This window comes from Pseudarthrobacter lactosi (genome assembly GCF_055412785.1).
In genome coordinates this window covers 1-57,671 of record NZ_JBVAYS010000003.1, presented here as the reverse complement: position 1 = coordinate 57,671, position 57,671 = coordinate 1, and the positions used below count along the sequence as shown (strand labels likewise).

General features: G+C 65.6%; 45 protein-coding genes and 2 tRNA genes (1 of these 47 running past the window's edge). 31 read left to right on the top strand and 16 right to left on the bottom strand.

Translation table 11 applies throughout. The features are described from left to right. Positions 1 to 453, bottom strand: the 5' portion of a protein-coding gene (locus ACZY0Q_RS13735; protein ID WP_463917659.1) for an N-acetyltransferase family protein. Its footprint begins 45 nt before the window's first position; the window shows 453 of its 498 coding nt (coding positions 1-453); its start codon is at positions 451 to 453; the stop codon falls past the left edge of the window. A 14-nt stretch (positions 454 to 467) separates the two neighbouring features. Next, positions 468 to 2,783 carry a prolyl oligopeptidase family serine peptidase gene (locus ACZY0Q_RS13730; RefSeq protein WP_463917657.1) on the bottom strand — a complete coding sequence of 772 codons (2,316 nt, stop codon included), beginning with the start codon at positions 2,781 to 2,783 and terminating at the stop codon, positions 468 to 470. A gap of 74 nt (positions 2,784 to 2,857) precedes the next feature. Here ACZY0Q_RS13730 and ACZY0Q_RS13725 point away from each other — a divergent pair, with 74 nt between their 5' ends. From ACZY0Q_RS13725 to ACZY0Q_RS13700, 6 genes are all read left to right on the top strand, one after another. Further along, positions 2,858 to 4,927, top strand: coding sequence for an FAD/NAD(P)-binding protein (locus tag ACZY0Q_RS13725; protein WP_463917655.1), 2,070 nt, complete (start codon positions 2,858 to 2,860; stop codon positions 4,925 to 4,927). 480 nt (positions 4,928 to 5,407) lie between these two features. Further along, positions 5,408 to 6,514, top strand: coding sequence for an ABC transporter substrate-binding protein (locus ACZY0Q_RS13720; protein ID WP_463917654.1), 1,107 nt, complete (start codon positions 5,408 to 5,410; stop codon positions 6,512 to 6,514). 3 nt (positions 6,515 to 6,517) lie between these two features. After that, positions 6,518 to 7,402: an ABC transporter ATP-binding protein gene (locus ACZY0Q_RS13715; protein ID WP_463917652.1), complete on the top strand. Its 885-nt coding sequence runs from the start codon at positions 6,518 to 6,520 to the stop codon at positions 7,400 to 7,402. Further along, positions 7,402 to 8,316 (top strand): ABC transporter permease, encoded by a 915-nt coding sequence (locus ACZY0Q_RS13710; protein ID WP_463917650.1) that lies wholly within the window; start codon positions 7,402 to 7,404, stop codon positions 8,314 to 8,316. Before ACZY0Q_RS13715 ends, ACZY0Q_RS13710 begins: the two co-directional genes overlap by 1 nt. A gap of 62 nt (positions 8,317 to 8,378) precedes the next feature. Next, complete coding sequence (locus tag ACZY0Q_RS13705) at positions 8,379 to 9,377, top strand: TauD/TfdA dioxygenase family protein (protein WP_463917648.1); 999 nt, start codon at positions 8,379 to 8,381, stop codon at positions 9,375 to 9,377. Further along, positions 9,374 to 10,750, top strand: a complete 1,377-nt coding sequence (locus ACZY0Q_RS13700; protein WP_463917647.1) for an LLM class flavin-dependent oxidoreductase — start codon at positions 9,374 to 9,376, stop codon at positions 10,748 to 10,750. Before ACZY0Q_RS13705 ends, ACZY0Q_RS13700 begins: the two co-directional genes overlap by 4 nt. A gap of 82 nt (positions 10,751 to 10,832) precedes the next feature. Here ACZY0Q_RS13700 and ACZY0Q_RS13695 read toward each other — a convergent pair whose 3' ends face one another. From ACZY0Q_RS13695 to ACZY0Q_RS13685, 3 genes are all read right to left on the bottom strand, one after another. Continuing rightward, complete coding sequence (locus ACZY0Q_RS13695; protein ID WP_463917645.1) at positions 10,833 to 15,395, bottom strand: ExeM/NucH family extracellular endonuclease; 4,563 nt, start codon at positions 15,393 to 15,395, stop codon at positions 10,833 to 10,835. Positions 15,396 to 15,633: 238 nt separating this feature from the next. Then, positions 15,634 to 16,401 (bottom strand): VOC family protein, encoded by a 768-nt coding sequence (locus tag ACZY0Q_RS13690; protein ID WP_463917643.1) that lies wholly within the window; start codon positions 16,399 to 16,401, stop codon positions 15,634 to 15,636. A 143-nt stretch (positions 16,402 to 16,544) separates the two neighbouring features. Continuing rightward, a tRNA-Ser gene (locus ACZY0Q_RS13685) sits at positions 16,545 to 16,632 on the bottom strand. Between the two features lie 109 nt (positions 16,633 to 16,741). Between ACZY0Q_RS13685 and ACZY0Q_RS13680 the strand changes: the two genes are divergently transcribed. The 9 genes from ACZY0Q_RS13680 (at position 16,742) to ACZY0Q_RS13640 (ending at position 26,530) form a co-directional block, all read left to right on the top strand. After that, on the top strand, positions 16,742 to 17,725 hold the full coding sequence (locus tag ACZY0Q_RS13680; RefSeq protein ID WP_463917641.1) for an NAD(P)H-quinone oxidoreductase: 984 nt from the start codon (positions 16,742 to 16,744) through the stop codon (positions 17,723 to 17,725). 121 nt (positions 17,726 to 17,846) lie between these two features. Next, entirely contained in the window at positions 17,847 to 18,458 is a 612-nt protein-coding gene (locus ACZY0Q_RS13675) for a PadR family transcriptional regulator (protein WP_463917639.1), read from the top strand. Beyond that, a complete protein-coding gene (locus tag ACZY0Q_RS13670; RefSeq protein ID WP_463917637.1) occupies positions 18,455 to 19,192 on the top strand; it encodes an ABC transporter ATP-binding protein in 738 nt (245 codons plus the stop codon). The genes ACZY0Q_RS13675 and ACZY0Q_RS13670 overlap by 4 nt, the downstream gene beginning before the upstream one ends. A 1-nt stretch (position 19,193) precedes the next feature. Further along, positions 19,194 to 22,091, top strand: a complete 2,898-nt coding sequence (locus tag ACZY0Q_RS13665; protein WP_463917635.1) for a hypothetical protein — start codon at positions 19,194 to 19,196, stop codon at positions 22,089 to 22,091. Positions 22,092 to 22,230: 139 nt separating this feature from the next. After that, on the top strand, positions 22,231 to 22,515 hold the full coding sequence (locus tag ACZY0Q_RS13660) for a DUF1540 domain-containing protein (protein WP_111907293.1): 285 nt from the start codon (positions 22,231 to 22,233) through the stop codon (positions 22,513 to 22,515). A 213-nt stretch (positions 22,516 to 22,728) separates the two neighbouring features. Then, positions 22,729 to 25,032: a carbon starvation CstA family protein gene (locus ACZY0Q_RS13655; RefSeq protein WP_463917633.1), complete on the top strand. Its 2,304-nt coding sequence runs from the start codon at positions 22,729 to 22,731 to the stop codon at positions 25,030 to 25,032. Then, entirely contained in the window at positions 25,029 to 25,232 is a 204-nt protein-coding gene (locus ACZY0Q_RS13650; RefSeq protein WP_463917632.1) for a YbdD/YjiX family protein, read from the top strand. The genes ACZY0Q_RS13655 and ACZY0Q_RS13650 overlap by 4 nt, the downstream gene beginning before the upstream one ends. 126 nt (positions 25,233 to 25,358) lie before the next feature. After that, positions 25,359 to 26,042: a bacterial proteasome activator family protein gene (locus ACZY0Q_RS13645; protein ID WP_463917631.1), complete on the top strand. Its 684-nt coding sequence runs from the start codon at positions 25,359 to 25,361 to the stop codon at positions 26,040 to 26,042. 8 nt (positions 26,043 to 26,050) lie between these two features. Continuing rightward, on the top strand, positions 26,051 to 26,530 hold the full coding sequence (locus tag ACZY0Q_RS13640) for a hypothetical protein (protein WP_463917629.1): 480 nt from the start codon (positions 26,051 to 26,053) through the stop codon (positions 26,528 to 26,530). Positions 26,531 to 26,533: 3 nt separating this feature from the next. On the opposite strand, the gene ACZY0Q_RS13635 is transcribed toward ACZY0Q_RS13640, so the two are convergent. The 7 genes from ACZY0Q_RS13635 to tmk form a co-directional block, all read right to left on the bottom strand. After that, a complete protein-coding gene (locus ACZY0Q_RS13635) occupies positions 26,534 to 26,719 on the bottom strand; it encodes a hypothetical protein (RefSeq protein ID WP_463917627.1) in 186 nt (61 codons plus the stop codon). 39 nt (positions 26,720 to 26,758) lie between these two features. Then, complete coding sequence (locus tag ACZY0Q_RS13630) at positions 26,759 to 27,754, bottom strand: hypothetical protein (RefSeq protein WP_463917626.1); 996 nt, start codon at positions 27,752 to 27,754, stop codon at positions 26,759 to 26,761. Between the two features lie 103 nt (positions 27,755 to 27,857). Beyond that, the gene (locus tag ACZY0Q_RS13625) at positions 27,858 to 28,286 is read right to left on the bottom strand and encodes an Hpt domain-containing protein (protein WP_463917624.1); all 429 of its coding nucleotides are present in this window, start codon (positions 28,284 to 28,286) and stop codon (positions 27,858 to 27,860) included. A 344-nt stretch (positions 28,287 to 28,630) separates the two neighbouring features. Next, a tRNA-Thr gene (locus tag ACZY0Q_RS13620) sits at positions 28,631 to 28,703 on the bottom strand. A gap of 96 nt (positions 28,704 to 28,799) precedes the next feature. Next, entirely contained in the window at positions 28,800 to 30,365 is a 1,566-nt protein-coding gene (locus ACZY0Q_RS13615; protein WP_463917622.1) for an alpha/beta hydrolase, read from the bottom strand. 21 nt (positions 30,366 to 30,386) lie between these two features. Then, positions 30,387 to 31,529, bottom strand: a complete 1,143-nt coding sequence (locus ACZY0Q_RS13610; protein ID WP_463917620.1) for a DNA polymerase III subunit delta' — start codon at positions 31,527 to 31,529, stop codon at positions 30,387 to 30,389. Continuing rightward, complete coding sequence (tmk, locus tag ACZY0Q_RS13605; RefSeq protein ID WP_463917618.1) at positions 31,526 to 32,182, bottom strand: dTMP kinase; 657 nt, start codon at positions 32,180 to 32,182, stop codon at positions 31,526 to 31,528. Before tmk ends, ACZY0Q_RS13610 begins: the two co-directional genes overlap by 4 nt. 53 nt (positions 32,183 to 32,235) lie before the next feature. Here tmk and ACZY0Q_RS13600 point away from each other — a divergent pair, with 53 nt between their 5' ends. Together ACZY0Q_RS13600 and ACZY0Q_RS13595 are read left to right on the top strand one after the other, a co-directional pair. Beyond that, positions 32,236 to 33,426, top strand: a complete 1,191-nt coding sequence (locus ACZY0Q_RS13600; protein ID WP_463917616.1) for a trans-sulfuration enzyme family protein — start codon at positions 32,236 to 32,238, stop codon at positions 33,424 to 33,426. Positions 33,427 to 33,435: 9 nt separating this feature from the next. Then, positions 33,436 to 33,786: a DUF2516 family protein gene (locus ACZY0Q_RS13595; protein WP_463917614.1), complete on the top strand. Its 351-nt coding sequence runs from the start codon at positions 33,436 to 33,438 to the stop codon at positions 33,784 to 33,786. Positions 33,787 to 33,979: 193 nt separating this feature from the next. On the opposite strand, the gene ACZY0Q_RS13590 is transcribed toward ACZY0Q_RS13595, so the two are convergent. Next, positions 33,980 to 34,804 carry a class I SAM-dependent methyltransferase gene (locus ACZY0Q_RS13590; protein ID WP_463918649.1) on the bottom strand — a complete coding sequence of 275 codons (825 nt, stop codon included), beginning with the start codon at positions 34,802 to 34,804 and terminating at the stop codon, positions 33,980 to 33,982. A 79-nt stretch (positions 34,805 to 34,883) separates the two neighbouring features. Between ACZY0Q_RS13590 and ACZY0Q_RS13585 the strand changes: the two genes are divergently transcribed. Further along, positions 34,884 to 35,630, top strand: a complete 747-nt coding sequence (locus tag ACZY0Q_RS13585) for a phosphoglyceromutase (protein WP_463917612.1) — start codon at positions 34,884 to 34,886, stop codon at positions 35,628 to 35,630. Positions 35,631 to 35,706: 76 nt separating this feature from the next. Here ACZY0Q_RS13585 and phoU read toward each other — a convergent pair whose 3' ends face one another. Beyond that, entirely contained in the window at positions 35,707 to 36,360 is a 654-nt protein-coding gene (gene phoU, locus ACZY0Q_RS13580) for a phosphate signaling complex protein PhoU (protein WP_463917610.1), read from the bottom strand. A gap of 202 nt (positions 36,361 to 36,562) precedes the next feature. Between phoU and ACZY0Q_RS13575 the strand changes: the two genes are divergently transcribed. Then, a complete protein-coding gene (locus ACZY0Q_RS13575; RefSeq protein ID WP_463918648.1) occupies positions 36,563 to 37,771 on the top strand; it encodes a sensor histidine kinase in 1,209 nt (402 codons plus the stop codon). Then, the gene (locus tag ACZY0Q_RS13570) at positions 37,768 to 38,448 is read left to right on the top strand and encodes a response regulator transcription factor (protein WP_354253015.1); all 681 of its coding nucleotides are present in this window, start codon (positions 37,768 to 37,770) and stop codon (positions 38,446 to 38,448) included. The genes ACZY0Q_RS13575 and ACZY0Q_RS13570 overlap by 4 nt, the downstream gene beginning before the upstream one ends. Before the next feature lie 106 nt (positions 38,449 to 38,554). Here ACZY0Q_RS13570 and ACZY0Q_RS13565 read toward each other — a convergent pair whose 3' ends face one another. Then, a complete protein-coding gene (locus ACZY0Q_RS13565) occupies positions 38,555 to 39,100 on the bottom strand; it encodes a hypothetical protein (RefSeq protein ID WP_463918647.1) in 546 nt (181 codons plus the stop codon). Positions 39,101 to 39,370: 270 nt separating this feature from the next. On the opposite strand from ACZY0Q_RS13565, the gene ACZY0Q_RS13560 reads away from it, so the two are divergent. The 8 genes from ACZY0Q_RS13560 (at position 39,371) to ACZY0Q_RS13525 (ending at position 46,927) form a co-directional block, all read left to right on the top strand. After that, positions 39,371 to 39,853 (top strand): CarD family transcriptional regulator, encoded by a 483-nt coding sequence (locus tag ACZY0Q_RS13560; protein ID WP_026266570.1) that lies wholly within the window; start codon positions 39,371 to 39,373, stop codon positions 39,851 to 39,853. 133 nt (positions 39,854 to 39,986) lie between these two features. Further along, positions 39,987 to 40,793 carry a 2-C-methyl-D-erythritol 4-phosphate cytidylyltransferase gene (ispD, locus tag ACZY0Q_RS13555; protein ID WP_463917608.1) on the top strand — a complete coding sequence of 269 codons (807 nt, stop codon included), beginning with the start codon at positions 39,987 to 39,989 and terminating at the stop codon, positions 40,791 to 40,793. 2 nt (positions 40,794 to 40,795) lie between these two features. Further along, positions 40,796 to 41,293: a 2-C-methyl-D-erythritol 2,4-cyclodiphosphate synthase gene (gene ispF / locus ACZY0Q_RS13550; protein WP_463917607.1), complete on the top strand. Its 498-nt coding sequence runs from the start codon at positions 40,796 to 40,798 to the stop codon at positions 41,291 to 41,293. A gap of 83 nt (positions 41,294 to 41,376) precedes the next feature. After that, positions 41,377 to 42,843 carry a cysteine--tRNA ligase gene (cysS, locus tag ACZY0Q_RS13545; protein WP_463917605.1) on the top strand — a complete coding sequence of 489 codons (1,467 nt, stop codon included), beginning with the start codon at positions 41,377 to 41,379 and terminating at the stop codon, positions 42,841 to 42,843. A gap of 68 nt (positions 42,844 to 42,911) precedes the next feature. Beyond that, a complete protein-coding gene (rlmB, locus tag ACZY0Q_RS13540) occupies positions 42,912 to 43,901 on the top strand; it encodes a 23S rRNA (guanosine(2251)-2'-O)-methyltransferase RlmB (protein WP_463917603.1) in 990 nt (329 codons plus the stop codon). A gap of 208 nt (positions 43,902 to 44,109) precedes the next feature. Beyond that, complete coding sequence (gene glgX / locus ACZY0Q_RS13535; RefSeq protein ID WP_463917601.1) at positions 44,110 to 46,221, top strand: glycogen debranching protein GlgX; 2,112 nt, start codon at positions 44,110 to 44,112, stop codon at positions 46,219 to 46,221. A gap of 17 nt (positions 46,222 to 46,238) precedes the next feature. Continuing rightward, positions 46,239 to 46,562, top strand: a complete 324-nt coding sequence (locus ACZY0Q_RS13530) for a hypothetical protein (RefSeq protein WP_463917599.1) — start codon at positions 46,239 to 46,241, stop codon at positions 46,560 to 46,562. Between the two features lie 8 nt (positions 46,563 to 46,570). After that, the gene (locus tag ACZY0Q_RS13525; protein WP_463917597.1) at positions 46,571 to 46,927 is read left to right on the top strand and encodes a barstar family protein; all 357 of its coding nucleotides are present in this window, start codon (positions 46,571 to 46,573) and stop codon (positions 46,925 to 46,927) included. Between the two features lie 15 nt (positions 46,928 to 46,942). On the opposite strand, the gene glgP is transcribed toward ACZY0Q_RS13525, so the two are convergent. After that, positions 46,943 to 49,561, bottom strand: a complete 2,619-nt coding sequence (gene glgP / locus ACZY0Q_RS13520; protein ID WP_463917595.1) for an alpha-glucan family phosphorylase — start codon at positions 49,559 to 49,561, stop codon at positions 46,943 to 46,945. Between the two features lie 152 nt (positions 49,562 to 49,713). Here glgP and ACZY0Q_RS13515 point away from each other — a divergent pair, with 152 nt between their 5' ends. Genes ACZY0Q_RS13515 through ACZY0Q_RS13505 form a run of 3 tightly spaced genes read left to right on the top strand, consistent with a single transcriptional unit; the run spans position 49,714 to position 57,270 of the window. After that, positions 49,714 to 51,795 carry an alpha-1,4-glucan--maltose-1-phosphate maltosyltransferase gene (locus ACZY0Q_RS13515; RefSeq protein WP_463917594.1) on the top strand — a complete coding sequence of 694 codons (2,082 nt, stop codon included), beginning with the start codon at positions 49,714 to 49,716 and terminating at the stop codon, positions 51,793 to 51,795. Beyond that, positions 51,792 to 53,588, top strand: coding sequence for a maltose alpha-D-glucosyltransferase (treS, locus tag ACZY0Q_RS13510; RefSeq protein ID WP_463917592.1), 1,797 nt, complete (start codon positions 51,792 to 51,794; stop codon positions 53,586 to 53,588). The genes ACZY0Q_RS13515 and treS overlap by 4 nt, the downstream gene beginning before the upstream one ends. A gap of 1 nt (position 53,589) precedes the next feature. Continuing rightward, positions 53,590 to 57,270, top strand: a complete 3,681-nt coding sequence (locus ACZY0Q_RS13505) for a 1,4-alpha-glucan branching enzyme (protein ID WP_463917591.1) — start codon at positions 53,590 to 53,592, stop codon at positions 57,268 to 57,270. The last annotated feature ends 401 nt before the right edge of the window (positions 57,271 to 57,671 follow it).

Sequence of the window (57,671 nt, the reverse complement as noted above, 5' to 3'; positions counted from 1 at the left end):
GGCAACCCGGTCTTCGGCCCCATCCGGAGCGAAACCCAGCCGTTCGTAGAATCCGATGGCCTTGGTATTGCCTGCCGCCACCCAGAGACTGGCGGGTGCCGTATCGAGTGCAGCCTCAAGCAGCCTGCGTCCAAGCCCCAGCCCCTGATGGGACTGAAGCAGATAGAGTCCCCACAGCTCCAGGCTCCCTGAAGCGGGAGGATCCTGACCAAGGTGCCCAGGCGGCACGGCGCGGGTTGCGGAGAACCCCACCACTGAGCCGTCCACACACGCCACCCAAGCCGCCGGCTCCGGGGCCAGCAGCAACTGGCACCACATCCCCAGCCGGTGGGCCGGTTTCAGGGCAGCCAGGAAGTCGTCGGACATCAAGCCACGGTACGTCTGCTGCCAGCACTGGGTGTGGACGTCGGCCAGTCTGACGGCGTCCGCCGCTGTGGCCCGCCGAACGTCCATAGCTGCCGCTATGGTCATCCGCCTGCCAGCGTCCGCCATAGGAAGTGCTGGCTGCGGGCCTGCAGGGCGGCGGCCTGCCGGTTGTCCGATGCCCCGGCGTGGCCGCCTTCGAGCGCCTCGTGGAACCAGACATTCGGGATGCCCATCGCCTGCATCCGGGCAGCCATCTTGCGGGCCTGGACCGGCCCCACCCTGTCATCCGACGTGGCCGTCCAGATGAACGTTTCGGGGTACTCCACGCCGTCCTTGAGCAGGTGGTACGGCGAGAAGGTCTTGATGTATTCCCATTCTGCCGCCACGTCCGGGTCACCATATTCGGCGATCCAGGAGTGCCCGGCCGAGAGCCTCGTGTAGCGCCTCATGTCCAGCAGCGGAACGCCGCAGGAGACAGCCCCGAAAAGTTCCGGGTACGTCGTGAGCATGTTGCCCACCAGCAGCCCGCCGTTGGACCCGCCCACGCAGCCAAGACGTTCCCGGGAGGTGACGCCGCGGTGGACGAGGTGCTGTGCCACGGCAGCGAAGTCCTCGAAGGCGCGGTGCCGGTTTTCCTTCAGCGCGGCCCGGTGCCAGGACGGCCCGTATTCGCCGCCGCCGCGGATGTTGGCCACCACGTAGACGCCGCCGCGGGAGTACGCTGCCTCGCCGGGCCCGTCAGCGCTGGCGGTCCGGCGCTCCAGCCACGCCCTGCCGACGGTTCCGCTGTACGCAGGGGTCCGGGATACCTCAAATCCGCCGTACCCGGAGAGCTGCGTCGGGTTCTGCCCGTCCAGGACCAGGTCCCGTGAGGCCACCTGGAAGTACGGGACCCGGGTGCCGTCCGCGGACACGGCGAAGTGCTGCTGCACCTCGTACTGGTCATCGTCAAAGAACGACGGCGACGCCTTCACCTCCGCATGATGGCTCACCACACCTGCGGCCGCCACAGCAGCCGTCACCCCGACAGTGCCCGCCTCGTCGCTGCTGCCGGATCCAGCGCGCTCCAGCGTTCCACGCATCAGTGTGCTGGGGGTGGTGAATCCGGTGGCGACCAGCCAGAAGTCGTCGCCGGCACCGCCGTCGGCCGGTCCTTCATCTTCGTCGTCCACCGCGTAGGCGTTGACGTCGTGCAGCGGCGGGCAGGCGTCCAGCAGCGAGGAAGCCCAGGCGCCCCGGTCGGCTGTGCCCCCGTTGGCTGTGCCCCCGCTGGTCGCGCCGCCGTCGGCCGTACTCCCGTCCGTTGCAGCGCCCGGCGCGGAAGGATCCAGCACCCGGATTTCGGACGAGACATCCCGCAGCAGGTTCAACAGCAGGAAATTCCGGGTCCAGCTCCACGACTGCAGCGATGTGTGTGCATCCGGGGCAAAGAGCACCAAGAGATCCCGTGACCCGGCAAGGTAGTCCTCGAACTTCGCGGCCAACAAGGAACCGGCGGGGTACGTTGTGCCGTCCAGGGACCAGTCCTGCTGCGGCCGGAACAGGAGCCACTCGCGGTGCGCGCTGAGGTTCACATCTGTCGGCGCGTCGATCTCGAGCCAGGCGTCGTCCCAGCGGACAAAGGTGCTGCGGTTGTAGAAATCGATGTAGTCCACAGCGAACGTGCGCTCGAAACCGGGAGTCGAATCATGCGCCACCACGGCCATCATGTGGTCCTCGGGCACCTCAAACAGCCGGGCAGCCGCAGAGAGGGTTTCGCCGCGCCGCAGGGTGACGGCCGTCCGGGCGTAGGAGGAGGCAGTCCGCGGCAGGTCCCCGGCTGTGGAAGCGACCAGCAGCGTGTCCGTGTCCAGCCACGAGACGTTCCCTTTCGCCGTCGGCAAGTCAAAACCGCCGCCGGCCGGGTCAACGAACGTGCGGGTCCCGACGTCGAACTCGCGGTAGCGGTTGGCGTCGCCGCCGTCGGGGGAGAGCGCCAGCAGCGCGAGGCGGTACGGTTCGCCGGCGGCCGGGCGGAGGAACGTGGCACCATGGAAGACCCATTCCTCACCTTCGGCGGCGGCGAGGGCATCCACATCCAGCAGGACATCCCAGTCGGGGGAGTCCGTCAGGTAGCTTTCCCAGGTGGTGCGGCGCCACAGCCCCTTGGGGTTCGCCTGGTCCTTCCAGAAGTTGTAGTACCACTCGCCGCGTTTGCCCACCATGGCGATCCGGTCCGTGGAGTCCAGCACCTCCAGGATGCGTCCTTCCAGGGCGGCGTAGTCGGCGTCCTCCAGGAGGTCCTCGGTGCGTGCGTTCTGCTCCCGGACCCAGGCAAGCGGCGCCTCGCCGTAGATTTCCTCCAGCCAGACGTTCTCATCAGTGGGTTCGGGGGCGGGCGATGAACCGGGCGCTTGATCAGCTGCTGTGGTGGTCATGCGCCCCATCCAAACAACAAATTCGCGCCGCAAGCAAGTCAAGTGCCTGGGGCGCATGCCGATACTCTGGATGCTTGGGTAAATCGAAGAGCATCCGGGCCGCCATCATCGGCGCCGGACCCCGGGGAACGAGTGTGCTGGAGCGTCTGCTCGCACACGCCGCCGCGTACGCCGCTGCCCACCCCGGCTCCGCAGTCCTCCATATAGACGTCGTCGACCCTTATCCCGCGGGCCCGGGGCATGTGTGGCAGCCCGGCCAGTCCCGGCTGTACCTCATGAACACCCAGTCCTTCTATCCCACGCTCATCCCTGAGGACCCCCGGCTGGCGCCACCTGTCGCGGGCACCACGTTCGAGCACTGGCGTGCCCGGCAGCAGCGTGAGCCGATGCCCGCCCTGACGCTGGACGAGCGGGCCGAACTGGCAGCCTTGGGATCGCGAGACTTCCCCAGCCGGGCCCTGTACGGCCGCTACCTGCGCTGCACGCTGGACGAGTTGACGGCAAGACTGCCCCACGGCGTCACCGTCAGTTTCCACGAAACCACCGCCGTGTCGGTGCACCCGTCGGGCGACGGGAGACCCCGGATGCCGGTAGAAAGCGCGCCGGGGACCGGCGCCCCGGATAAACGCACCCCGCATAAACGCACCCCGGACGAAGGTACTTCGGGGAACGTCACCCCGGGTGAGGCAACCCCAAATACCGAAACGTTCGACGTCGGACTGGCCGGCGGCGGTTCGCTCACGGTCGATTCCGTGGTCCTGGCCCTGGGGCACCTTGCGTCCCGGCTGAACCCGGAACAGCGTGAACTCCAGGCATCGGCCGGACAGCTGGGCCTGAGCTACTTCCCGCCGGCTGTCCCGGCGGACGTCGACTGGGCCGCGATCCCTGGCGGCGAACCGGTCCTGGTCCGGGGCATGGGGCTGAATTTCTTCGACGTGATGGGCCAGCTCACGGAGGGCCGCGGCGGAAAGTTCATCGACGCCGGAACCCGGCTTGAGTATCAGCCTTCCGGCCACGAGCCCCAGATTATTGCCGCCTCCCGCCGCGGCACCCCGTACCGGGCCAAGGCCGCATTGGCCGGCTACTACCCGGCGTCGGTCACCCTGCGGTACCTGACCGAGGCTGCGCTGGAGCGCTTCGCGGCTACCGGGATCCGGCCCGGGTTCGACCACGACCTCTGGCCACTGCTGCACCGCGACACCCTCTGGGCCTACTACTCCACCCTGGTGCGCTCGCAGCCGGCGGCAGTCCCCGACGCGTCCGAGTTCCTGGCCGCGCTGGATGAGGCGCTGCGCCCGCATGCCCACAGCGCCGCCAACTGGGAGGCCGCGGTGGAGAGCGTCCTGGCCGTGCACGTCGGGCCGCGGCACCGGCTCGATCTGCCGGGCCTCGCGTCTCCCCTCGCGGGCAGGTCCTTCGGATCGCGTGCCGAACTGGATGCCGCCGTCGTCGAGTACCTGCTCGATGACGCACGCCGCTCCGCCCTCGGCGAAGAGGACCCGGTCAAGATGGCCATCGGTGCCCTGCATCACGGGCGTGCGGTGCTGAAAACGGCAGTGGCCGACGGCGGCATCACCGATGAGTCCTGGGTGGCCGGCCTGCGTGGCTGGTTTGAGTCGTTTGTGGAGGGCCTGGCCAGCGGGCCACCTGCGCTGCGCGCTGAACAGCTGGCGGCCTTGGCGCGCGCCGGCGTGGTCAGCTTTGTGGGGCCAGACCCCCGGTTCAGCGTGGACCGCCGGACAGGCCGCTTTACGGCCATGTCACCTTGGGTGAGCGGTCCGCCGGTTGCGGCGAAGACCATGGTGGAAGCCCTCGCGCCGGCCAACCGCGTGTCCGCGAACGATTCACCGTTGCTGGAACAGCTCCTCGCCGACGGGATGGTGCGGCCCAGGCTGATGATGACGGCGGAAGGTGCGCCGGTGCAGGCCACCGGACTTGACGTTGCGCCGCACCCATACCGGCCTCTGGCGGCCAACGGCTCGGTCACGGACGGTCTGTATGTGCTGGGTCTGCAGCTCTCGGCCACCCAGTGGGGCACGGCCATCGCCGCGGAAGCGCTCCAACCGGGCGGCCCTGCATACGCCAGCGGGCAGCGGACCCTCCGCGACGCCGACGAAATCGCACAGGCGATCCTCGGACACTGACACCTGCCCCTGACTGCCGCGGACCCGGGACGGGCCGCGTCACATAGGCACGTCCCGCACCGAAATATTTGCCGGCCTCTTGCGCGTGCCGTGAGCCTGTGAGTCGCGTGACTTGACGTACGCCGTCCGGCGGGCCGCCGATGCTGCCCGTCCCTACCTTGCGTGTGGCGACTGTGTACCTGGTTGCGTCGTCGCGTGGCCAGCCGTGACCGCCGGTTACCTGCTGGCGTGTGCCAAGGATTGCGCCGCGTTGCGCCAGGTTCCCGCATGTTTCGGCGCGCGTCCCCGCATGTGGATCCGCGTCCGAAAGCGACGCCGCACGGATGCCCGTTACCCCGGATTTCCTGCCATTTCGCGCAGTTTCGCGCTGTGAACGCCACCCTTTTGCCGCCCGTTCTTCTCTGTTCTAGTGGTTGCCACAAGCCAGTCGGCCGGACCCGCATCACCGGTTCCACACCTCCAGCGCAGAAAGATTCAGCCATGAAATTCCGAAAGCCATCCGCACGAACCGCCCCCGCTGCAGGTGGGGCTGCCGGGAAGGCAGCAGGCACTGCGGCCGCCGTCGCCGCAGCCCTGGCGCTCTCGCTGGTGCTGACGGGTTGTGGCGGCGCAGCCACAGCCCAGTCCGGAGGCATCGGTGCCGGCGCCGAAGTGAAAACCGTCCGCTACCAGGGTTCGCCCAACACCGTGGCTTTGGTGGAAGTGGCGGAGGACCTCGGCTACCTGGGCGACGTCAAACTCGAGTGGGTCAGCAACACCACCAGCGGCCCGCAGAGCATCCAGTCCGTGGCCACCGACCAGACAGACATCGGGGGAGCGTTCACCGGTGCCGTCATCAAGCTCATCGAGGCCGGCGCTCCCGTCCAGGCCGTCATCAACTACTACGGCGAGGACAAGGAGACGTTCACCGGCTACTACGTGGAGGAAGGCAGTCCCATCAAGACGGCCCGGGACCTGATTGGCAAGAAGATCGCCGTGAATACCCTGGGCGCCCACCACGAGGCGGTTATCACCACTTACCTGAAGAACAGCGGGCTGACTCCGGAGGAGATCAAGCAGGTGCAGCTGGTGGTGGTTCCGCCGAACGACACCGAACTGGCCCTCCGCAAGAAACAGGTCGACGTCGGGACGCTCGGCGGAGTGCTCCAGGACAAGGCGCTCGCCGAAGGAGGCGTGCATGCCCTGTTCACCGACGTCGGGGTGATCGGCGGCCCCTTCGACGCCGGCCAGTACGTCCTCCGGAAGGACTTCCTGGCCAAGAACCCGGAAACCAGCCGCACGGTGGTCACAGGAATCGCCAAGGCCATCGAGTGGGAGCGCTCCACGCCGCGGGATCAGGTGATCGCCAAATTCGAGGAAATCATCGCCAAGCGCGGCCGCAACGAGAGCACGGAGACGCTGAAGTACTGGAAGAGCGTGGGAGTGGCCTCGCCGGGCGGCCGGATCCAGGACCAGGACTTCACCCGCTGGGCCGATTACCTGAAGTCTGCGGGCATCATCACCGGCGACCTGGACACCAAGAAGCTCTACACCAACGAGTTCAACCTGCTGGAAACCCCGGCACCGGCAGCAACCTCGAAAGGATAGAAGATGACACCCAAGATCAGTCTCAGAAACGTCACCAAGGAATTCACTGTCCGGCCGGGCAAAGGGGCGGGCAGGGACACGAGTACGGAACCCTCCGTCCTCACCGCCTTGGATGACCTCAGCCTGGACGTCGCCGCCGGTGAATTCCTCACCCTCGTAGGCCCCAGCGGCTCCGGCAAGACCACGCTCCTGGACCTGCTGGCCGGCCTTTCCCGCCCCACCTCGGGGAAGGTCCTGGTGGACGGCAAGGAAGTGACCGGGCCCGGCCAGGACAGGGCCGTTGTCTTCCAGCAATACGCGCTGTTCCCCTGGCGTACGGCGTCGGCCAACGTCTCCATCGGCCTCGAGAACACGGGCCTGTCCAAGAAGGAAAGGGCGGCGAAGGCCAGTGGGTTCCTCGACCTGGTGGGCCTTGCCGGGTTCGAGGACCGCTACCCGCACGAACTGTCCGGCGGTATGAAGCAGCGCGTGGCTATCGCCAGAAGCCTCGCCTATGAGCCGGACGTTCTGTTGATGGACGAGCCCTTCGCCGCCCTGGACGCCCAGACCCGTGAACAGCTCCAGGACGAGCTCCTCCGGATCTGGAAAGCCACGGGCAAAACCATCGTCTTCATCACCCACGGGATCGACGAGGCGGTCTACCTCGGCCAGCGGGTGGCGGTGCTCAGCGCCCGCCCCGGCAGGCTCAAGGAAATCGTGGACATCAACATCCCCGACCGCGACGGCGACGCGGACATCCGCTCGCATCCGGCCTTTGTGGAACACCGGCACCAGGTCTGGTCCCTGCTGCATGACGAAGTCCGCTTGGCCCAGAGCTCCGGCCACCGGAAGATCCTCCCGGACGGCACGGCCCCCGATGAACAACCCCTCGAAAGGAGTGCGGCCTGATGAGCACTGTGTTGACCCGACCGCAAGAGGCGGCTGCCGCCGTCGACCCTTCACTGCAGTCCGGTGTACCGCAGCCCGGACCGTCCGGTTCAGGGCGTGGACAACGCCCGACGCCGGCAGCCAGGTTGGGTGCCGCAGCCCGCCACGCGGGGCGGGCTGGCTGGAAATCGCTCGCCGTGGTCCTGTTCCTGGCGCTCTGGGAAGTGGGTCCGCTGTACCTGGCCAGCCCGGCCACTCGGGTGTTCCTCCCGCCGCTGCATGAGGTCCTGGCGGCCGGCGCCAAGCTCCTCGAGAACGGCCAGCTCCAAAGCCACCTGCAGGCCAGCCTGACCAGGTCGGCGTCCGGTTTCGGCATCGCCGTGGTGTCCGCCGTCGTCCTGGGACTCCTGATCGCCTGGTACGGCTGGCTGAATTCGTTCCTCAATCCGCTGCTGGAGCTCTTCCGCAACACGGCAACGCTGGCCCTGCTGCCGGTGTTCACCCTGCTGCTGGGCATCGGGGAGGAATCCAAGATCACCATCGTGGCCTACGCCGCATTCTTCCCCGTCCTGCTGAACACCATCGCCGGCGTCAGGACCGTGGACCCGCTGCTGATCCGGGCGGCGAAATCCCTGGGGCTGAACAGCTTCCGGCTCTTCCAGAAGGTGATCCTGCCGTCCGCGGTGCCCACCATCTTCACCGGCATCAGGATGGCCGGAACCTCGTCCATCCTGGTGCTCATCGCCGCCGAGATGGTGGGCGCCAAAGCCGGGCTCGGCTACCTGATCGTCAACGCGCAGAGCAGCTTCCTGATCCCGGACATGTACGCCGGCATCCTGACCGTCTCGGTGGTGGGCCTGCTGGTCAACACCGTACTCGTGGCACTGGAACGGCATTTCTCCCGCTGGCGTACCGCCGTCGGCTCCGACAGCTGACCGCTCAACCGGCACGCCTGAACCTCACCAACACCTACCTTCTGAACTGCAAAGGAAACACCATGACCGTCATCACCGAAACCAAACTCCAGTTCACCAAGCTCAGCTCGCGCATCGGCGCCGAGATCCGCGGCCTGGACCTCAGCGCTGACCTCTCACCGGACACCGTGGCGCAGCTCCGGGACGCCCTGAACACGCATAAGGCCCTGGTCTTCCGGGAAGCAAACATCCGCACTGACGAAGACCAGGTGCGCTTCGCCAGCCGCTTCGGTCCGCTCACCAAGGCCCACCCCACCGTGGCCTCCGTGGACGGCAAGCCCTCGGTCCTGCCGGTGGACAGCGAAAACGGCAGCGCCAACAACTGGCACACCGACGTCACGTTTGTGGTGAACCCGCCGCAGGCCTCCACCCTGCGCAGCATCACCCTGCCGGGTTACGGCGGGGAAACGCTGATCGCGTCCTCGGCCGGGGCCTACCAGGATCTGCCGGAGGAACTGCGGAACTTCGCCGACACCCTCTGGGCCATCCACACCAACGACTACGACTACTCCGTGCCCAAGAACCTCGAACACGCCAACGCCGACGAACGGCGCAAGGAGTTCACCAGGATCCATTTCGAATCCGCCCACCCCGTGGTCCGGGTCCACCCGCTGACCGGGGAGCGCGGATTGTTCATTGGGGGCTTCGCGCAGCGGCTGCGCATCGTCGGCCTGTCCAACACCGAGTCCAAGGACATCCTGCGCCTCCTGCAGGCCTACATCACCCGCCCGGAGAACGTGGTGCGCGTGAACTGGGAGCCGGACCAGCTGGTCCTGTTCGACAACCGCATCACGCAGCACTACGCACCGGACAACTACGACGGCCAGCCCCGCCAGCTGAACCGCGTCACCATCGCCGGTGACGTTCCCCGGGGTGTGGACGGACGCAGCAGCACCTCCATCAAGGGCGACTCGGCCGCCTACTCCGAGACCGTCGTCGTGCCCGAAACTTCCGGCCGCTCTGAAACTGCCGGACGCACCGAAACTGCTGGCCGCACTGAAACTGCCGGGGTGTCCGCGTGAGCGCCGGGCTTGGCGGCTCAAGGCAGCTGCACCTGAACGCCTTCCTGATGAGCACCGGCCACCACGAAGCCTCGTGGCGGCTGCCGGCGAGCAACAGCTTCGCCGGCACGGACGTGGCCCACTTCCAGCGGCTCGCCCAGACGGCAGAGCGCGGCAAGCTGGACTCGATCTTCTTCGCCGACTCCCCGATGCTGCACGGAAACGTTGCCCAGCGGCCTTACGGCAGCCTCGAACCCACCGTGTTGCTCGCCGCCATCGCGGCCGTCACGGAACGGATCGGGCTGATCGCCACCGCGTCCACAACCTACAACGAGCCCTACAACCTGGCGCGGCGCTTCGCCTCGGTGGACCACATCAGCGGCGGCAGGGCCGGGTGGAACGTGGTGACCACGGCGGGAGACGCGGCCGCCCGGAACTTCTCCCTCGCCGGCCAGCCCGCCCACTCGCAGCGGTACGAGCGGGCAGCGGAATTCCTGGATGTGGCCAAGAAGCTCTGGGACAGCTGGGAGGATGACGCCGTGGTGGCGGACAAGGGTGCCGGCGTCTGGGCGGACAGTTCACGCGTCCATCCGGTCAACCACCAGGGACCGCATTTCCAGGTAGAGGGCGGCCTGGATGTGCCCAGGTCCGTCCAGGGGCACCCGGTGATTGTCCAGGCAGGATCTTCGGAGAACGGCAAGGAGTTCGCGGCGCGGTACGCGGAGGCGGTCTTCACCGCGCACCAGACCCTGGCGGATGCCCAGGACTTTTACGCCGACCTGAAAAGACGGACGACGGCGGCAGGCCGGGACCCGCAGTCCATCAAGATCCTGCCGGGCATCGTTCCCGTCATCGGTGCCACGGAGGCCGAGGCCCTCAAGCTGGAGCGGGAGCTGGATGAGCTGATCCTGCCGGAGCACGCGGTGCGGCAGTTGGCCAACCTGCTGCGCGTCCCGCCGGAATCCCTGAAACTGGACGGCCAACTCCCCGCCGACCTCCCCGCGGAGGACGAAATTGAGGGTGCCAAGAGCCGTTACACCCTGGTTGTGAACCTCGCCCGCAGCGAACACTTGACCGTCCGGCAGCTCATCGGGCGGCTCGGCGGAGGGCGTGGGCACCGTACCTTCGCGGGAACACCGGAGCAGGTGGCCGATGCCATCCAGCATTGGTTCCAGTCGGGTGCCGCGGACGGCTTCAACATCATGCCGCCCGTGCTGCCCTCCGGCCTGGACATCTTTGTGGACCAGGTGGTTCCCATCCTCCAAGACCGCGGGCTGTTCCGGCGTGAGTACACCGGCCGTACGCTCCGCGAGCACTTTGGCCTGGCCGTCCCGGCCAATTCCTTTGCCGAGACCCGAGTACAAGTGCCGGACCGGGTCCCGCTGCCTGCTTAAACCAACGCGGGGTCACTTAATGCCCGAATTCCGCTCTGGAATGGGCGCGAAGTGACCCCGCGTTGGTTGTAGTGCGAAGCGGTTAGCCGCGCAGGCAGTGCTGGTACTGGATCCAGGCAACGCCGTAACGGATCCAGCCCAGGACGTCGTACCACCTGGTGGGCGGTACCGGTGCCGTGCAGACCGGCGGAACAGGTCCGCCGGCAACCTGGACAGCAGCCTTCACCACGGTGCCGGACTCGGCAGCCGTGAGCACCAAAGTTCCTGCCCCCGCAGCAGCTCCGGCAGGAACGGCGAGATTCACGGCGGCGGCGCCGGCCGACACCGGCACCGTGCCAAGATCCGTCACGGTCCCGGCACTGTCGGTAAACGCTGCTGCCAACGAGGTATTAACCGGGCTGCCCAGCGAGGTGAGGTCCAGTTTCGAAACCGCCAGAGTGATGGCGTCGCCTGCCTTGACCTCGGCGGCCGTGGTGTTCACCACGGCCACCGTCCGCCGGGCGAAGTCCGGCGACACGGGGTTATGCGCCTGCAGGTACGTGATCCAGGCGTCCCGGTCCACCAGCCCCGAATCCTTGGTCCCGGTTCCGTCCTTGAAGACCCGGAAGTTGTCGCCACCGGTGGCCAGGAAGCTGAACGTCCCGATCCGGTAGGACTTCGCCGGATCGATCAGGTCGCCGGCCACCCGGATCGAGGTGATCCGGTCACCGGCGGCACGCGTTGCATCGTAGGTGTAGTTCACGTTCTTGGACAGGCCCAGCTGCTGGTAGGCGCGGCTGGGGACCGTGCCGTCGGCGTTGGTCTGCCACTGCTGCTCCAGGAGCGCCTTGAACTGCGCGCCCGTCAGGGACGTGGTCCACAGGTTGTTCACAAACGGCAGGACCGAGTTGGCCTCCGCATACGTGATGGTGCCGTCCGGGGAGTAGTACAGCTCGTTGCGGAGGCCGCCGGGATTGACGACGCCGATTTCAGCGCCGCCCAGCTCGGCGGGCTGGAGCGACTCCAACAGTGAGTCGGCCACCAGGTTGCCCAGCGTCGATTCGCTGGCCCGGTCATCGCGCTTGGCGGGCCCGCCTGCGGGGTCAGCGGTGAAGGCCGTGGTGATATCTGCAGTCAGCGCCCCGACCGGCTGGTTGCCGATCGCGGCTGCGTCCGTCAGGGCCTTCTGAACGATGGCGTCAACCACCGCTACCCGCGGGTGGGCGGCTACCAGGCCTGCGGCGGCATCTGTGGTCCGTTTAACGTTCCCGGCCTTCGAAGCGGTGACTTCCTTGGTGGCCGTATCCACCGTGAGCTGGATCTGGCCGATGTTCTCGCCGTAGTTGCCGGTCTGGACAATCGGACGGGTCTTTCCCTCAGCACCGGGGACAGGGGCGTCCCAGGCGTATTCCTTGTGCGTGTGGCCGGTGAAGATCGCGTCCACCTCGGGCGAGGTTTCGGTGACCAGCTTCGCGAACGGGCCGCCGGCTGCCACTTCCTGCTCCAGGGTGGCGCCCTCGGGCGTCCCTGACCCGGCGCCGTCGTGGCTTTCCACGATAATCACGTCGGCGAGGTTCCCTGCCGTGATCTTGGCTGCCACGCGGTTGATGGCGTCAACGGGATCGCCGAACTCAAGATCGGCGATGCCGGCGGGCGTCACCAGGGACGGGACTTCCTGGGTGACAGTGCCGATGACGGCAACCTTCACGCCGTCCATGTCCAGCACCGTGTATTCCGGCAGGACCGGTTCGGTGGTTCCCTGCTTGTAGACGTTCGCCCCGAGCAGCGGGAACGTGGCGTTGGTGCCGCCCGCGATGACGCGGTCGCGCAGGTCCGCCCAGCCGCCGTCGAACTCGTGGTTGCCCACGGCGGAAGCGTCCAGCTCCAGCGCGTTCAGCACGTCGATAGTGGGCTGGTCCTTGGCAACAGCCGAGGCGAACAATGATGCGCCGATGTTGTCGCCCGCGGACAGGAAGGCTGTGGCCCCCGGTGCCGCGGCGCGCAGCTTCTCGATGGTGCCGGCGAACAGCACCGTGTTGGTGTCGATGCGGCCGTGGAAATCGTTGATGCCCAGGAAATTCAGCTCAACGCTCGCCGGCGTGACCGGGCCGGCCGGCAGGTCCAGGCCCACCACCACAGGATCGTGGTCGCTGGCACGGAACTGGTCCGGCGCATAGTAGCTGGTCACATTGTTGTTGTACCTGCTGTACTCCAGCGCCACGGACTCTACGGAGTTGATGTTCCAGATGTCCGCACCGGTGACCACTGCATCAGCGCCCGGGGAGGCCAGGATGTGGTCCAGCGAACCCACCAGGCCGCCGAAAAGGTAGGAGTGCTTCGCGGAGCCATCCGCGTTCTTCGCTTTTCCGTCCTGGTTGACATAGCCAGCGTCCGCGAAGGCGTTCATCGGGTCTTCCTGGGCGTAGGAGTTGAAGTCGCCGATCAGGAAAACCTTGTCCGTGCCCTTCGTTGCCTGCAGGCCGGTGGCGAAGTCCAGCAACGATTTGGCCTGGGCCGTGCGCGCCAGGTTGGAGGCGCCCTGGCCCTTGTCCGTGTCATCCGGCGTTGCTGCCGACCCCTTGGACTTGAAGTGGTTGGCGACGGCGATGAACTTCTTGTCATCCCCGGCGCCCACGGGCTTGAACACCTGCGCCAGCGGCTTGCGGGCGTTGGCGAAGGCGGCAGTGTCGTTGTGGATGACGGACTCGCCCACAGGTTCAGCAACGGCCTTCTTGAAAATGAACGCAGTGCGGATCATGTCTTCGTCAGCCAGCGGGGGAGCGTTGGCGGGTGTGCGCACGTAGTCCCAGATGCCGGGAGTCGCGATGTTGAGGGCGTCCACGAGTTTGGCCAGGGCGTCGTCGCGGTCCTTGCCGAACTGGGCGGAGTTTTCAATTTCCATCAGGGACACCACGTCGGCGCCGGACTTGGTGATCGCGGCCACGATCTTGGCCTGTTGGCGGAGGAAGTTCTCCGCGTTTGCGGCGCCGCGGGCGTCGCAGCCGCCCTGGACCGTGATGGGGTTGCCCTCGCGGTCCTTGTAGAAGGAACAGCCGGTGAGGGTGTCGCCCGTGGTGGGGAAGTAGTTCAGCACGTTGAAGGAGGCGATCTTCAGGTTGCCGCCCACGGCGGCCGGAGCCTCCGTACGGGTGGTGCCGAAGCTGGCCGGCTGGACCGTGCCCTTGTTGGCCTCGGTGAGCTGGGTCAGCGGCTGGAACTTCCAGGCGTTGTTGGTGTAGCTGAGCACCACGTTGGTTGCGAACGTCACCGGCGAGCCCACCCGGACCGGGTCCGTAGCGGTCAGATACGGCAGTACCTGGGCTTTGGTGCTGGCATCTTTGAGGAAATTGGTGGTGGAGCCGTCGTCGAGCTTAATGCCGCGGGCAGCGTTGTCAGCTACGGCGGCCTGGTATTCGGCAGAACCGTAGCGCGCGACGGCGGTGGGCTGCACCAGCGTGCTGGTCCCGCCCGAAAGGCCCAGTTCGCCGTACTGGTTCAGTGAGTAGTTGTCGGTGACGGTGACCGGCCCTTGCGGCGCCAGCAGCATGCCCTCGAGTGCCTCGCGGAAGGATTCGGCTGCCGGGAGCGTGAAGGCGGTGGCCTTCACTTCCGGCGCAGCGTCGGTGAGCTTGGTCAGCCCGGCGGGGTCCGCCACACTGAGCTGGGTCATGCCGAAGAACTCGGAAACCGTGCCGGTGACTTCCACGAAGTCGCCGATCTGCACGGACCCTGCGGTGGCAGGGGAGTAGACAAAAACAGCGTCCGACGCCGTGTGGCCGGCCGGGGTGAGGTCGCCGCCGGTGCCGGGGGTCTGGACGTAGTAGCCGGCGAAACCGCCGGTGGGGAAGGCCGCGGTGACTTTGCCGCGCGTTGTCACGGCAGTGCCGGCCAGCGGACTGGCCGTACCGGGGCCCTGTATTTCCGCAATCGTTTTGGTGCCGGGGACCGGGACCGGTGTTGGATCGGGGGCAGGTGTTGGATCGGGGTCAGGTGTTGGATCAGGATCCACGGTGCCCCCCGCCGCCGTCGGCGTGATGGCGGCGTTCAGCGTGAAGTCTGCCCGGTTGCTGTTGCTGTCCGTCCCGGCGCTGCGGTTCAGGCTCTTGACGTCGGTGTTGCCGGCGGGCGCCACGGCGGCCTGGGTTTCAAAGGTGTTCGAGGATCCGTAGCCGAGGAGGTCCGCCACCCCGGCGGGTTCAATAACCGAGCCGGTGGTGAGCGTGACGGCGGTGGCCTGTTTCGCCAGAATGACCGTGCCGGCGGAGCCGCTGAAGTTCAGGGAGGTCGCTACCAGGTCTGCGCCGGGGAGGTCCGCGCCGTTGGTGCCGTTGCTGCCGCCCTGGACCAGGTAGTGGCCCTTGGCCGGGATGGAGCCGGCGAGGGCAGCCACGCTGGTGGGCGCCGCGGTTCCAGTGCCTGACCGGTACTGGACCGACCAGCCGTCCAGGGAGACCGCGGCGTCGGAGCTGTTGTAGAGCTCAACGAACTTACTCTTGTACGCGGCGCCGGCACTGCCGCCGCTCAGGTAGGCCTCGTTGATCACAACGGGTGAAGTGCCGGCTGGAGCCGGGTCGATCGCGAAGGCGGGGACCGCAGCCAACGGAGTGGCGATAAGCCCCGCAGACAACACTGTTCCCAGCGCTAATTTCCAAGGTGAATGGTGCATCCGCTCTACTTTCATAGGGGTGTCCCTGTAGGGGACCCGATGGAGTGTGTCCGGGTTGTACCTACGGACAGTGGCCGGACTCCACGTTTGATCGAGTGGTGTCCGGCACAGCAAAGCAGCGCCGCATGAACGCAAGGTTGATGGTGAGTGCATTTGGCGAAACGTCCGTGGGGCAAAACAATACCGGCCGGTAGCTTCAATGGAAGCTGCCGGCCGGTATTTCTTCAAGGGAATTTACTTATGCGATGATCTTGAACAATGCCCCGGTGGGGTCGGTCAGGGTGGCGAGGCGCCCGAACGGGGAATCGTCCGGGCCGTCAATGACTGTGGCTCCGAGCGCAACGGCCTTCTCAACCGAGGCGTCGGCATCTTCGACGTTGAAGTAGATCTGCCAATTGGAGGGAACCTCGGCCGGCAGATAGCCGGAGGCGTCGATGATGCCGGCCTTGGCGGAGTCCCCGGCGCCCAGGGTGGTGTACCGGAAGTCCGGCGTATCGCTCATAACATCCGTGTCCCAGCCAAACACGTCCTGGTAGAACTTCACGGCGGCGTCGTAGTCCTTGGTGTGGAGCTCGTGCCAGGCGGCGGCGCCGGGCTCGGCTACGAGCTCATACCCCTTCATCTCGCGTGGCTGCCACACCCCGATTGCGGCACCGGCGGCGTCGCCGAAGATGGCCATGTGGCCCTGTTCCGGAACATCCATGGGCGGCATGTAGACCTGGCCGCCGTTGGCGGTGACGGCGGAGGCGGTGGCCTCGGCGTCGTCCGAGCGGAGATACGTGGACCAGACGTCAGGCATGCCGGCCTGGTCCGCGTCCTTCTGCATCAGCCCGGCCACGGTCTTGCCGTTCTTCCGCGCGGTGGTGTAGCCGCCGTACTTCTCCTCGTCGCCGGTCTCGTATTCCCAGCCAAAGAGTTCGCCGTAGAACTGGCGGGCCTGGGTGATGTCTGATGTCATCAGGTCGATCCAGCAGGGTGCGCCGGGGGTGATCTCGGGTGAAGGCATGGTGGGGCTCTTTCTGTTGATGGGTGGCAACAGGAACGACCCTATGTCCGGGCTCCGACAGTTTCAATGGTTCCGGTGTGGCCCATAAGCCGGTTAAACGAAGAACCCCGGCCCGCCACATGTGGCGTACCGGGGATCATTCGCGGAAGGTAAGAGATTCGAACTCTTGGTACGGGGTTACCGCACACTAGTTTTCAAGACTAGCTCCTTCGGCCGCTCGGACAACCTTCCCTAACGAGTAGTGTTTCATAGGCAGTTGGCTGCAACAAAACAGAGTCTGCCGTGCGTCCGGTGCACACTGGTTCTGGGGCACGAATCAGCTAGAAAACGGGAGTCCTCCATGAAAGCCGTCTACATTGCAGAACCCGGTGGTCCGGAGGTTCTGGAGGTCCGCGACGTGGACGCGCCGGTGCCCGGTCAGGGCGAGGTGCTGATCGACGTCGTCGCCGCCGGCCTGAACCGCGCAGACGTCCAGCAGCGGCGGGGCTTTTACCCACCGCCGCCGGGTGCCTCCGAGATCCCCGGACTGGAAGTTTCCGGCCGGATCGCCGGGTTCGGTCCTGGCGTCACCAAAGCGTTCTCCGTGGGTGACAAGGTGGTGGCCCTGCTGTCCGGCGGAGGCTATGCGGAGCAGGTAGCGGTGCCGGCAGAGCAGGTCCTGCGGATTCCCGACGGCGTTGATGTGGTCACCGCTGCGTCGCTGCCGGAAGTCGCCGCCACGGTCTACTCCAACCTGATCATGACGGCGCAGCTGCAGGCGGGCGAGACGGTCCTGATCCACGGCGCCACGGGCGGGATCGGCACCATGGCCATCCAGCTGGCCAAGGCATTCGGTGCCAGGGTGGCCACCACCGCAGGAACCGCGGAAAAGGTGGGGACCGCGAAGGCGTTCCTGGGCGCCGACATCGCCATCAACTACACCGAAGAGGACTTTCCGGACAGCCTGCGAAGGCAGAACGGGGGCAAGGGTGCCGACGTGATCCTCGATGTCGTGGGTGCCAAGTACCTGGCGCAGAACATTGATGCGCTCGCGGACTACGGCCGGCTCGTGGTCATCGGCCTGCAGGGCGGAGCGAAGGGGGAACTGGATCTTGGCCAGCTCCTGCGGAAGCGCGCGGCAGTGGTTGCCACGGCACTGAGGCCACGCCCGGTGGCGGAGAAGGGCGCCATCATGAACGCGGTGCGCGAATCCGTGTGGCCCCTCATTACGGACGGCCGGATCCGTCCCCTGGTGGCCAAGACTTTCCCGCTGGACCAGGCAGCGGCCGCGCACCGGTACTTCGACAGCGGCGACCATGTGGGCAAGATCCTGCTGGTCATGTAGGCGCGGTAGATACTGAGTATTGCTTTGCGGGGTGGACTTGGGCTAGCCTCACTCTATACGCGGTATGCACGGGTCTTGGGGGTCCGTGCATACCGACGCTCACGCCCCCGCTAGGAGCATCATGTCCATCCGCCACAGCCTCCTCGCCCTGCTGCAGGACCAGCCGCGTTACGGCTACCAGCTCAGGGTTGAGTTCGAGAACCGCACCGGGTCAACCTGGCCCCTGAACATCGGGCAGGTGTACACCACACTGGACAGGCTGGAACGCGACGGCCTGGTCAGCAACGATGGCAGCGACGGCGAAGGCCACGTGGTCTACAGCATCACCCACGCGGGCAAGGCGGAAGTGCAGAACTGGTTTGCCGCCCCCGTGGAACGCAACAACCCGCCACGGAACGAGCTGGCCATCAAACTGGCGCTCGCGGTCACGCTGCCCGGCGTGGATGTGCAGGCCATCATCCAGGCCCAGCGGGTGGCATCCATCCGGGCGCTGCAGGATTACACCAAGGCCCGCCGCGACACGGCCGCCAACCAACGGGCGGCTGATACGGCCTGGCTGCTGGTGCTGGACTCGCTGATCTTCCAAACGGAAGCGGAGGTCCGCTGGCTGGATCTTTGCGAGGCCCGGATGCTGCAGCAGGCACAGACCGCAGGCCACGCCACACCACGCAAATCGTCCAACGGGGTCACTGTGGAAGAGGCTGCCCCGCTCATCGCGGACAACCGCCGATGAGCGTCCTGGGACCGCAGCAGGTCCTGGAACTCGCCAAAGTCAGCAGGACGTTCGGTGAAGGCGCCACGGCGGTCGCCGCGTTGCGCGAGGTCGACCTCAGTATCAGGGCCGGCGAGTTCGTCGCAGTGATGGGTCCGTCAGGTTCCGGGAAATCCTCCCTCCTGGCGCTTGCCGGGGGACTTGACCGGCCGACGTCGGGCGGTGTCTTTGTCGAATCGACACCCCTGGGTGGGCTGGGACTTAACGAACTCGCCCGGCTGCGCCGCCGCGCCGTCGGCTACGTCTTCCAGGACTTCAACCTTGTCCCCACCCTGACCGCGGCCGAAAACGTGGCGCTGCCGCTGGAACTGGACGGGACGGCCAGCAGGAAGGCTCAACGGCAGGCGCTGGACGCGCTGCGTCAGGTGGGCATCCCGGAACTCGCGGACCGCTTTATGGACCAGATGTCCGGCGGACAGCAGCAGCGGGTGGCCATCGCGCGGGCCATCGTGGGTGACCGCCGGCTGATCCTGGCCGACGAACCTACCGGAGCCCTGGATTCCACCACCGGCCACGGCGTGATGGAAGTGCTCCGCGCACGTGCCGATGCCGGTGCGGCCGTGATGCTGGTGACCCATGAGGCCCGGCATGCCGCGTGGGCTGACCGGGTGGTTTTCCTCCGGGACGGGCGGATCGTGGACCAGGCGGCCGCCATGCATGATCCAGCCATGCTGTTGGCGCAGGCCGGATACTGACGTGGCGCTGGACCTGAAGCCGGCGCCCGGCGGGCGCCGGCAGGCTTTCCGCGTCGCGGTGCGGATGGCGCGGCGCGATATCCGCCGCCACAAAGGGCGTTCCCTCCTGATCATCCTGCTGATCATGCTTCCCGTGGCCGCAATGACCGGGGCATTCACCCTGGTCCAGAGCACCCAGGAAAGCGCCGCCGAGCGCGTGCAGTACCAGCTCGGCACCACCCAGGCTCGTTTCCGGCCCATGCCCATGGCCAACGGGGTCATGGTCCAGGACCCTGTCGAAGAGCTGCAGATAACCACCAGCGACTGGGACAGCAACCCTGACTTCACACCGATCGATCCGCGGGACGCGATTCCGGCCGGCTACGACGTGCTCACAGAATCCACCCTGGACCTCACCGCCGAGTCGGGTGCTGCGGAAGTGCCTGTGGTGGGGCGGGCGGTGGACGCGCTGGCCCCTGCATTTGCCGGAAAATACACGCTGCTGGACGGCAGGGCCCCCGGGACTGATGCCGAGATGCTTGTGTCGCCCGGACTGCTGAAACGCTTCGGGCTGGGTTTGGGGGAGGAACTGTCGACGTCGGCCGGGACGTTTGTTGCGGTCGGAACAGTCCGCGATGCGGGATATTCGGACAGCAACTCCACCGCCTACCTCAAGCCGGGCCAGGGCAGCGTGGGCGCTCCGGCGCCGCCAGCCTCAACCAGCCCGGTCCCAACCGAGCAGGCCATCAAGGCCACCATGTATTACCTGGTGGGTACCGATCCGGTGACCTGGAGCCAGGTGCTGGCGGCCAACGCCGTGGGTGTCACCGTGCTGTCCAGGTCCGTGGTGCTTCAGCCGCCACCTCAATCGGAGCGGGGGGCGGACGGCGCAGGGACGTCGTCGAGCGCGTCGCTGCCGTTCGCAACCTACGCGGCCGGGGCGCTCCTGGGTGCCCTGGCATTGCTGGAGGTGGGGCTGCTGGCGGGAGCCGCGTTTGCCGTGGGCGCCAAGGGGCAGGTTCGGGAATTGGCCCTGCTCGCCGCGACGGGGGCCGAAAGCCCGACAATCCGCTCGGTGGTGATGGCGGCTGGCCTGTGGCTCGGCGGGCTTGGCGTAGCGGCCGGCGCTGCGGTGGGACTGGCCTCGGCCGCGGGGGTGGTGATCATTGCACGGCTGAACGGGTCCGTCAGATTCCCAGGCTTCCATCCGGACGCTTTGTTGACGGTCCTGGTGATGAGTATGGGCTTTGTGGCGTGCCTGCTTGCTGCCTTGGCCCCGGCTCGGCAGGTGGCGCGCCAGGCCGTTCTGGGCGCGCTCAAATCGGGGCGTGCACCCACGCCGGCAGGCAAAGCGTCAACAGTGGTGGGTGCCGTCCTGCTGGGCGTGGCCGCCGCGGCATTGGCCGCCGGCACGGGGCTTGCCGTCAGCAGCGAAGACCCGGACGTGTTCAGCTCAAGGACGCAGGTGATTGCCTCGTTTCTGTTGGGCGGCGCCGTACTGGGCGTTGCATCCCTGGTTCTGCTGACCGGCAAGATGGTGGCCCTCCTTGCCAAGCGTGCAGGGCGCCTTCCCCTTGCTGCGCGCATGGCCGCCCGGGACTCTTCCCGCAACCGCAGCCGGACTGTACCCGCGGTTGCCGCCGTTCTTGCCGCTGCAACCCTGGCCAGTGCCGGCATGGTGCTGGCCGCCAGCCAGCAGGCGAACGAGCAACGGAACCACAACTGGTCCGGTTTGCCGAACCAGGCGGTCCTCCCGTTGTCCGTGTGGCAACCCCTGCTGGCTGACGGGACAATGCCGGATCCGCTACGGATTGAGCCCGCTGCGGTGGTGTCCGCCCTCAATGAAGCAGTGGACACTGTCGAATGGACGGGTGTGCTGCGCACGGCCGCCATCCGGAACTGCGAAACGCGGCCGGACCTGGTGGGCGCGTCGCCCGCCCAGACGCCGGCGTCGAGCTGCCTGCAGTATTCGCTGGCCACACCGGATGGCAACGCGTGTCCCGTGACGGCCGGCGGGCGTGTCCTGGATCCGGAGGACTGGCGCTGCCAGGGGCCAATGCGCCCGTATGAGTCCCAGGGAAGGGCCGACTCGATGGTGGTCGGGACTGCCGATGACGTCGAAAGGCTGTTTGGAACGGTCCCGACGGCGGAAGCACGCGATGTGCTGGCGGCCGGCGGAATGGTAGTCAGCAATCCCGTGTTCGTCCGCGACGGGCAGGCATCGCTGGTGGCGCGGGACGTCCGCAAGCCCGCGCGCGCCGACCCCGCCACAGGCGCCTTCCAGGGCTACGAGGAGACGGCGCGGACGGACGTGGCCGCGGCCGTTCTGGAGCCGTCCGTCAACGTGCCTTACTACGGAGTGGTATCGCCGGAAGCTGCCGCGGCGGCCGGCATGCGGGTGGATGACAGCGCTCTGCTGGTCCAGTTCAGCGCCTACCCGGATGCCACCCAGGCAGACAAAATGACAGCAGCACTCGCCGGCCTTTACAACGACCGCTTCGGGACCCCGCATGTGGAGCGCGGAGCGGAGCGGGACGCCTCGCTGGTCCTCTGGTCCATCGTGGGCCTGGGCGCGCTGATCACCCTTAGCGCGGCCGGAATCACCACGGGCCTGTCTATGGCGGACTCGCGGAAGGACCACGTGACCCTTGCCGGCGTGGGCGCTGCCCCGCGGTTGCGGAAGGCGTTAGCGGGTTCGCAGGCCCTGATGACGGCGGGTCTCGGAACTGTGTTGGGAAGTGTTGCCGGGATAGTGCCCGCCGTGCTGCTGGTGACCGCAACCGGGATGGCGCGGACCGCCGTCGTGCCCTGGCTCCAGCTCTTGGCGCTGCTGCTGGCGGTACCGCTCACCGGCGCGGCCTTGGCATGGCTGTTCACCCGGGCGAGGCTTCCGGTGTCCCGCCGGGAGGTGGGGACCTGAGCGGTTTGCGGCGGCTACTGAGTGAGGGCGTGCCGTAATTAGGTCACACAGTTGGGTCTTTTTGATTGGGCCCAACGGGCCTACCGTGGGGCTTAGGACGCCGTCCGTCCTGGGCGGCCGAAGTACGGAGGGACCTCTTATGACAACACATGTTGCCGATTGCAGTGTTACCCGTTGCTCGTTTAATGACCATGAAGGCTGTACGGCCCACGCCATCACTGTTGGCGGGAGCAAAGACCACGCCAGCTGCGCCACGTTCATCGATACCGGCACACACGGCGGGCTGCCCAAGGTCCTGGCAGATGTCGGAGCATGCCAGCGCTCCGAGTGCGTCCACAACGACCACCTGATGTGCAACGCCCCCGAAGTCCATGTGGGCCCCGGCGCTGACAACGCGGACTGCCTCACTTACGCACACGCGTAATCACGCAGGGGCAGCTACAGCTCCCGCCCGGGTCAAACACGAAGGCCTCCGTCCAGGAATCCCTGAACGGGGGCTTTTGTGCGCTCGGCGCCTCCCGCCCGCCGTTCACCGCAATGACACGCGGCGCGGGGACAATGCCGCGTGCTCGTTGGCTCGGCGTTGGTAGGGTGCCTTTGAGCAACTCACTGAAGCACCAATTCTCAAGGAGGAGACATGGCCAGCAGGCCTGACGAACCGGTACGTGCAGCGAAAGGAAGCGGCCCATTGACCGCCGATCCGAAGCTTCCGCCGACGGCCGTGGATGAGGCCGTCAGCGAGGCCGAAGACAAGAAGTGGACCCCTGCCAAGATCGCCCTGTGGGCAGCCATCGCACTGCTCGGCGGCGTCGCGTGGTTCATGCTGGCCATTGTCCGGGGCGAGACCGTCAATGCGATCTGGTTCGTGTTTGCCTCGGTCTGCACGTACCTGATCGGTTACCGCTTCTACTCCAAGGTGATCGAACGCCTCATCACCAAGCCGGATGACCGCCGCGCCACGCCGGCGGAATACAAGGCTGATGGCAAGGACTATGTTCGCACGGACCGTAACGTGCTGTTCGGCCACCACTTCGCTGCCATCGCCGGCGCCGGCCCGCTGGTCGGGCCGATCATCGCTGCCCAGATGGGCTACCTCCCCGGCACCATCTGGATCATCATCGGCGTTGTCCTCGCCGGTGCGGTCCAGGACTACCTGGTGATGTTCTTCTCCATGCGCCGTGGCGGCCGTTCCCTGGGCCAGATGGCCCGTGAAGAACTGGGCGTCATCGGCGGTACCGCAGCACTGATCGCCACACTGCTCATCATGGTGATCATCGTGGCGATCCTCGCGCTCGTCGTCGTTAATGCCCTGGGCGAAAGCCCATGGGGCGTGTTCTCGGTGGGCATGACCATCCCGATTGCGCTGTTTATGGGCGTCTACCTGCGCTACATCCGGCCGGGCAAGATCATGGAAGTCTCCCTGATCGGCTTTGTGCTGCTGATGGCCGCCATCATCGGCGGTGGCCTTGTGGCGGAGACCGAATGGGGTTCCGCGTTCTTCACCCTGGACAAGGTGACCATTGCCTGGGGCCTCATTGTCTACGGCTTCATCGCCGCGATCCTTCCGGTCTGGCTGCTCCTGGCTCCCCGCGACTACCTCTCCACCTTTATGAAGATCGGCGTGATCGTGATGCTCGCGCTGGCCATCATCGTGGTCCGCCCGGAAATCACGGTCCCGGCCTTCAGCGAGTTCGCCAGCCGGGACAACGGACCGGTGTTCCCGGGTGCCCTGTTCCCGTTCCTGTTTGTCACCATTGCCTGCGGGGCGCTATCCGGCTTCCACGCGCTGATCTCCTCGGGCACCACCCCGAAGCTGATCGAGAAGGAACGCCAGACCCGCTTTATCGGCTACGGCGGCATGCTGATGGAGTCATTTGTGGCCATCATGGCGCTGGTCGCGGCCATCTCCATTGACCGGGGCCTCTACTTCGCCATGAATGCCCCGGCGGCCCTGACCGGCGGCACGGTGGAAACCGCGGCCGCCTGGGTCAACGGCCTCGGCCTGTCCGGGGTCAACATCAGCCCCGCCATGCTCGCGGAAACGGCAGCCAACGTCGGCGAGCAAAGCATCGTGTCCCGGACCGGCGGTGCGCCCACGCTCGCCGTCGGCCTCGCCCATATTATGCAGCAGTTCATCGGCGGCACTGCCCTGATGGCGTTCTGGTACCACTTCGCCATCATGTTCGAGGCGCTGTTTATCCTCACGGCTGTCGACGCCGGTACCCGGGTTGCGCGTTTTATGCTGCAGGACTCCATCGGCAACTTCGTCCCGAAGTTCAAGGAGCACTCGTGGCGGCCGGGAGCCTGGCTGTGCACTGCCGTGATGGTGGCCGCCTGGGGTGCCGTGCTGCTGATGGGCGTGACTGATCCGTTGGGCGGCATCAACACGCTGTTCCCGCTCTTCGGCATTGCCAACCAGCTGCTGGCAGCCATCGCGCTGTCTGTGTGCCTGGCCATCGTCGCCAAGCGGGGGAGCTTCAAGTACCTCTGGATCGTGGCCGTGCCGCTGGCCTTCGCAGCGGTGGTGACCATCACCGCGAGTTACCAGAAGATCTTCTCCTCGACCCCCGCCGTCGGCTACTTCGCCAACAATGCCGCCTTCAGCAAGGCGCTCGCGGACGGCAAGACGGAGTTCGGCTCGGCCAAGAGTGTTGTTGCCATGGAAGCCGTGGTGCGCAACACCGCGATCCAGGGCTGGCTGTCGGTGATCTTTGTGGTGCTGAGCATCATCGTCATCGCCATGGCGATCGTTTCCACCGTCAAGGCCTTCCGCAACCATTCCGCGGGGATCCCGAACGTTGACAACGAGGATGAGGCCCGGCCGTCGAAGGTCTTCGCACCCGCCGGCCTGATCCCCACGCCCGCGGAACGTGAACTGCTGGCCGAGTGGAACAAGCTGCCTGCCGATTTACGGTTTGAAAGGGCAGGCCACCACAAATGAGCTCCGGTCTGGCCGCCGTCGCAACAGGGTTCCGGGGTTTCGCCCGGTACCTCGGCGGCGTGCTGGGTGCTGATGCGTACACCAAGTACCTGGAGCACCACCACGCGGCCGGACATGGGGAGCCTCCCCTGACGGAACGCGAGTTCTGGCGGGACCGGACGGACCGCCAGGACTCCAACCCGCAGGGCCGGTGCTGCTGATGTTGGCGGCCGGCCGGCCTTCACCGGCCGGCCGGCTTCATCGACTGGGCTGTGCGTCCTCTACCGGCGGCTACTGGCGGCGTCACCCATGGGCTGTGCGCCCTCCGCTCGTGAGAGTATGAACGCATGAGCGATCCGACAGACACTCAGCCTGATGATGTCCCCGTCGAGGGCAGGACCCTCGACAACGGTGAAGAGGCCATGCCGGCTGCGGCCAGCCCGGCAGGAGCCGGCACCGGCGCTGCTGGCCCGGCCAGTACCGGCCCGGCGGCCGGGGGTAAGGCCAAGGCCGGGGCCAGAGGCAGCAACGTCCAAGACCTGGTGGACGAGCCTGCGAAAGTGATGCGGATCGGCACCATGATCCGGCAGCTCCTGGCGGAGGTTAAGTCAGCTCCGCTGGACGACGCCGCGCGCGAACGCCTGGCCGAGATCCACGAACGTTCCATCAAGGAGCTGGAGGACGGGCTGGCCCCGGAGCTCGTTGAAGAATTGGAACGGATCAGCCTGCCTTTCCCGGAGAACGCCACACCGTCCGACGCCGAGCTTCGGATCGCGCAGGCGCAACTGGTGGGCTGGCTGGAAGGCCTCTTCCACGGTATTCAGACGGCTATCGCCGCCCAACACGCGGTCAGGGAGCAGGCCGCCGCGCAGATGCACCTGCGGCAGCTTCCGCCTGGCACGTTGATCGCCCCTGGTGTGGTAATCGGGGAGAACGGCGAGCCGCAGAGGGCCGCCGCCGGCCAGCCTTCCGGTCCGGTACCGTCCGGCCAGCCGGAGGACCCGGACCACGGCCCCGGCCAGTACCTCTAGGTTCCTGCATGGGATTCTTAACTGCCGCCCGCCAAGGGCGCAAAGACGATGCTGAGCTGGGAAAGGGCCTGTGGCGCCGTGCCCACGATCGCTTTCACCGGGGCCTGGACCGCTATCACCAGGTCCTTGAAGGTGTCGAAGACGAGCAGCTTTATGCCGAACTGGTGCAAGTAGCCAACGAGCTGGCGGGGCTCATGGAGCGTGTCCGTGTTGTGTGCGTCGAGGCCCAGCGGCGGTCGCCCAGCGAAGGCCTCGACATTCCCGGGGACTTGGCAGGTGTGCACCGGTCGCTGTCGAAGGCGGGCAATTCGCTGGCCACCACCGCCGAGGCTGCCGCCATGCTGCGGCTCGCCGTCGGTCCTATCCCGGTGGGGGCGGCTTCCGTGCGCCGCCGCGCGGAATCGGTGTTCGAGCAGGTGGCCGACGCCGAACGCCGGCTCGCCGAGGATGCTGCCGCGGGCGGCCAACCCGAAAGTCGCTCCGGCTGAGCCTCAGGCGGCGATCCGGGCCTGTTCCACCGTGACAGCGTCGATGACGGCCCACGATTCCTCGCTGCCGCAGTTCCTACTGGCGAAACGCTCGGCTTCCTTCAGGGAGTCGAAGCTTTCACTGAAGATCCGGCCGCTATCGGCGTCGAAGTACGTGACGTGAAATTCCTGTGCAAGTTGGTTTTCCATAAATCCAGTCTGCAACCGGGGTCTGACAATAACCGTTCATCAGTCCCGCGTGTTGCCCAGGCGGAGCACCCGCTCCTGCGCGAGCACGGCTGACCGCTTGGCCTTATCTGCAGCCCGCGCCGCCTGCTTGGCCTCCGCTGCCGCCGTGCCCAGGCTTCTCCTGGTATTGTCCAGCTGCTCCTCCGCGGCCTTGAGCCGGTCGCGGAGCTCACGTGTTTCGCGGGTCAGGTCCACGACTTCGGCCTCCGTATCCGCCAGCTGCCTTTGCCGGTCCGAGGCCAGCCGGGCGGACTCATCCTCGGCCGCCTTGGCCTCGGCCAGGGCAGCGTTGGCTTTTTCCAGGGCCGGCGGGGACGCCGGTCGCGGAGTCTCCCGGACAGCCTTGAGGCGTGGCTGGTCCGCAGGCCTGTGGGCAGCGCGTTCTGCCGTCGTCCGGTCCTCCTCTTCCGGTGCGGCGGCCGGTGGCTGTTGTGGACGGTCTGGGGGAGTGGTGGCCGGCCGGGTGGCGCGCTGCGCGGGCACTGCGCCCGGCACAGCCACGGCTCCCTCGAGATCGACGGTGTCCACGCCGTCGGCGGACAGTGCCTGGACCAGCAGCCCGCTTTGGACGGCGGCGGTGGCACCTTCGTCGGCTGTCATCGCCTGCAGGGTGCGCTCGACGTCGGCCGCGATCGTAGCGCTGATGGTGCGTCCCTGGCGCTCGGCAACGGAGCGGGCGGTGTCGACGGCGGTCGCCAGCAGGGTGCGGCGCTCACGAGCCAGTTCCCGCAGGGCTCCGGCGTCGAGGGATGCCTGGGCCGCGCGCATCCGTTGGCCGAGCTCGGCAAGTCGGGTGACCACACCCGGCTCATGGATGGCCAACATGTTGACCGCCCAGGCCGCCGCTGACGGTTTTGGCAAGGCCTTGACGGCGGCAGGCAGTTCTTTCCCGGAACCGGCGGAGGCTTTCGCTGCGGACGTCCGGGCGGACACAAACTCCTCGAAAGGAAGGGCGTACAGTTCGAATGCGATTGCCGCCAGCGCCTTGTCATCCATGCACGCCATCATAGGGTGAGGGGCTGGGCGTGGCCGTCTGAGCTCAGTGCCTAGGCTGGCCGGATGTCGTGGCGACGCCGCTGGACTGTCGAGTCGCGCGGCGTCAGGCGAGGCAACGCAGCAGCAGATCTGTCGTCTGCCTGCTGCATCGTGTGATCCGCTGCAGGCGCGCAGCCGCCATCTGGGGCAGGACTCGTTCAGGCTCCTGATCTTTCACGGCCCTCAGGGACAGCTCCAATTCCAGGGCAAGGTCCGCGAGCCACACCGCGCCGACCATCTGCGCGGACGTCTTCAGGCTCAGGGCGGCATCCAAGGCACCGGCCCGGTCTCCTGTTGTCAGAGCCAGTTGCACCCGCCGGATCCTGTCGGGCAGCAGCGCAATGAAATTCTGAACGAACACCCTCCATACGCTGTCATCCTCGCCGAGTTCCTCACGCAGCCTCCCCAGTACCGCTGCATCGAAGAGTGGCAGCGGCTTAGGGCTGGCGTCAGCCTGCTGATGAACATGGTGCCCTTGAAGATTCAAACTCATGACTAGCCCCTGAGAGTCGCCCCACCTCTATTTGCGTCCCCCAGGACTTACAAGCGAGGCTACGCGGCAAGGCAGGGTGGATACACGAGTAGGCGGTACTCGACTTTTCAGGCTCCCATGCCTGCTCCAACGTGACTCAGATGTCCGGTTCGGGTACAAAATCGGCGCCGCCATCTTCGGATGTGCGGCGCCGTTTTTGTCGTGTTTCCAACTTGCACGCTCAGTTCAGACTGTGCATGACTAGCGTGGTCGAGCACACTACGGGGTAGACCATGGCCACTTTCGGCTCGCTCAATCCAGCGAAAAACCCCCTAAAAACCTTGGTTTCTAGGGGGTTTGTCCCGAGCTTCCTATCAGAATCGAACTGATGACCTTTTCATTACGAGTGAAACGCTCTACCGACTGAGCTAAGGAAGCACCGCACAAATTCACCCGGCGTAACCGGGCGGTTCATGCAAGAGTCAACTGTAATAGAGTCCCTGCGCCCGGGTCAAAATGGGCGTCCCAAACACGTCAGCAAACGGTGTTGTCGGCGGGAACCGTTCCGTCCACAAGGTACTTGTCCACGGCGTCTTCGAGGCAGGTGTTGGCCCGGCCGTAGGCGGTGTGGCCCTCTCCCTGCCAGGTCAGCAGGGAGGCGTTGCCCAGCTGCTTGCGCAGGGACGCCGCCCATTCCACTGGGGTGGCAGGATCGCCGGTGGTTCCGACAACCACGATGGGGGCGTCACCGGTGTATTCCACCGGGGCAGGAGTGCGCAGGTTTTTGTACGGCCAGTCCAAACAGTTGGTGCCGCCGTAGGCGAAGAAGTAGCCCAGGGTGGGGGAGGCCTGCATAAGCCGCTGCTGTTCCGCGCGCATGGCGGCGGTGTCGGACACCATGGGGTAGTCCAGGCAGTTGATGGCGGCGAAGGCGAAGGTGGAGTTGGACGTATACTTCCCGTCGGCGCCGCGGTCTGCGCCGAGGTCCGCCAGGCGGAGCATCAGGCTCACGTCGCCCGTCGTCGCGGCTTCCAGGGCCTGGGTCAGGGCCGGCCAGCTCTGGTCGTTATACAGCGGGGTGATGAGGCCGCTGACGAACATCGTGGCGTTCACGACGCGGCCGTCCTTGGCCAGCCGGGGTGTCGCCTGGACGGCGTTGATGATGTCGCGGATCTGCTGGACCCCGCTGTCCACGTTCCCGGTGAGCGGACACGAGGATTCCTGCTGGCAGCTGGCCACATAGGCCCTGATTGCTTTTTCGAACGCCACAGCCTGGCCGCTGGTCAGTTCTTCGTTGCTGATGGACGGATCCAACGCGCCGTCCAGGACCATCCGGCCCACATTGTCCGGGAACAGCGAAGCGTAGGTGGAACCAAGGAAAGTGCCGTAGGAGTACCCAAGATAATTGAGCTTTGCATCGTTGACCACGGCCCGCAGGACGTCCAGGTCCTTGGCCGCGCTGACCGTGTCCACGTGACCCAGTACAGGACCGGTCTTTTCGGCGCACTGCTCAGCGATGACCTTGTTGTCTGCCAAGGCGGCGGCAAGCCCGGCGTCGGTATCCAGTGCGTAGATCTTGGCCCGTGACGCGTCGCGTTCGGCGTCCGTCTGGCAGGTCACCGGGGCGGAGCGCTTGACGCCGCGCGGGTCGAAGCCCACCAAGTCGTAGCTTGCGCGGACGGACTGCGAGAAGTGCGTTCCGGCGGCATCCTTGACGAAGTCGTAGCCGGACCCGCCCGGACCGCCCGGGTTGACCAGCAGGCTGCCGGTTTTCTTGCCAGTGCTGGGAGCCCGAAGCGCGGCAATCTGGATCTTGTCGCCATCAGGCTGCGCATAGTCCAACGGCACGGTGACCTTGGCGCACTGGAAGCCGTTTTCGCACGGCTCCCACACGACTTCCTGGGCGTAGAAGGCATCCAGCCCAGCGGGCGCGGACGCCACGATGGCAGGGTCTGCCTTGGCCGTAGCAGGCGCTGCGTCCGGGGTATCCCCGCCAAAGAGGCTGCAGGAGGCCAGCGTCAGGGCCACGATCAGGGCGCCGGCAGCCCGCAGCCCAATCACCAGGGATCGGGAGCGTGCGGGCAGGGGGCGTGCAGTCATCGAGCGGTCTCCTAGTAGTTGCTAGATCAGGCTGGCTGCCATCGACTCAATGGTCAATAGCGGAGCAACGTTAGTGGTGGTAATTCGTTGGCGGGCTTTGTTGATCGCGTCCATGCGGGCGAGGGTGGTCTCCGGGGCAGACCGGGCAGCGAATTCCTCCAGCTCACCCCTGAGCTCAACGTTCACCAGCTCCACGGCGTTCCCTAGCTGGATGATCAGCACATCCCGGTAGAACGAGAGGAAGTCCGTCAGTGTCCGGTCCAGGGAGTCGGTGATGGATCGCTTGGCCCGCCGTTTCTGGTCGTCTTCAAGTTGCCTGACCTGGCCGCGCATCGATGGCGGGAGCGTCCCTGACTCCGGGGCACCCAGGGTGGCCAGCAGCGCAACCTTCTCGGCGGCGTCGCGCTCTTCATTGGAACTGTTGGCTTCCGCGGTGGCGATCTTCACCAGCTTGTCCGCCATCATCACCGCCGCAGTCACGCCGCGCAGACCCAGCGGGAACCTCACGGTTTCCAGCCGGCGTTCCCGTGCCTCAGGGTCCCGCGCCAGCCGGCGGGCGATTCCCACATGGCTTTGGGCCGCGCGGGCCGCGCGTTCGGCGAGCACCGGGTCCACTCCGTCGCGCTTGACCAGCAATGCGGCGACGTCGGCGGCCGGGGGAAGGCGCAGGGCCACGGCCCGGCAGCGCGAACGGATGGTCACCAGGACGTCAGCGGGCGATGGTGCGCACAACATCCAGATGGTCCGCGGAGTGGGTTCCTCGATGGCCTTCAGTAGCACATTGGTGGTCCGCTCGGCCATGCGGTCGGCGTCTTCCACCACAATGATCCGCCACCGCCCGGACGATGGCCGGTTGCCCGCCTTGGATACAAGATCGCGGGCTTCATCGATGGTGATCGTGACCTTCTCGGTCCTGACGTACGTCACGTCCGAATGGGTTTCGCCGAGGATGGTCAGGCAGGCTGGACACTCGCCGCAGCCACGCCTGGCGACGTCGTCCTGGTCGCAGTTGAGGGCCGCCGCAAAGGCCTTCGCGGCGTTGGAACGACCGGAGCCGGGCGGGCCCGTGAAAAGCCAGGCATGGGTCAGTCCCTCGCCCCGCGAGGCCTGGCGGAGCTGTTCGACGACGGCGGGCTGGCCCTGAAGGTCGTCCCAGACAGTCATGCGGCGCCCCGGCCTGCAGACGCGAGCAAGGCATCCACCCGGGTGAGGATGCGCGCGGCCAGCTCGGTGACGGGCAAGTCCGCCGGCAGGACCAGGTATGTCTCCGGCCGGCCGGCGGCCAGTTCGAGGAACGCCCCGCGGATTGTTGCATGGAACCCATCCGCTTCTGACTCAAGGCGGTCTTCTGCGGCATCGCCGGCTGTGCGGCGGCGGCGGCCGTCAGCGGGATCCACGTCCAGCAGCACAGTGAGATCGGGCTGCAGCCCCGACGTCGCCCATTCGTTGAGGGTTCGCACGGCGTCGGCACCGAGATCCCGGCCGGCCCCCTGGTACGCCACGGACGAATCAATGTAGCGGTCCGTCAGGACAACCTCGCCGCGTTCCAACGCCGGGCGGATGACCTGGCTGGCATGGGCTGCGCGGGAGGCGGCAAAAATGAGGGCCTCGGTGTGGGCGTCGATGTGGCCGTGGCCGTGGTCCAGGACCAGGGAACGCAGTTTTTCGCCAATGGGGGTCCCGCCGGGTTCGCGGGTCCGCAGGACCGTCAGGCCACGTTTTTCCAGGGTCTCGGCCAGCCGGGCAGCCTGGGTGGATTTGCCGGCGCCGTCGCCGCCCTCGAAGGCGATGAAAAGTCCAGGGCTGTTGGTTGTCACCGCTCAAGACTACCGACTTCGGACGCCGCCGCACGTCCAAGTACGCTTTCTCCATGAGTCTCTCGGAACAGCATGCAGCCTCCCTGTCGGCCGAAACCGTGGTGGTTGCCGCCGGCCGGCCGCCGCGTGAACGGGACGAGCCCGTCAACCCGCCCATCGTGCTGTCCTCGACATACTTCGGCACGGGAGCGCTCGGCGACGGCGACCGGGGCTACGGCCGCTATTCCAACCCCACCTGGGACCCCTTCGAGGAGGCCCTGGGCCAGCTTGAGGGATCTGAACTGCCGGGCCTGCTCTATGCGTCCGGACTTGCGGCCGTCAGTTCGGCGCTGTCCCTGCTGCCCGCCGGCGGAGTCCTGGTGATGCCGTCGCACAGCTACGCGGGCTCGCTGGTGATGGCCACCGAGCTGGCGCAGAAGGGTTTCCTGGAACTGCGGACTGTGGATATCGCGGACACAGACGCGGTCAAAGCACAGCTCGCCCCGCAGGGCCCGGACGCCAAGGCAGCCAGGATGCTGTGGCTTGAGAGCCCCACCAACCCCATGCTGGGCATCGCTGATATCCGGGAACTCACTGCAGCAGCACATCGGGTGGGGGCCATCGTGGTGACGGACAATACGTTCTCCACGCCGTTGGTCCAGCAGCCGCTGAGCCTGGGTTCCGACGTCGTCCTTCACTCGGTGACCAAATACCTGGCCGGGCACTCCGACGTCGTCCTCGGCGCCCTGGTGACCTCCAACCCCGACATCCGGGCAGCGCTGCTGCACCACCGCATCATCCACGGCGGCATTGCCGGGCCGTTCGAGGCATGGCTGGCACTGCGCGGGCTTCGGACGCTTGCCCTGCGTGTTGAAAGGTCGCAGGCATCCGCCGCGGTGCTGGCCGAACGCCTCAGCGCGCACCCACTGATCGACAGCATCCGGTTCCCGGGCCTGCCCACGGACCCCGGCCACGAACGGGCCAAGACCCAGATGACGGGTTTCGGTTCGGTGGTGTGCGTCCAGATCGCGCCGGTTGCCGGCCTGAGCGGAGCGGACGCCGCCGACAAACTGATCCGCGCCCTGCAGCTCTGGCTGCCGGCCACCTCCCTGGGCGGTGTGGAGTCGCTGATCGAACGGCGCCGCCGGCACGCCGCCGAGCCGCTGAGTGTCCCGGACAACCTGGTGCGGCTGAGCGTCGGCATTGAGAACATTGAAGACCTCTGGGCCGATTTGAAGCAGGCGCTGGACTCGCTGGGCCGCTAGGCTTGGACGGTGGACGGTGAACTGATTATTCGGCCTGTAGAGCTGGCAGTGTTTTTTATCCTTGCCCTGGTGGCACTCGCACTTGAGGTGTGGGCTCTGCTGGACTGCGTCAGGCACAAGTCCGCCGCCTTTGAGGCGACCGGCAAACGAACCAAGACCTTCTGGCTGGCCCTGACCGGCGGTGCCACCCTGATCGGCGTCATCTCGCTCTTCAGTAGCGGCGGAATCTTCGGCACACTGGGCCTCTTCGGACTTGCCGCAGTAGTGGCAGCCTCTGTGTACCTTGCCGACGTCCGGCCAGCGGTCAAGGACGCGGGCCGCGGCGGCAGCCGCAATACGGGGCCCTACGGCGGCTGGTAGTCCCCACCGGCTCCCTCAGCTCGCAAGCTCGCTCAGGGAACCCCACCGGCGTGGGCCCAGCCACCGGCTCCCTCAGCTCGCAAGCTCGCTCAGGGAACCCCACCGGCGTGGGCCCAGCCACCGGCTCCCTCAGCTCGCAAGCTCGCTCAGGGAACCCCACCGGCGTGGGCCCAGCCACCGGCCCGGGCGCAGCCTAGACCGTCGGCGCCACGGCTTCCCACGCCACGGTCAGTTCGCCCAGGCGCCACCGCGAGGGCCCGTCCTGAACCGGCCACCCGCCGTCGAGCAGTGCCCGGCACATGGCGTGCCAGCGTTGCCTGTTGCCGAACGACGCCAGCGGCGCTGACTCCAGCCAGGCACGGTCCATGGCCTGCATCAGCCCGTAGACAGGCTCGCCCGGAACATTGCGGTGGATCAGCGCCTTGGGCAGCCGCTCAGCAATTTCCGAGGGCAGGTCAAAGCTGCCGAACCGCACAGACATGCTCAGGGTCAGCGGCCGCTCGGCGTCGAGGGCAATCCACGTCACCCGCCGCCCGATCTCATCGCACGTCCCGTCGACAAAGAGCCCGCCGGGGGCAAGCCGGCTTTGGACCAGCCGCCAGATCCCCGCCACATCGGCCTCTTCGTACTGCCGCAGGACGTTGAACGCGCGGACCAGCGCGGGGCGCCCAGGGAGGGGCAACTCGAAACCGCCCACCTGGAAGCTCAGGCCCGGTCTTTCGAGGGCCTTGGCCACCCGGACCCGCTCGGGCTCGATTTCGATCCCGACCACCCGCACGTCCGGCCGGACGGCGCGGAGGCGTTCAAAGAGTTCGACGGCGGTGGCCGGCGTGGCGCCGTAGCCCAGGTCAACCACGAGGGGCTCTTCGGCAGCGCGCAGGCGCCAGGACTGGGGGCCGGTAAGCCAGCGGTCCACCCGCCGCATCCGGTTGGGATTCGTGGTGCCCCGGGTGATGTTCCCGACCGGCCTGCCGCTCCGATGATGGGGAGCGTTCACCCGTTCAGCTTTTTGGACCACGGTCCCAACTTTATCCCCGGTGCGTCCTGTGTTGTAACGCACAGCGGGCTCCAGCGTGCCCTCGGCTAGGATAAAAATCATGACTTACAAGCTGATTCTGCTGCGCCACGGCCACAGCGAATGGAACGCCAAGAACCTGTTCACCGGCTGGGTGGACGTTGACCTCAACGACCAGGGCCGCGAGGAAGCGGCACGCGGCGGCGAGCTCCTGGTTGAGAACGATCTTCTCCCCGATGTCCTCTACACCTCGCTCCTGAAGCGCGCCATCAACACGGCCAACATCTCCCTGGACAAGGCGGACCGCGGCTGGATCCCCGTCAAGCGCGACTGGCGCCTGAACGAACGCCACTACGGCGCCCTGCAGGGCAAGGACAAGGCACAGACCCTGGCCGAATACGGCGAGGACCAGTTTATGGAATGGCGCCGATCTTACGACACCCCGCCGCCGCCCCTGGCCGACGACTCCGAGTTTTCCCAGGCTCACGACCCCCGTTACGCGGACCTCGGTGACGCACTGCCCCGCACTGAGTGCCTCAAGGATGTCCTGGTCCGCCTGCTTCCTTACTGGGAATCCGACATCAAGGAAGACCTCAAAGCCGGCAAGACCGTCCTGGTCACCGCCCACGGCAACTCGCTGCGCGCTCTGGTCAAGCACCTTGACGGCATCAGCGACGACGCCATCGCCAGCCTGAACATCCCCACAGGCATCCCGCTGGTCTACGACCTGGATGAGGACTTCGCGCCGGTCAAGCCGGGCGGCACCTACCTGGATCCGGCGGCCGCCGCTGAGGCCATCCTGGCAGTGGCCAACCAGGGCAAGAAATAAAGCAGTAGTTAACGTTCGACGGCGGGCCGGTCACCTCAGGTGACCGGCCCGCCGTCGTACGCGGTAATGCGAGAGGCTAGAAGCTCTGCGGCTGCCATTCGCCAGTAACCAGGTACGTGACCTTGCGGGCAACGGACACGCCGTGGTCAGCGAACCGTTCGAAGTATCGGCTGGCCAGGGCCACATCCACAGTGGTTGCGGGGGATTCGGCCCAGCCCGGGGCGGCGATCGCCTTGAAGACGCTCAGGTGAAGATCGTCGATGGCGCTGTTGGCCTTGAGGATGTCGCGGGCCACTTCGAGGTCCCGGGATTCCAGGAGCACGATCAGCTTGTCCGCGATCAGTTGGTCCTGCTCGGCCATCTTGTTGAACGTTTCCGTCATGGATGCAGGAATCACGGTGGACGGGAACCGCAGCCGGGCCAGCTGGGCGATGTGGCGGGCCAGGTCCCCCATCCGCTCCAGGGAAGCGCTCATCCGCAAGGATCCCACGATCATCCGCAGATCGCTGGCCACCGGCCCCTGCAGGGCGAGGATATCGATGGCGCGCTCATCGAGGCTGGTCTGCAAAAAGTCGATGCGGGCGTCCGCGGCAATGACGTCCTCCGCCAGATCAACGTCGGCAACCTGGAAAGACAGAGCAGCCTTCCCCATTGCCTCGCTGACCAGCTTCGAGATCTCCACCAGCTGCTCACCCACCTGGGTCAGCTCTTCCTGAAAAACCTTACGCACGTGGGCGTCCTTTCTTTGGAACTCCGCCCCTCAGGTGGCAGACGGAACTCATGTCGCCATTCGGCACTCCAACGTATAACTCTGTCAGCGTCCGGTAAACGTTTAGTCGCTTGTAGATGAACGTTAGTTGAACCGTCTCCCTTAAGGCCCATGACGCACCGTTAGGGCAGGAACCACGGCCTAAGCTGGAGCTGTGGATCCTATGCTCATCGGTGTCATCGCCGGCCTGGTCGGCCTGTCGCTCGGCACCTTTGGCGTGCTCGCCTTCAGGATCAGTGAAAAGCAGCGCAAGCTGGTTGACGTCGACATGGACGAACCAGCTTTGCCTGCCGGCGCCGCGGAAGTGCTGGCAGTCGTCGGACGCGCTTTTGTGGTGGTGGACGCGGTGGACGGCGTAGTACGTGCCAGTCCGGCCGCTTACGCGTACGGCCTGGTTCGCGGCCACACGGTGGTCCACAAGGAGCTGCTGGACATGACGGCCGGCGTTCGCCGGGACGGTGTGATCCTGGAAAAACGGCTGGAGCTGCAGCGCGGTCCGCTGGGCCACGGCACCATCATCGTGCAGGTCCGGGCAGCCATGCTCGGCGAGGAATATATCGTGCTGCTGGCTGACGACCGCACCGAAATCACCCGCACCGAAGAGATCCGAAACGACTTCGTGGCCAACGTGTCCCACGAGCTGAAGACCCCGGTGGGCGCAATTTCCCTGCTGGCCGAGGCGCTGGAGTCCTCAGCCGACGACGAACAGGCTGTCCGCCGGTTCGCCAAACGGATGCACAAGGAATCAGGCCGGCTCGCCGCCCTGGTCCAGGACATCATCGAACTTTCCCGCCTCCAGGGTGCCAGCGTCTCCCAGGAGGGCAAGGCCGTGGACATCAACACGGTGATCATAGAAGCGGTGGACCGCTCCCAGCTCCCCGCTGAAAGCAAGAACATCCAGATCGTGGTGGGGGACCGGGTTGAAGCCACCGTCTTTGGTGACCGGGATCTGCTGGTCACAGCACTGCGTAACCTGATCGACAACGCCATCCGCTACTCCCCGGAGAACACCAGGGTGGGCGTCGGCGTCCGCTCCAAAGAGGGGCTGATCGCCGTTTCTGTCACGGACCAAGGCGAGGGCCTGTCCCCGGAGGACCAGGAGCGGGTGTTTGAGCGCTTCTACCGGGTGGATGCGGCGCGTTCGCGCCACACGGGCGGAACGGGCCTGGGCCTGAGCATCGTCAAGCACGTCGCTTCCAACCACGGCGGTGAAGTGACCTTGTGGTCACGGCCCGGCCAGGGTTCCACTTTCACCCTGCGGCTGCCTGAGATGGAAAGCCAGGACGAACCGGACACTGCAGGTGTCAAACAACGAGTTGTACCCGAGCGTGCTAAACAACGCGGCGTACATGAGCAAGGAGCCAGCGCTTGAGCAGGATTTTGATTGTTGAAGACGAAGAATCTTTCAGTGATCCGTTGTCCTATTTGTTGGGCAAGGAGGGCTTCGAGGTTGAAGTCGTAGACAACGGCTTGGACGCCATCACCGAATTCGACCGGAATGGCGCTGATCTGGTGTTGCTGGATCTGCAGCTCCCCGGTCTGTCAGGCACCGAGGTCTGCCGCCAGCTGCGGCAGCGCTCCAGCGTCCCGGTCATCATGCTCACGGCCAAGGACTCTGAGATAGACAAGGTGGTTGGCCTGGAGCTGGGTGCCGACGACTACGTCACGAAGCCCTATTCCTCCCGCGAGCTGGTGGCCCGGGTCCGGGCCGTGCTCCGTCGGCAGGGTGAACCCGAGGAACTGATCTCGGCCACAGTCCAGGCCGGACCTGTCCGTATGGACATCGAACGGCATGTGGTCAGCGTCGATGGCCAGCAGGTCCTGCTGCCGCTGAAGGAATTCGAGCTGCTGGAAATGCTGCTGCGCAACTCCGGCCGCGTCCTGACCCGCGGCCAGCTGATCGACCGGGTCTGGGGTTCGGACTATGTGGGGGATACCAAAACCCTGGACGTGCACGTCAAGCGGCTGCGCGGCAAGATCGAGCCCGACCCCTCCGTGCCCCGCTATCTGGTAACCGTCCGCGGCCTGGGCTACAAGTTCGAGCCGTAGGCCTGTCCGCCGGTAAGGCATACAAGGCATCAGGCACACCGGGTTTCAAGTGCAGAAAAGGAGGGTCTCCCCGCGGGGAGACCCTCCTTTTGTGCTTTGTTGCTACTTAGTGGGCCGCACCGGTGCTGGTGGCCGACGGCGACGGGCTGGGAGTGGCGGAACCGGTCGGTTCGCTTCCGGCCGGCAGGTATTCCTTGTACTCCGAGAGGGAAGCATCCAGGACGGGGATCTGTACGGTCTTGCTCACGTTGGTGCCGTCCTCAGTGACCTTGACGTCCACCAGAGAACCGGCGATGCCGCCGCTGGTGCTGAGGATGGCCTCATCCGTGGAGTCGTTGAGCAGCGTGTAGGAGTTGGCTTTCACCGGCACCTGCGTCTGCGAACCCTCGGCACCGTTGACCGTGAGCTTGACGTCCTTTGAAGAGGAGTTGTAGACGGCGCCGAGCAGGCGGCCGGGCTTGTCTTCGCCAGCGGAGACAATCAGCATGTTGCGCAGCTGCAGCGGACCCAGGTCGGCGCGGATACCGTCCGATGCCGCGTACTGGTGAGAAGTCTGCTGGGGGTTGATGTAGCCACAGCCTGTCATCGTCGCCAGGACGAGGGCCAGGGATCCGGCCGCCAGTGCCAGTTTGCCGCCCTGGGCCCGGTTCATCGCAGTGAAACGCACGTCACGTACTCCTCGAGAGTCTTGAAACATTATTCAGCCATAGCCTAACGGCAAACCGGGCCAAACGAGGATTCCGCGCGGTCATATTGCCCTTGGCAGCAGGCCGCACATGCACTATTATCTGCATCCGTCAAGGGGTCCGAGGGGGTCTATTCTGCCCATTTTCCGCGTATTTCCGGGGTTCCGGGGCCGGTTCGAGGCCAATCATATGCCTGAATCGTGATAAACTGGTCTGCGGGAAAGGGGAATGTTTACATGGTATTTGAGGTCGGCGAGACAGTAGTTTACCCTCACCACGGTGCTGCAAAAATTGAAGAAATCAAGATGCGCACTGTCAAGGGCGAAGAGAAAATGTATCTCAAGCTCAAGGTGGCTCAGGGTGATCTGACCATTGAAGTTCCAGCAGAGAACGTTGACCTTGTTGGGGTCCGTGACGTTGTGGGCAAGGAAGGTTTGGAGCACGTATTTGACGTGCTGCGGGCCGAGTTCACTGAGGAACCCACCAACTGGTCACGCAGGTACAAGGCAAATCTGGAAAAGCTTGCATCCGGTGACGTCATCAAGGTAGCAGAGGTTGTTCGCGACCTTTGGCGCCGTGATCACGATCGGGGCCTTTCCGCAGGTGAGAAGCGCATGCTGGCCAAGGCCCGGCAGATTCTCATCTCTGAACTTGCTCTGGCTGAAAAGACTGATGAAGAGAAGGCTGCAAGCGTTCTCGACGAGGTCCTGGCTTCCTAAGAATTGAGCCCCGGGGGTACGCAAGTGCCTCCGGGGTTTCTTTTTGCCCTTTTTTGGACCACGTCGGCTGGCCAGGCGCGTCCTGGGGGCGGGATTCGGCCGGCCGGGCTGGCGGGCACGTAGGCTGGACAACATGAACAACGCACTTCCCCGCCCCGTCACCGCCGTCGTCATAGTGGCTGCCGGTTCCGGCGAACGGCTGGGTTACGGCATGCCCAAGGCGCGCGTGCCATTGGGGAGTGACACCATCCTCACGCACGCCCTCCGGGGTGTCGCGGCCGCCGGCGTTGCACGCCAGATCTGTGTGGCCCTGCCGCCCGGCGATACGATCCTGCAGGACTTGTGCGCGGCCTTCGCCGATGAGCTGCGGGCGGGGCATGACGGCAACCCGGAGCGCCCGCTTCCCGTGCTGACAACGGTCGACGGCGGCGCCACCCGTGCCGCGTCCGTCCGGTCAGCACTGGCAGCCTTACTGGACGGAACCGAAGCCGTCCTGGTCCACGACGCCGCCAGAGCGCTGACGCCCGAATACGTCTTCCACCGCGTTGTTGATTCCCTGGCCGCCGGCGCCGTTGCAGTGATTCCGGCAGTGACCGTGGTGGATACGGTGAAGATGGTTGCCCCCACCACCGGTGACGACATCAGCATCGCCCCGGAACTCGTGACAGGTACCGCCCCGCGGGAAGAGCTCCGTTCGGTCCAGACACCCCAAGGGTTCCGCCTGTCCACGCTGATCCAGGCCCATCAGGCGGCGTCGGGCTTTGACGAGAAACAAGCTGCCGCGGTCACGGACGACGCCATGCTGGTGGAACTGCTGGGCGTTCCGGTGCACGCGGTGCATGGCTCCACGCAGTCATTGAAAATCACCACGCCGCTGGATCTGATCATTGCCGAGGGGCTGCTGGAAGGCCCCCTGGGCATCCGCTGGGTGGAAGGCTGATCATGAGTGAAGCCAAGATGATCCTGCCCCGCACGGGTATTGGCCTGGATGTCCATGCCTACGCGTCCGAGGACCTTCCCCGTCCGCTCTGGCTGGGCGGGCTGTTCTGGGAAGGCGAGCGTGGCTTGGCCGGGCATTCGGACGGGGACCCGGTGGCCCATGCCGCCGCCGACGCCTTGTTCTCGGCCGCCGGCATTGGGGACCTCGGTACGCACTTCGGCACCGACCGCCCGGAGTTCGCCGGCGCCTCCGGCGTCACGCTGCTGGCCGAGGCGGCCAGGATTATCCGTGCTGCGGGCTTTGAGATCGGCAATGTGGCTGTGCAGTTCGTGGCTACCCGGCCCAAATTCGGCCCGCGGCGCGAAGAGTCCCAACGTGTGCTGAGCGAGGCCGCGGGGGCTCCAGTCAGTGTCACGGCAACCACCAGTGACGGACTGGGCTTCACCGGCAGGGGAGAGGGTATCTCCGCCGTCGCCACCGCTTTGGTCTATCCGCGTTGACGTACCCCGCTGATTCACCCGGGCTCTCCAGCCCGGATAGCGCGCGGGGCCAGCGCACAGGCCTTTTCCGCTAATCTGGAGCGGTGACTCTCCGCTTCCATGACACCGCTGCCGCCGAAGTCCGTGACTTCGTTCCCCTCGTCCCGGGAAAAGCGAGCCTGTACTACTGCGGAGCCACCGTGCAGGGCATGCCGCACGTGGGCCACATCCGCTCGGCGATCGCCTTTGACCAGCTCACGCGCTGGCTCGAGTACCGGGGTCTGCGGGTCACTGTGGTCCGCAACGTCACGGATATTGATGACAAGATCCTGGCCAAATCTGCCGAGTCCTTCAGCCCGGACTTCCAAGCCGGACCGGACACCGTCCGCGAGGAGGAATGGTGGGCACTGGCGTACCGCTACGAGCAGGCGTTCCTGCAGGCCTACGACACACTCGGCGTTGGCCGCCCCACGTATGAGCCCCGGGCAACCGGCCATATCCCCGAAATGCACGCGCTGATCCAGCAGCTGATCGACCGGCGCCACGCCTACCCGGCGCTGGACGATTCCGGCGACGTCTACTTCGACGTGCGCTCCTGGGACAAGTACGGGTCCCTGACCCGGCAGAACATTGACGACATGCAGGGTGCTCCGGACGCCGATCCCCGAGGCAAAAAAGACCCCCGCGACTTTGCGCTATGGAAGGGCTCCAAAGAAGGGGAGCCGACGACGGCGAGCTGGGCCTCGCCCTGGGGCGCCGGACGCCCAGGTTGGCACCTGGAATGCTCCGCCATGGTCACCAAGTATCTCGGCACCGAATTTGATATCCACGGTGGCGGACTGGACCTGCGCTTCCCGCACCACGAAAACGAGATGGCCCAGTCCCAGGCAGCAGGGCACGGCTTCGCCAACTTCTGGATGCACAACGGGATGGTGACCTACCAGGGCGAAAAGATGTCCAAATCCATCGGAAACACCATCAGCCCTTCGGAGATGTTGGACCTCGCGTCACCGCGGGTGGTCCGCTACTACCTCGGGCAGGCCCACTACCGCTCAGTGCTGGACTACCGCCCCACTTCGCTGGAAGAGGCGGCGGCCGCCGTCGATCGCATCGACGGATTCCAGGCGAAGGCCGTGGCCCGCTTCGGTACCGATTTCGGGTTTGTGGCGGGTAACTTCGGCCCGTCCACGGAGGCTCTCCGCACTTTCGAGGCGGCGATGGATGACGACCTGAACGTCCCGCGCGCCTTGGCGGCCCTGCACGAAACGGTGCGCGCCGGCAACAACGCCCTCGCAGAGGGCGACGACGAAGCGGGCCGGCATGCGATGAGCGCGGTCATGATCATGACCACTGCTTTGGGGCTAAACGCAGTTGCGGCGCCCGGCACCAGTAACGTCCGGGAATCGGCGGCCCTCAACGTCCTGGTGGAAGCCCAACTCGCGGCCCGCGCTCAGGCACGGACGGCCAAGGACTGGGCTGCCTCCGACGCCATCCGCGACACGCTGAAGGCGGCCGGCGTCGTCGTCGAAGATGGCCCGGATGGCGCTACCTGGAGCCTGCAACGGGACTGAACCGGCGATTTTACTTGATTCAGTAGACTGGTAAGCAGACTCAGTCAAACAATCAAGGGTGGAAAATCATGGCCAACAACGGTCGCCGGTCGGTCAAAGCAAAGAAGGGGCCAACCATCGGAACCGGTGGCCATGGCCGCAAGGCCCTGGAAGGCAAGGGTCCCACGCCCAAGGCGGAGGACCGCCCGTACCACAAGGCGCACAAGAGCAAACAGCTTTCCGAACGTTCGGCCGCCAAGCGCGGCACGGGCGCGCGCAGCGCCGGCGCCTCCCGTTCGGGCCCCAAGGGCCGCGCCACAGAGGAAGTTGTCACCGGCCGTAACTCGGTGGTCGAAGCCCTCCGCGCCGGGATCCCCGCGAAGGCCCTGCACATCGCCATCCGGATTGAAATGGATGACCGTGTTAAGGAGTCGCTGAAGATCGCCGCCGAACGCGGCATCCCGCTGCTCGAGACCGGCAAGGTCGAACTGGACCGCATGACGGAAGACGCCGTGCACCAGGGACTGGTCCTGCAGATCCCGCCCTACGAGTACCAGGACGCGTATGACCTGGCCGAGGAAACGGTGGACCGCTGGAAGAAGGGCCACGTAGCCAACGCTCCGCTGTTTGTTGCCCTGGACGGCATCACGGACCCGCGCAACCTCGGGGCCATCATCCGCTCCGTCTCGGCCTTCAGCGGCCACGGCGTCATCGTCCCGGAACGCCGCTCCGTGGGCGTTACAGCGTCCGCCTGGAAGACCAGCGCCGGCGCGGCCGTCCGTGTTCCGGTGGCACGTGCAGGCAACCTGAACAGTGCCCTGAAGCAGTTCAAGGACATGGGCATCTTTGTCCTGGGGCTCGACGGCGACGGCGATGTTTCGCTGCCCGACCTCACCCTGGCCACGGAGCCCGTCTGTATTGTGGTCGGTTCCGAGGGCAAGGGCTTGAGCCGCCTGGTCCGCGAAAACTGCGACCAGATCGTCTCCATCCCGATCAACTCCGCCATGGAATCGCTCAACGCCTCCATGGCCGTTGGCATCTCGCTGTACGAAATCTCCAGGCAGCGCGCCGTCAAGTAGTCCGAACGCTCTCTCACTTGATGGGGGTTCTGGCGCAACGCTCTCTCACTTTCCCGAAGAAAGTGAGAGAGCGTTGCCGTTTAAGCTGCGTTAAGTGAGAGAGCGTTGGGCCTAGAACTCCGACGGTTGGCCAGGTGAGCGGCGGGGGAAGTGACGTCATAAAAGCGGCAGTGCAGCTCACCAGCCGCTGGCCGCTACCATTGACGTGATGGTCATGCCGCTTTTCGATACCGCTTCCACCAAGGATGCCTCTTCGGCGTATCCGCTCGGTGTCAGCGTCCCGCGCCCGGGATCGGGAGCGGACTACGGGGTGCAGTCCAGCGCAAACGTGGCCGTGTACGCCCCAGCCGTAGAGAACCTCGAGATTGCCTACAAGGCCCCCGGCAGCGACTGGCATCTGCAGACACTGCCCAATGTCACGCACGGCGTGCACCACGGAATTGTTGAGGACTTCCCGTACGGATCGCTCTACGGTTTCCGCGCCACGTCCAAGGCGGACCTCTTGCCGCTGGCGGTCCCCGTCATGGACCTGGACGACGATGGCGGGCAGCCTCTTCTGCTCGATCCTTACGGCCGGGCGGTGGACCAGCGGGAAGGGTTCCTGACGAGCGTCCGAATGGCCGGCGATTTCGACTGGGGCAACGACGAACGGCCCCGGACACAATGGCGGAACACCATCATCTATGAGGCCCACGTCCGCGGCCAGAGCATGCTGCATCCCGATGTCCCCGAGGAACTGCGCGGAACGTATGCCGGAATGGCCCATCCGGCCATCATCGAACACTTCAAGAGCCTGGGCATCACTGCTGTCCAGCTGCTCCCGGTGCACTTCCACCTCGATGAAATGCACCTGCAGAACCTGGGCCTGACCAACTATTGGGGCTACAATACGGCAGCGTTCTTCGCGCCGCACGCGGCCTATGCCTCTCAGGCAGCGCAGGATACCGGACCGCACGCCGTCCAGGACGAGTTCAAGGGCATGGTCAAGCTGCTCCACGCCGCAGGGCTTGAAGTGATTCTCGACGTCGTCTACAACCACACCGCAGAGGGGGGCCCCGGCGGCCAGGCCATCAGCTTCCGCGGACTCGGTGAGGACACGTATTACCGCACGGACGGCCACGGCAAGTACATCGACACCACGGGCTGCGGCAACACGCTGAATTTCGGCGAGCCCCGGGTGGTCCAGCTCGTGCTGGATTCACTCCGGTACTGGGTGGACGAATTCCACATCGACGGCTTCCGCTTTGATCTGGCAGTGACGCTCTGCCGGAACGCGGACAACGACTTCGATCCCCGGCACCCGTTCCTGGTGGCCGTGGCCGCCGATCCTGTGCTGTCCGACGTGAAACTGATCGCCGAGCCCTGGGACGTCGGCTACGGCGGCTGGCAGACGGGACGGTTCCCGGGCGGCTGGGTTGACTGGAACGACCACTTCCGGGACGGCGTCCGCTCCTTCTGGCTGGCCGACAGGGCAGCCATCGACGCCGGCGGACATGGTGGCTCCGTGGCGCGGCTGGCTGATGCCTTGTCCGGATCGGCCGGGCTGTTTGAGGCGTCGGGCCGTTCCAGGCTAGCGTCCGTAAACCTCATCACGGCACACGACGGCTTCACCCTCAACGATCTTGTGTCCTATGACCGCAAACACAACGAGGCCAACGGCGAGCAGAACCGGGACGGGCACGGGGACAACCGCAGCTACAACCACGGCTTCGAGGGCCGGAGCGAGGACGAGGGCATCGTAGCGAAGCGGGCCCAGTCCCGGCGGAACCTCATGGCTTCCCTGATGATTTCCCTCGGCGTGCCCATGATCACTTCCGGCGACGAGCTGGCACGCACGCAGCAGGGCAACAACAACGCGTACTGCCAGGACAACGCCCTCGCCTGGCTTGACTGGACCCGCACTCCGGAATCGGCCGAGATGCTCCGCAGCACCAAGCGCTACGTCCGGCTGCGCAAGGAGTTCCTGGCAGGCCAACCGCATGGTTTTCCGGCTCGGGATGAGCAGTCGTATATCTACTGGTTTGATCACTCCGGAGAGCCCATGTCCATGGACCAGTGGAATGATCCCCGCCACCGGGTGATGCAGCTACTGCTCGGCTCCGACGACGGCACGGTCGCGGGCCTCGTGGTGGTCAACGGCAGTGCCTCCGATGTGAAGATCACACTTCCGGAACTCAAGAACGACGACGGAACGCCCCACCGGATGTTCGAACTCCGGCTGACCACGTCGCCGCTTCACGAGCTCCGCCAGGGTAGCCGCGTGGCGTCCGGCGAGACGGACCTCATTGAGGCGAACTCGATCAACCTCTACCGCACGTAGCTGCGGAGGGGATCACATTGCGCAACCGCTCCATCGCCGTGCTGGTCACCGGGTTGCTAGCCATTGCGGCGTTCGCTTTCGGCGGCCCCGGGCTCCTGGAGACCCTAACGGGAAGTACGACGCCGGAAGCCAGTTCCAGCGCGGCCCCGGTCCCAGAGGCTCCCATCACGCGTCCGGCGGAGGTTCCTGGCCCGGCGGCGGCTCCCGCCAACCCGTCCGGGCTGCCTGCAATCAAGGAATCCCAACTGCCGGCCGAAGCCCGGACCACCGGCTCCGAGGGCGAGAAGTATTACACCCAGGACCACTATGACTCGTTCAAATTCATCGCAGAAGGCAGCTGAACACTCTCATGAAGATTTACTCCGCCGATACCTGGACCATCGAAGAACTGCGGGAACAGGTCGCGGACGCCGGCCGTCGAAGCCTGGTGGTGCCCGCCGCCGACAGCAAGAGGGCTGTCTTGGAGACTTTTGGCGAAGTGCTCGCCTTCCCGGAGCATTACGGGGTGAACATGGACGCCCTGAACGATTCATTGCACGATTTCGCGGACAGCATCGGCGAGGACGGGAGTGCCCCGGTCACCATCCTCTGGCAGGTGGCCGCAGCGTTCCGCGGAGACCGGTCCTTCGGGATCATTTGCGAGGTCCTCCAGGATGCCGAGAGCTACGCCGGCCGTGACCTGGTGGTCACGGCCGTACTCCTCTAGTCATACCGGCGGGGATCAGGCGTTGACGATCAGCCCCAGCTCGGCTTGGGAAGCCAGTGCCTCGTGCCGGGGCAGTACGCGGACGGTGTAGCCGAAAGGACCCGACCGGTCGATGAGCAGCGAGCCGCTGAACAGGTGGCGCCCGTCGCCCAGGTCCTCTTTCGAGCTCAACTCCACCAAGATGACGTCCGTCAGGGTGTCGCTTTCCTCGGCGCGGCCATAGGCCACCTCCACTGAAACATCCTCCGGCGACAGGGTGTGCAGTGCGATATAGGCGTTCACCTGCAACGTGTCCCCGATCTGCGGATCCTCGGAAACGCCAACGGAGTCCACATGTTCAACGTGAAGCAGGGGCCACGCTGACCGCACCTTGGCCGTCCATGCCGCCAGGATGCGGGCCTGGGCGAAGGAGTCTGCAACGGCCCGGCGTCCGGCCTCGGCTGCGGGGCGGTAGAGCAGGTTGACGTAGTCGTGCAGCATGCGCTCGGCGGAAACGGCCGGGCCCAGATGGGAGAGCGTGTGCTTGATCATTGACACCCAGTGCGTGGGGACTTTCTCGGTGCCCGTCGTGGACGGTCCGGCGGCACCTGCATTGTCCGAAACCGTGTTCCCGTAGAAACGAGGCGACACTTGCGTTTCCAGGAGTTCGTACAGCGCTGCCGCCTCTATGTCGTCCCGCTCTTCGGGGGACGCGTCATTGTTGGCAGTGGGGATCGCCCAGCCGTTCTCGCCGTCGTACATTTCGTCCCACCAGCCGTCCATCACCGAAAGGTTCAACGAACCGTTGATGGCGGCCTTCATGCCCGAAGTGCCGCACGCCTCCAAGGGGCGGAGCGGGTTGTTCAGCCACACGTCGCAACCCGGGAAGAGCGTTCGGGCCATAGCAATGTCGTAATTCGGCAGGAAAGCGATGCGGTGGCGGACCTCGGGGTCGTCGGTGAAGCGGACCAGGTCCTGGATCATCTTCTTCCCGGCATCGTCTGCAGGGTGGGACTTTCCGGCGATCACCAGTTGGATCGGGTGCTTCGGATGCAGCAGCAACGCCTTGAGCCGGTCCGGTTCGCGAAGCATCAGTGTCAGGCGCTTGTAGGTGGGGACGCGCCGGGCGAATCCGATGGTGAGGACATCGGGGTCCAGGACGCTGTCGGTCCAGCCCAGCTCTGCGTCGGCAGCTCCGCGCTTCTTCCATGCCGCCCGGAGCCGGCGGCGTACGTCTTCGACCAGTGCTGTGCGCATTTCACGGCGCAGCGCCCAGACGTCGGCGTCGCTGACGTTGTAGGCAAGGTCCCAGCGGCCCATGGCTTCGGCCTCGGAGCCGAACTGTTCCCGCGCGAGCCGGGAGATGCGCCCGTCCACCCAGGTGGGCACGTGCACACCGTTGGTCACGGACGTGATGGGCACCTCGGAGTGGTCAAAGCCCGGCCACAGCGCCGAGAACATCCCGCGGGACACCTCGCCGTGCAGCTTGGCGACGCCATTGGCCCGCTGTGCCAGCCGGAGCCCCATAACGGCCATGTTAAAGACTGACGGATTGCCGTCGGCGTAGTTTTCCCGGCCCAGTTCAAGGATCCGGTCCACCGGTACTGCGGGCGCAAGCCCCGCCTGGAAGAAGTGGTGGATCTGGGAAATCTCGAAACGGTCGATGCCTGCCGGAACGGGAGTGTGGGTGGTGAAGACCGTTGACGCCCGGCCAGCCGCGAGGGCTTCGTCGAAGCTGAGGGCGGCGTCGCCGGCCATCAGTTCCTGGATGCGCTCAATCCCGAGGAAGCCGGCGTGGCCCTCATTGGTGTGGAACACCTCAGGCGCGGGGGTTCCGGTCAGCTGCTGGTACGCGCGCAGCGCCTTGACTCCGCCCATGCCCAGCAGGAGCTCCTGCTGGAGCCGGTGGTCGCCGCCGCCGCCGTAGAGGCGGTCGGTGATGCCGCGGGCGGCATCGTCATTGCCGGGAACGTTGGAGTCCAACAGCAGCAGGGGAACGCGTCCGACGTCGGCACGCCAGATGTGTGCCAGCAGCCGGCGGCCGTTGGGGAGCGGGAGCGAGATCTGCAGGGGCCGGCCGTTGCCGTCGGGGGACGGCTCACGGAGCAGTGTGAGCGGCAGCCCGTCCGGGTCAAGTACCGGATAGGTCTCCTGCTGCCAGGCGTCGCGGGAGAGGGACTGCTTGAAGTAGCCGGCCTGGTACAGCAGGCCCACGCCGATCAGGGGCACGCCGAGGTCGGAGGCAGCCTTAAGGTGGTCGCCGGCCAGGATACCCAGGCCGCCTGAGTACTGCGGCAGGACTTCGGTGATGCCAAATTCGGGAGAGAAGTATGCGATGGCGGCGGGGGCATCTTCGCCCAGGCCCTGGTACCAGCGGGGCTGCTCAAGGTACCGGTCAAGGTCCTCGGCGGCGGCCCGGACATGGTCCACCACCGTCTGGTCGGCGGCGAGGCGCTGAAACTCCTCGCGGCTGACCCGGCCCAGGAAACTGATGGGATCCTGGCCGGATTCCTCCCAGATGCGGGGGTTCAGGGCGGCGAAAAGTTCACGGGTGGGCCGGTGCCAGGACCAGCGCAGGTTGGTGGCCAACCGGGCCAGCGGCCTGATGGGTTCCGGGAGGACTGTTCTGACGGTAAATCTGCGGATTGCCTTCACCTGCGCCACACTAACTGACAACATCAACGTCTGGAACCGCTTTGGCTTTCTTTTAGGTAAATGACAGTTGGCGTGGCGGATAAGTCGAATCGCGGCGACGAAAAGCAGCGCAGGCTTAGCATTTTGGACCATTTCTCGCTAACGTCGAGGCTGTGACGACTAACTCAGTAACCCCTGCCGCCTCAAAGAAAAAGCCGAAAGGCAAAATCACAGACGGGCTAAGATTTGGCCGTTTCCCGATTACCGCCGTGCAGCCTGCGGTGGAAGGTGGAAAGTATCCTGCCAAGGCCTTGCCGGGGGAGGGAATTGTGGTGGGCGCCACCGCGTTCCGGGAAGGGCATGATCAGCTGGGTGTCAGCGCCGTCCTCCTGGATCCACGGGGGAAGGAGCGCCAGCGCGTCAGGCTGGCACCGCCCACAGGGGAACGCGGCCTCGGCACGGACCGCTGGGAAGGCATCCTCACGCCGTCGGCCGTTGGAAACTGGACGTTCTTCATTGAGGCGTGGCACGACCGCTTCGGAACCTGGCACCACAACGCCGAGGTCAAGGTAGCCGCAGGCATCGACGTGGAGCTGATGCTCGCGGAAGGTTCGGCGCTGCTCTCAGAAGCGGCCGCCGATGCCTCCCGGAATGCTTCGGACCGGCGCACCCTGCGCATGGCGTCTTCCATTCTGGCCAACGGGTCCCTGACTGATGAGGAACGCCTGGCAGCCGGCTTCGGCGCCGACGTCACCGACGTGGTGGACCGCCAGCCGATCCGAGAGCTGGTCACCTCTTCCGAGCAGTTCCCGCTGCTCGTGGAGCGCGATCTTGCAGGCCGCGGAGCCTGGTACGAATTCTTTCCCCGGTCCGAAGGCGCCGTCAAAGACCCAGCCACAGGGGCCTGGACGTCCGGGAATTTCCGGACCGCAGCGAAGCGGTTGGACGCAGTGGCGGAGATGGGCTTCGACGTGCTCTATATGCCGCCGATCCACCCCATCGGCGTCCAGCACCGCAAGGGCCCCAACAACACCCTGATTGCCGGCCCGCACGACCCCGGTTCGCCCTGGGCCATCGGCGCCAAGGAGGGCGGCCACGACGCCATCCACCCGGAGCTCGGCACGTTCGAGGACTTTGACGCCTTTGTTGCCCGCGCCAACGAACTTGGCCTGGAAGTCGCCCTGGACCTGGCGTTGCAGGCCGCGCCGGACCACCCCTGGGTGCAGTCCAACCCGGAATGGTTTACCACCCGGGTTGACGGGAGCATCGCGTATGCGGAAAACCCGCCCAAGAAATACCAGGATATTTTCCCGCTCAATTTCGACAATGATCCGGAAGGGCTTGCGAAGGAAATCCTGCGGGTCGTGCTGCTGTGGGTCAGTCATGGCGTGAAGATCTTCCGGGTGGACAATCCGCACACCAAACCGGTGTGGTTCTGGGAATGGCTCATTGGCCAGGTCAACAAAAAGACCCCCGGCGTGGTGTTCCTCGCGGAAGCGTTTACGCGGCCCGCCATGATGCACGCCCTGGGCCGGGCAGGATTCCAGCAGTCCTACACCTACTTCACGTGGCGGAACACCAAGAAGGAACTGGAAACCTACTTCGCCGAAGTCAGCCACGAATCGCCGGCGTACTTCCGGCCCAACTTCTTCGTCAACACACCGGACATCCTCACGGAATACCTGCAGTTCGGCGGGCCGGCGGCGTTCAAGATCCGCGCCGCATTGGCCGCCACCGCCAGCCCGCTGTGGGGCGTTTATGCCGGCTTCGAACTCTATGAGCATGTTGCCCGCCCCGGTGCCGAGGAGTACATCGACAACGAGAAATTCGAATACAAGGCCCGTGACTGGGACGCTGCCGCGGCCTCAGGCCGGACCCTGGCGCCGTATCTGACCAGGCTCAACGCGATCAGGCACAGCCACCCGGCGCTGTTGGACCTGCAGAATCTCACGGTCCACCAAAGCACCGACGACGCCACGGTGGTGTACTCCAAACACAAGACCCTGCCGGACGGCACGAAGGACACCATCATTGTGGTGGTCAACGTTGATCCGCACGGCACCAGGGAGAGCACCATTTCCCTCGACCTGGCTGCCCTTGAACTTGACCCCGAGGACCTCTCGCCCAACGGCGGGTTCCGGGTGGAGGACCTCATTTCCGGAGAATCCTGGGAGTGGGGCGAATACAACTACGTCCGCCTGGACGCGCACGTTGAACCCGCACACATCCTAAGCGTGAGGAGATTGCATCAGTGAGCTTTAACCCGCAGAGTTCCAGCCAGCATTTCACCCCCAAAAGCACATTTGAGCTGCATGCTCCGGGCCTGGCCCACGATCCGCTTTGGTATCGGAAAGCCGTATTTTATGAAGTGCTGGTACGGGCCTTCGCGGATGCGAACGGCGACGGTTCGGGCGACTTCACCGGCCTGATCGACCGGCTGGACTACCTGCAGTGGCTCGGCATCGATTGCCTGTGGCTCCCGCCGTTCTTCCAGTCGCCGCTGCGTGACGGCGGCTATGACATTTCGGACTACAATTCCGTCCTGGATGAATTCGGCACCATCAGCGACTTCAAGCGGCTGGTGGCCGAGTCCCATGCCCGCGGCGTCCGGGTCATCATTGACCTGCCGCTGAACCACACCTCGGACCAGCACCCCTGGTTCCAGGAATCGCGCAAGGACCCGGACGGTCCCTTCGGCGACTTTTACGTGTGGAGCGATACGGACGAGAAGTACCAGGACGCTCGCATCATTTTTGTGGACACCGAGGAGTCCAACTGGACCTTCGACCCCATCCGCCGGCAGTTCTTCTGGCACCGCTTCTTCGGCCACCAGCCTGACCTGAACTTTGAAAACCCCAAGGTCATCGAAGCGCTCTTTGACGTGGTCCGTTTCTGGCTGGACCAGGGCATCGACGGTTTCCGGGCGGACGCCATCCCGTACCTCTTCGAGGAAGAGGGGACCAACTGCGAAAACCTGCCTGCCACCCATGACTTCCTGCGCAAGTTGCGGGCCATGGTGGATGAAGGCTACCCCGGCCGCGTCATCATCGCCGAGGCCAACCAGCCGCCCAACGAGGTGGTGGAGTACTTCGGAACAGCCGAAGAGCCCGAATGCCACATGGCCTTCCACTTCCCCATCATGCCGCGCCTGTACTACGCCCTGCGTGACCAGAAGGCCGCTCCGATCATCGAGACCATGCATGACACCCCGGAGATCCCCGAAGGGGCGCAGTGGGGAACGTTCCTGCGCAACCACGATGAACTGACGCTGGAGATGGTCACGGCCGACGAGCGTGCGGCGATGCTGGGCTGGTACGCGCCGGACCCCCGGATGCGCGCCAACATCGGGATCCGGCGCCGGCTTGCACCGTTGCTGGATAATTCCCGGGCCGAGATCGAACTGATCAATGCCCTGCTGCTCTCGCTGCCTGGCAGCCCGTTCCTGTACTACGGGGACGAGATCGGCATGGGGGACAACATCTGGCTCGATGACCGCGATGCCGTGCGTACCCCCATGCAGTGGAACCCTGACCGGAACGCAGGGTTCTCCAACGCTGATCCCGGCAAGCTCTACCTGCCGGTCATCCAGTCATTGGTGTACAACTACAACATGGCCAATGTGGAAGCCGAGGCCGCGCACTCCGGTTCGCTTCTCCGCTGGACCCGGCAGATCCTCAGCGTCCGCAAGAACCACCCTGTCTTCGGGCTGGGCGCGTTCAAACATGTCGAAGCGGACCACGACGCCGTGGTGGCGTATCTCCGGGAACTTTCGGATGACAACACTGCGGGGCTGCCCGGCGAAACCATCCTGTGCGCCTTCAACCTTTCGCAGCACCCTGTCGCGGCAAAACTGCGGATTCCGCAGTTTGCCGGCCGCGGACTGCGCGATGTGTTCGGAGGGCAGCCGTTCCCCGGGATCGATGACGACGGAACGCTGACGCTGACCCTGGGAAGCCATGACTTCTTCTGGCTGCGGATCCGCTCTGCGACGTCCAACCCGGCCTCCCCGTACACGCAGGCACTGCCCATCCTGTCCATCGAGAACTGACATGGCCCAGCCCACTCTCACAGCCACACTGAGCACTGTCCTTCGCGAATGGCTTCCGCGCCAGCGGTGGTTCCCTGTGAAGACAGCCGATTTTTCGCTGGAACAGGCAGGCAGCCTGAGCCTCGAGGATCCAGCCGGGCAGGCACGGCTGGAGATATTCCTGCTGGCGGTTGCCTCCCGAACGGCCGACGGCGGTCTCCGCACTGACGTGGTCCAGGTCCCGCTGAGTTACCGTGCAAGTCCGCTTGCGGGAGCGGAGCGGGCACTGGTGGGCCAGGCTCCCGAGGCCGGCATGGCGTGGATCTACGACGCCGTGCACGATCCTTCCTTTGTGTCCTCCTGGCTGGAGCTGATCCGGGCTGAAGCAGGCTCAAGCACGGGTTCGGCGACCGGCCACCGCACCCGGTCGGAGCACCGGTTGCCTACCGCGCACGGAATGGTCAAAGTCCTCGCCGGCGAGCAGTCCAACAGCTCGGTCATTGTTGACGACGGCGAGTCCGCGGCGATCGTGAAATTTTTCCGCGTTCTCTCTGAAGGGGTTAATCCTGAGGTTGAGGTAGGGGCGGCACTGACCGCCCAGGGCACCTTCGAGGTTCCGGCCACGTTGGGGTGGGTCCGCGGCGAATGGCAGACTCCGGCGTCATCGGGGCTCCCGACACAGGCGCCATCGCAGGGCGAGCTTGCCGTAGCCCACGAATTCCTGGCCGGCGGCCGCGATGCCTGGCGCCTGGCCGTGGATGCCGCCCGCACCGGCGCCGATTTCACCGCCGAAGCTTATGCCCTGGGTGCCGCCACAGCCACTGTCCACCGCAGGCTGGCGGAAGCGCTTGGCACGGCAGTTGAACCCGCCCCCGGTCAGGTTATTGCGCCCGGAGTAGCCCAGCGGGTCCGGCAGGCATGGGCGGAAGCCGGTGCCGCCGTCGGGCCTTACGACGACGCCCTGGAGGCGCTTGTCGGCGAGCTCGACGGCGTGCCGGCGGGGCCGCTGCAGCGGATCCACGGCGATCTTCACCTCGGCCAGATCCTGCAGGTCCCCGGCCACGGCGCCGCGCCGGGCCGGTGGGCCATCCTTGATTTTGAAGGTGAGCCACTGCGGCCCATCGCCGAACGCAATTTTCCCGACGTTCCGCTCCGCGATGTGGTGGGAATGCTCCGCTCATTCGACTACGCGGCAGGCGCGGCAGAACGCGAATATCAGGGCGCCCGCGTGCCGGAGTCCTGGGTCGATGATTGCGCGGATGCGTTCCTTGCCGGCTATGCCGCAGTCACACCTGGGACCATCGACCGGACGTCACCGCTCTTTGTGGCATTGTGGCTGGACAAGGCCCTTTACGAAGTCGTTTATGAATTGCGCAACAGGCCTGACTGGCTGGCCATTCCAACGAATGCGTCCAGGCGGCTCCTTAGCGTTAAAGGCTCCGGCGATCAGGCCCGGGCAGCATCGGAAGGTATCAAAATGACAGGCTCAGCACGTACAGACCGGCCCCGCGTGCCCCTACACGTGGACCCGGAAACCTTGGCCCGTGTGGCTAACGGCGAACACCACGCCCCGCACTCGGTGCTTGGTGCCCACCTGGACGACCACGGCCATGTGACCGTCCGGACGGTCAAGCACCTCGCGGAGGCAGTGAACGTGGTGACCGCCGGTGGTGCGGTGCCCATGACGCATGAGGACAACGGTGTTTGGGTGGCAGTCCTGGAGCCGCTGCAGGCCGGCCACGTGCCCGACTATCGGCTGGAGGTCACCTACCCCGGTGCCGCGCCGCTGACCGTGGACGAGCCCTACCGCTACCTGCCCACCGTGGGTGAAGTAGACCTGCACCTGATCGGCGAGGGCCGGCACGAAAAGCTCTGGGAAGTCCTTGGCGCCCACGTCCAGCACTACAAGTCCTCCCTCGGCGACGTTGACGGCGTCTCCTTTGCTGTGTGGGCGCCGAACGCGCAGGCGGTCCGCGTCAAAGGCGACTTCAACGCCTGGGACGGCCGGCAAAACTCACTCCGCTCGCTGGGATCCTCAGGCGTGTGGGAAGTCTTCCTGCCGGGTGTTTTAGCAGGGGCGTGCTACAAGTTCGAGATCAAAACGAAGGGCGGCTACTGGGTCGAAAAGGCCGACCCCCTGGCCTTCGGCACCGAGGTCCCGCCGCTGACAGCTTCCAGGGTGGTGGAGCAGTCGTACGCGTTCAAGGATGCCGAGTGGATGGAGGCGCGCGCCCAGCGTGACCCGCACAATTCGCCGATGAGCGCCTACGAAGTCCACCTCGGATCCTGGCGCCTTGGCCTGGGCTACCGTGAGCTCGCCAAGGAGCTGGTGGACTACGTCAAATGGCTGGGCTTCACGCACGTTGAGTTCATGCCCGTGGCCGAACATCCTTTCGGCGGTTCCTGGGGCTACCAGGTGACGTCCTACTTTGCGCCGACCTCGCGCTTTGGCCATCCGGACGAATTCCGGTTCCTGGTGGATTCGCTGCACCAGGCCGGGATCGGCGTGCTCCTGGACTGGGTCCCGGCGCACTTCCCCAAGGATGCCTGGGCGCTGGCCCAGTTCGACGGCGAACCCCTGTACGAACACGCCGACCCGAACCTGGGCGAGCACCCAGACTGGGGAACGCTGATCTTCGACTTTGGCCGCACCGAGGTGCGGAACTTCCTGGTCTCCAACGCGCTGTACTGGCTTGATGAGTTCCACATCGACGGCCTCCGGGTTGATGCAGTGGCGTCGATGCTGTACCTGGACTACTCACGCGAAGAGGGGCAGTGGTCACCCAACCGCTTTGGCGGACGCGAGAACCTGGAAGCCATCTCCTTCCTGCAGGAGGTAAACGCCACGGTCTACAAGACCCACCCCGGTGCGGTAATGATCGCCGAAGAGTCCACAGCTTTCCCCGGAGTCACTGCTCCCACCAGCCACGGCGGGCTGGGCTTCGGGCTCAAGTGGAACATGGGGTGGATGCACGACTCCCTCAAGTACGCCTCCGAGGAGCCGATCAACCGAAAGTGGCACCACGGTACGGTGACTTTCTCCATGGTCTACGCCTTCACCGAGAACTTCCTGCTTCCCATCAGCCACGATGAGGTTGTGCACGGCAAGGGCTCCATGCTCCGGAAGATGCCGGGGGACCGCTGGCAGCAGCTGGCCAACCTGCGCGCCTTTTTTGCGTACCAGTGGGCGCACCCGGGCAAGCAGCTCATTTTTATGGGCACCGAATTCGGTCAGGAGGCTGAATGGTCCGAGCAGCATGGACTGGACTGGTATCTGGCCGACATTCCCGCGCACCGCGGAATGCAGCTTCTCACCAAGGACCTCAACGAGATCTACAGTTCGACGCCTGCCCTCTATGCGCGGGATAACGAACCCGGTGGATTCCAGTGGATCAACGGTGGGGATGCCGAGCGCAATGTCCTGACCTTTGTCCGCTGGGACAAGGAAGGCAATCCGTTGGTGTGCGCCATCAACTTCTCAGGCGGTCCGCATGTGGGCTATGCCCTCGGCGTTCCCGCTGCCGGGGCCTGGACTGAAGTACTTAACACTGATGCTGCGTCCTATGGCGGTTCAGGTGTTTTGAATGGCGGTGAGCTGATTGCCCTGGACGAAGGGCTTGATGGGCAGCCGGCATCGTTGACCGTGACGCTGCCGCCGCTGGGTGCGGCCTACTTCAAGCCCGTTCCTTTGGCGGCCGGCTGACCGATTGGTGTGAACCCGCTCTCTTAAGGGCGGGGCGAAAAGCCCGGAATTCCTTGAGATTCCGGGCTTTTTGCTGCCCTCGGGGTAGCGCCGCAGGGGACCCCTTGGGGCCTGGTTGGTCATCTCGGCAAAGTGGTGGTAGAGTTTATTTCCGCGCTGCTCCACAGAGTCAGACCGAAAAAACCGACACGAAAGCCTCAGGCTGACGAAGTCGCGGATGCCGGTTTGACAAGATGGAGAACAGCCGGTAAGTTTGAAAAGTTGCTCCGGAGCGATCCACGGCCGATTGGTTGTGGTGGTGCCGGGTGTGTCTGTTGTTTGAGAACTCAATAGTGTGCCAAGTTTGTTGATACCAATTGTTTTATTGATTGGTTGTTTTGGCTGGGCCTGTCCACCCCGTG

Bases quoted from the DNA above. Each gene is read 5' to 3' on its own strand.
- ACZY0Q_RS13730 (WP_463917657.1), bottom strand. From the start codon at position 2,783: ATGACCACCACAGCAGCTGATCAAGCGCCCGGTTCATCGCCCGCCCCC.
- ACZY0Q_RS13720 (WP_463917654.1), top strand. From the start codon at position 5,408: ATGAAATTCCGAAAGCCATCCGCACGAACCGCCCCCGCTGCAGGTGGG.
- ACZY0Q_RS13715 (WP_463917652.1), top strand. From the start codon at position 6,518: ATGACACCCAAGATCAGTCTCAGAAACGTCACCAAGGAATTCACTGTC.
- ACZY0Q_RS13710 (WP_463917650.1), top strand. From the start codon at position 7,402: ATGAGCACTGTGTTGACCCGACCGCAAGAGGCGGCTGCCGCCGTCGAC.
- ACZY0Q_RS13705 (WP_463917648.1), top strand. From the start codon at position 8,379: ATGACCGTCATCACCGAAACCAAACTCCAGTTCACCAAGCTCAGCTCG.
- ACZY0Q_RS13695 (WP_463917645.1), bottom strand. From the start codon at position 15,395: ATGCACCATTCACCTTGGAAATTAGCGCTGGGAACAGTGTTGTCTGCG.
- ACZY0Q_RS13690 (WP_463917643.1), bottom strand. From the start codon at position 16,401: ATGCCTTCACCCGAGATCACCCCCGGCGCACCCTGCTGGATCGACCTG.
- ACZY0Q_RS13680 (WP_463917641.1), top strand. From the start codon at position 16,742: ATGAAAGCCGTCTACATTGCAGAACCCGGTGGTCCGGAGGTTCTGGAG.
- ACZY0Q_RS13675 (WP_463917639.1), top strand. From the start codon at position 17,847: ATGTCCATCCGCCACAGCCTCCTCGCCCTGCTGCAGGACCAGCCGCGT.
- ACZY0Q_RS13670 (WP_463917637.1), top strand. From the start codon at position 18,455: ATGAGCGTCCTGGGACCGCAGCAGGTCCTGGAACTCGCCAAAGTCAGC.
- ACZY0Q_RS13660 (WP_111907293.1), top strand. From the start codon at position 22,231: ATGACAACACATGTTGCCGATTGCAGTGTTACCCGTTGCTCGTTTAAT.
- ACZY0Q_RS13655 (WP_463917633.1), top strand. From the start codon at position 22,729: ATGGCCAGCAGGCCTGACGAACCGGTACGTGCAGCGAAAGGAAGCGGC.
- ACZY0Q_RS13650 (WP_463917632.1), top strand. From the start codon at position 25,029: ATGAGCTCCGGTCTGGCCGCCGTCGCAACAGGGTTCCGGGGTTTCGCC.
- ACZY0Q_RS13645 (WP_463917631.1), top strand. From the start codon at position 25,359: ATGAGCGATCCGACAGACACTCAGCCTGATGATGTCCCCGTCGAGGGC.
- ACZY0Q_RS13640 (WP_463917629.1), top strand. From the start codon at position 26,051: ATGGGATTCTTAACTGCCGCCCGCCAAGGGCGCAAAGACGATGCTGAG.
- ACZY0Q_RS13635 (WP_463917627.1), bottom strand. From the start codon at position 26,719: ATGGAAAACCAACTTGCACAGGAATTTCACGTCACGTACTTCGACGCC.
- ACZY0Q_RS13630 (WP_463917626.1), bottom strand. From the start codon at position 27,754: ATGGATGACAAGGCGCTGGCGGCAATCGCATTCGAACTGTACGCCCTT.
- ACZY0Q_RS13625 (WP_463917624.1), bottom strand. From the start codon at position 28,286: ATGAGTTTGAATCTTCAAGGGCACCATGTTCATCAGCAGGCTGACGCC.
- ACZY0Q_RS13615 (WP_463917622.1), bottom strand. From the start codon at position 30,365: ATGACTGCACGCCCCCTGCCCGCACGCTCCCGATCCCTGGTGATTGGG.
- ACZY0Q_RS13610 (WP_463917620.1), bottom strand. From the start codon at position 31,529: ATGACTGTCTGGGACGACCTTCAGGGCCAGCCCGCCGTCGTCGAACAG.
- ACZY0Q_RS13600 (WP_463917616.1), top strand. From the start codon at position 32,236: ATGAGTCTCTCGGAACAGCATGCAGCCTCCCTGTCGGCCGAAACCGTG.
- ACZY0Q_RS13585 (WP_463917612.1), top strand. From the start codon at position 34,884: ATGACTTACAAGCTGATTCTGCTGCGCCACGGCCACAGCGAATGGAAC.
- ACZY0Q_RS13575 (WP_463918648.1), top strand. From the start codon at position 36,563: ATGCTCATCGGTGTCATCGCCGGCCTGGTCGGCCTGTCGCTCGGCACC.
- ACZY0Q_RS13565 (WP_463918647.1), bottom strand. From the start codon at position 39,100: ATGAACCGGGCCCAGGGCGGCAAACTGGCACTGGCGGCCGGATCCCTG.
- ACZY0Q_RS13560 (WP_026266570.1), top strand. From the start codon at position 39,371: ATGGTATTTGAGGTCGGCGAGACAGTAGTTTACCCTCACCACGGTGCT.
- ispD (WP_463917608.1), top strand. From the start codon at position 39,987: ATGAACAACGCACTTCCCCGCCCCGTCACCGCCGTCGTCATAGTGGCT.
- ispF (WP_463917607.1), top strand. From the start codon at position 40,796: ATGAGTGAAGCCAAGATGATCCTGCCCCGCACGGGTATTGGCCTGGAT.
- rlmB (WP_463917603.1), top strand. From the start codon at position 42,912: ATGGCCAACAACGGTCGCCGGTCGGTCAAAGCAAAGAAGGGGCCAACC.
- glgX (WP_463917601.1), top strand. From the start codon at position 44,110: ATGGTCATGCCGCTTTTCGATACCGCTTCCACCAAGGATGCCTCTTCG.
- ACZY0Q_RS13525 (WP_463917597.1), top strand. From the start codon at position 46,571: ATGAAGATTTACTCCGCCGATACCTGGACCATCGAAGAACTGCGGGAA.
- ACZY0Q_RS13505 (WP_463917591.1), top strand. From the start codon at position 53,590: ATGGCCCAGCCCACTCTCACAGCCACACTGAGCACTGTCCTTCGCGAA.